We start from the raw sequence: 57671 nt of genomic DNA on the forward strand, positions 1-57671 counted from the left end.
CAAAGACGAACCTTATGACATTTTTCATGTCGAAACAGGTCGCGAAGCAATTCAATTTATTGAAAGAAGCAAACCTCAGCTCATCATTCTCGATTTGAAACTGCCCGATATGTCTGGTGAAGACGTGTTGGATTGGATCAACCAGAATGACATTCCTACCTCCGTTATTATTGCTACAGCGCACGGCAGCGTAGACTTAGCCGTTAACCTAATTCAAAAAGGTGCGGAAGATTTCTTAGAAAAACCTATTAACGCCGATCGCCTAAAAACTTCTGTTGCATTACACCTCAAACGCGCCAAATTGGAAGATTTAGTAGAAAACATTCAGTCCAAGTTTGATCGCCATAACTATCACGGATTTATCGGTTCAAGTCTCCCAATGCAGGCGGTATATAAAACTATTGATGCCGTTGCTCCAACATCTGCCAGTGTCTTTATTGTGGGTGAAAGCGGCACAGGTAAAGAAGTCTGTGCTGAAGCCGTGCACCGTCAGAGCGACCGTAAAGACAAGCCTTTTATTGCAATTAACTGCGGGGCTATCCCACGAGATTTAATGGAAAGTGAGATTTTTGGCCACGTCAAAGGCGCATTTACCGGGGCCACAACAGACCGAAAAGGTGCTGCGACGCTGGCTCACGGTGGGACGCTTTTTCTCGATGAACTGTGTGAAATGGAACTTGAGATGCAAAAGAAGTTGCTCCGTTTTCTTCAAACAGGAACCTACACACCGCTTGGTGGCACTCGAGAGATGAAAGTGGATGTTCGAATCATTTGTGCCACCAACCGAGATCCATTAACAGAAGTGGAAGAAGGTCGTTTTCGTGAAGATTTGTATTACCGCGTACACGTAATACCTATCGATATGCCCCCTCTGCGCGAGCGAGGAAGTGACATCGTCACGCTAGCCAAGCACTTTTTGACCACTTATGCCAAACAGGACAAAAAGAAATTCTCAACAATCGACAGCGAAGCTCAACATATCATCAAGCACTACGAATGGCCGGGTAATGTAAGGCAATTGCAAAACATCATACGTAACATTGTAGTGCTTAATAATGACGAAAAAGTCACGGTGAATCACCTACCCGCTCAACTGACTAGAAAGTCTAAAACGGTGAGAACATCCACTCCCGCACATGTAACTCAAGAGCCAGCAAACCCTACAACAATAACATCCCAACCTGTGTATGTTGAGGAACAATCGGCCCCCGCTAGAGAACCGTCAATACCGACACCGGAACCTAACATACAATCCTCAGCGGCTGCCTCGCCGTACTTTAACTCTGATGGAACCATTCGCCCTATGTGGCAAGTGGAACGTGAGGCGATTCAAAACGCAATCGCATACTGTGATGGCAACGTTCTCAATGCCGCCGTAATGCTGGAGCTAAGCCCATCTACGGTTTACCGAAAAAAACAAGCGTGGGAAGCGGATGAAATTAATCTCGAACAATCTTGAGAAACCTGACGTTGGTGAAATTTGGATTTTTCTTGATAGCCGCCTGTTTGGCGGTATCGAAAGTCACGTCATAGAGCTTGCTCGTGGATTAATGACATTTGGGCACAAAGCACGTGTTGTCTTAACGACTGAGTACTCGCCACCAGCACAGATTGTAGAAAAAGCAGAAGAATCCACTATCCCTGTGAGTTACTTGAACTATTTGTCTGGTGAGCCACATAAGGCATTAAAGATCAAACACCTAACAAGCGCGGTCGCCAATCACCAACCATCGGTCATTCACTCCCACGGTTACAAAGCGTCAATCTTGGCGCGCTGTGCCAAGCTACTCACGCGCACATTTCCTCGCTTGATTTCAACTTATCATGCAGGAGAATCATCCTCGGGAAAACTGTGGCTCTATGATTGGCTTGATAGAAGTTCAGGCTACCTCTCTAACCACTGCTTTTCCGTCAGCCCAAGCATTCAGCGTAAAGTCATTTTCCCTTCGGAACTGCTGAATAACTTTGTTTCAATTCCCGATCGTAATCTCAACTATCAAGAAATCGCTTTCGTCGGCCGATTGAGCCAAGAAAAAGGTGCCGACCAATTTATCGAAGTGGCTAAGCTCTGCCCAACATTGCATTTTAGTGTTTACGGTGATGGACCCGAAAGAGAATCACTCGCCCACATTGCCCCTTCAAATGTGACATTTTTCGGTCATCAAACTGAAATGGAGACCGTTTGGAAAAACATTAGCGTGCTTGTTATTTCTTCTCGCTATGAAGGCCTGCCTATGGCGGCGCTTGAAGCAATGGCTAGAGGAATAGTCGTGATGAGCCTACGCGTGGGTCGCTTGCCCGATATTATCCAGACTGGCGAAAATGGCTTTATTGTCAATGACATCCCATCTCTCGCTCAATGCCTTAAACATTGGATGTCTCTTGATGAAGCGCAGCAATCTCACATTCGTCAAAACGCTCGGCAGACCATTATTGATGATTTCTCGGCGCAAAGCGTTATTCCTGTATTGCTACGAAAATATCAAATTGAAACGGAGCAATAAGCCATATTGGTTCTCAATATGAGAATATTGCTTCTCCCCTTAAGTCCAAGCACAAATATCTAATAACATTCAAATACATAAACTAATGGCATATTTTGGCATCTCTGTTGCAACTCAGCAGTTAACACAAGTTAATGATGAGACAGAGGTGACTTATGACTACTCCAAAACGCATTCTATATGTTCATTATGGTGATAACTGGATTCGCGGCAGTGAAGTGGTACTTCTGGATCTCATCTCAGGGATTGACCGTGATAAGTTTGAGCCATTCGTGTGGTCAAACTGCCAGCCACTAATCGATAAGTGTCAATCGCTCGGAATTGAAGCGGAACATTCTGTTTTCAATCTCGTTGGTGGCTGGAGTGCACCTCGCTGGGATATTAGCGGATGGAACAGCCTTATCAAACAGGGCTCAGCACTGATCGAAAAACACAATATCGACTTGGTACACGTTAATAGCGGTGGTCCTTGTCAATGGATGTGTTTGGCTGCACGTATGAATCACATCCCACTTGTCACCCAACTTCATTGTCACTATACATTGCGAGATCGCTTCTCTCTTGGGCTACACCTCTCCCCAAAATTGATTTGCGTTAGTAAAGATGTCGGTCGTGAAATTATTCAGGACGGTTACCCAGAAGACCAACTTTATGTTGTGCACAACGGTGTATCGCTTCTGGACTCTGATACGCCCATTGATATCAAGGCTCACCTCGGAATACCTCCACAAGCGTTTACCTTTCTCTCGGTAGGTTCATTGATTAAAAGAAAAGGATTCGACCGCCTTATTCGCGCTATGCGCATGCACAATTACCATCACGATAATCCTCATCTTGTTATCGTTGGCGATGGCGAGGAAAGAGAAACATTGCAACAACTTGCTTCGGATCTCGGTATCCAAGACAGAGTCCACTTTGTCGGGGAAAAAAGCAATGCTGGTGCATGGATGTCTGGGAATGCAGACGCTTTTATTAGCGGCGCCTACGAGGAAGCCTTTGGTCTCGTATTAGGGGAAGCGGCTTTAGCCCAATTACCTATCGTGGCTCCTAAAACGGGAGGTATTCCTGAGTTGTTCGAGCATAATCACTCTGCGCTACTGTACCAGAATCGCGGAATGGCAGGCTTATTAAACGCTATCCAACAAGTCATGCAAGATGTAGCTCTAAGAAACAAGCTAGCTGAAAACGCCTATCTTCATGCTAGCCAAAACCTCACGACTGCAGCATCCATAAGCGCCATTGAACGTATTTATGAAGGTGAGCTTGAGAACAACAGTATTACACCAATGCCAATGACTCACTGCATGAAGCCTCTTTCACGCTGGTTGAGCATCAATTGAGGAGCCCAGTCATGAAACGTGTATTAATGTTCGACGCCATCCCAATGCAAGGTGGTTCTAAGATTGCGAATGCAGAGCTCCTCAAACAGTGCGATAAACTGAACGTAATTGGTTATCTGCTGACCACGAATCCAGAGCATTGGGAGTCACTGCTTAGTGATACGCCTCGTGTGCAGATTATCAAAATCAAACCATCACCATTGAGCTCCACTCATGGCCTCACTTACTGGTTAATGAACGCGTATTACTTTATCCAACTGATTTTTGCGTGCATGAAACTACCAAAGATAGATAGCTTTTTAGGTCTATCTTGCCCAAGTAATGATATGCCTTTGTACTTACTGAGATTAATCAGCAAAAAGCCTGTTGTACAAATGGTTCATGGTCCAATTGGTCGTTCAAGATCTTCCGGCTACTGCTTGGTAAAAGCATCCGCAATTTATTACTTGGCAAACACCCGAGAATCGATGCTAGAGGCCTTACAGGTCTACCTCAAAACAGAGAAGCCAGCCACTGAACGCTATTGGTGTGGTTTGAATGCGTCTACGTTTGTTAACGGACTATCGAGAGACCGCTGGCCAAAACAAGCAAATCCGATTTCAAACCGCGTCTTCTGGGCAGCGAGCTTACTAAAATGGAAGAACATCGATCTTTTTCTTGATGCTTTAACACTTGATAAGACAAAAGAGATCAAATCTACCGTGTGTTACATCAAACCAAATGTGGCAGGTGTGGAATATTCAACACCAGACTTCACCACAAAAGGTGTTGAATGGCATGAGTGCCCAGATAACCTCGATGACCTACGCTCTCAGTGTGGTGTGTTTGTTTCCACCAGTGTTAACGAACCTTTTGGGTTATCCATTTTAGAAGCTCTCGCAGCAGGCATGTGCATCGTCATCCCACATGATGATAGCTACTGGGATCGCGTATTAACGCACGGCCGCAATTGCATCAAGTACACACCAAACAATGTGGCGTCGTTACATAACGCAATTCGCCTTTTGAATGAGTCTCCATGGATGAAAGTGACAATGGGTATCGAAGCACTCAACGTTTCTCAACTTTATACGGCCGAACGTTGTTATCTGCCAATCGCTCAGCACCTTGCAGCAGAATCCGCACCGAATGGCGATTGTAAACTCAAAACACCGCGATACATCAAAGGATATGACCATGTCTAAAGCAATGACCAATATGTCGCTGTTCGCTATCGCGTTAGTGATAAACAAAAGCATCAGCTTAATCATGCTGCCTGTATTGCCCCACTTTCTCTCACCAGAACAAATGGGCAAGCTTGAACTGCTTACCACCTTTGGCGTTGTCACAACCTTATTCGTCAGTTTCGCTTTGCATGAAGCGCTGTATCGATTCGTCGGGGTTGAAAAGGATCAAAATACGCGCACAAGCCTTCTAAACCAGCTGTACTCACTTGCTTTGTTCATCGCTGGTATCGTGGCTTTATGCCTACTCGCTATCATTATGCTCGCGCCTATTCCTGCACCTTTTACGCGCGTCGAGTTTGCTATTGTTATGTTTGCTATCGTTCTAGAAGGCAGTATCGCAATCGGCACAGCTTGGTTGAGAACACAGGACGACAAAGCAAGAACCCTACTTAACGTCATGGTGACTACCACTGTTTTTCAGGTCATTTTCATCATCACGGCACTGTCTGTTCACCCACATGTTATTTCTGTTTTATGGGGTGGCTTGTTGGCTGCTATTACTCAGTTTGTCTGGCTGCAAATCATTAACCGCTACAGCATGACTCTGCCAAATCTGACAGTGGCGAAACAATACCTAAATTACTGTCTGCCAATGATGATGGCTGGATTGGTTGCGTTTTGTCTCAATGGCGCTGAACGCTGGTTCATCGGCGCGAACGCCTCACTTGCGACATTAGGGATTTACGCAATAGCCGTAAAATTTGCGGTTGGCATGTGTATTTTAGTTCAGCCATTTGGCATGTGGTGGATGCCACGTCGATTTAATTACCTAGAAGTGCGTAGGAGTACAGAAGCTGTGCGCATCACTCATCTAGGCATGATTTACATTACAGGGTTAAGTGTTGCAGTCGGTACATTAGCAATGGTGATGATCACTTACCTGTTACCAGTAACCTATCATGAGGCGGTACTGTTCAGCTTGTTCTTACTGCCTATCGCTATGCTAAAAGAGTGGAGCGAGCTCATTAATATTTCCATTTTGTACAAGCGTCGTACTCGCTGGTTACTGGGTATTAATGTCGTCTCAGCATGCGTTGCAATTGCTTTGCTGTTTGGCCTATCGTCCCTGGGTATCTATGGAGTTTTCATTGCGCTTTATTACGCTCAACTGTGTAAGCTTGGCCTTACTTATGTGGTAGGCCAACAATGCATGCCGTTGCCTTTTCACCTAAGTCTGATGGTTTTATTGCAGATTATCTCCGGTGTGGCACTGTTCCTGCTTCACTCCTCACAATCAATAGGCATCGCCATCGCAATTTGCATTTTGACATGCACTTTGCTGGCAGGGATAGCCACTCGCTATATGAGTAAAGAGACGCTAAATGCGCTCACTCGATACATGGTGAAATGGCGTGGACAGGTGAAGAGATACTCGTTATGACTGAAAGCAAGGTGAGAAGAAAGCAGTCCATCGCAGCGCTGACGATTACCGTCTGTATCGGCTTGCTTTGGATTGTTATGCCTCACCCTATTTTGATCGTCGCACTATGTTTCGCCCCGCTGGCTTTACTGTTCGTTCTCAACCAAACGTTTTGGCTCGTCACGCTGTTCGTTATTTTTTCATTCTTCCGTATTCACGAAGCGTTTCCCGTTATCTATAACTTTAAGATCCCATTGCTACTATCATTGGGGGCACTGGCCGCACTTGCTTTCCACCTTTTAATAAGTCGCCAGCTTACTGCTTTTTGGCACCCTTCATTAAAATGGCTGTGCATATTTTGGGGGCTGGTGATCATCGGCATCGTCTTCGCCTCCAGTCGTGACATTGCCATTACGGTTTTCAAAAATACCTACTGGAAAATCATCATTATGACATTGGCGATCACCTGGCTTATTACCAAGCCTGCTCAGTTGGCACAAATGTCGAAAGCGATAATTTTCGCCGGATTGTTGATTGGTTTAGTCGCATTACAAAACGCAGCGAATGGCATTGATTTAGTGGAAGGGACGCGTGTATCGATTGGACGCTCAATAGGTTCAGTACTCGGCGATCCGAACGACTTGGCGCTGGTATTAATGTTTCCCCTCGCCTTTACCGTTAGTCAGTTGATGGAGAAACGTTCACCTAAGCATCTCCGACTCTTCGCACTTGTTACCTGTTTGGTATTGTTTTTTGCGATTATTGAGACACAAAGCCGCGGGGGCTTGTTAGGCTCTCTATCGGTATTTGCGTACTTTGCCTTTAAGCATATCAAAAGCAAAACGTTAGTCTTAGTACTAGGCGCCGTCGCAGCCATCGTACTCTACGCATTTGCTGGTATCTCAGGGCGAGAATCGGGTGGCGCAGCCGAGGATGGTATAGATGCCTCTGCGATGGGACGACTTTACGCGTGGGAAGCCGCATTTAAAATGGCTCTCCACCATCCGTTAACTGGGGTTGGGCTTGATAATTTCTACTTCAATTACTATTTCTATAGCCCTCACTGGGATGGCATCAATCACGCCGTACACAGTACTTGGTTTGGCGTATTAGCAGAAACAGGGTTTGTTGGACTAGCTGTGTTCATTACATTGATTGTGTCATTGATTCGAACCTCTTTGCATTCTATTTCACTACTGACGCCAACATCGGATTACACCCTCTCTGTTGGAGCAAACGCAGTCTTAAGTGGGCTGATCGGGACCATCGTATCAGGCACTTTCCTCACTCAAGGTTTCACTTGGCCAATTTACATTCTGGCAGCATTAACGGTTGTCGTTAGCCGAATCGTTCAAAGTGATTGTCAAAATGAGAAATCCTAATTTCAAATACCAATAGAAAGTCCAATTACCTGTTTTATAACAAATAAATCCTTGGCACGTATTGTGATTACTCTCTTGATTAGTAATCAAATAACGAAGACTCAAGGAGAGCCACATGACAGACATCGTAGTATTTGGAGAAGATTTTGGTGGGTTACCCTCCTCCACTCAACACATTGTCAAACGACTAGCAACGAGCCACCGCATCCTTTGGGTTAACTCAATCGGTCTGCGTCAACCTAGGCTGACCGCTAAAGACATACAACGTGCGTTAAACAAGCTCACTCGTGTGTTTAATAACGCTGGATCGCATAAGCCAACGTTAGAGTCTGAAATAAACCCAAATATTCACACCAATAACCTACTCACTATTCCTGCTCCAAGTTCTGCGCTGGCAAGAAAAGTAGCGGCTAAGATGATGAAATACCAGCTCAATAAACAATTACACGCTCTTGGTTTTGATAAGCCTATATTTTGGACATCTCTCCCGACGGCCGCAGATGTTTGTGCGAAAATGAATTCACGTGGGCTAGTTTACTATTGTGGCGATGACTTTAGCGCTTTAGCTGGTGTTGACCACGACACGGTTGCCAAGCATGAACGTACACTGGTTAACGCGGCTGATGTGATTTTTACAGCAAGTGACAAACTCGCCACTCAATTTCCATCTGGTAAAACCGTCACTTTGCCTCACGGTGTCGACTTTAGTCTGTTTTCTGAGCCAGCACCTAAGGCTGAAGATTTTCCTAATAATGGTCGCAAAGTGCTGGGCTTTTATGGCAGTTTGTCTGAATGGTTAGACTACGACTTAATTGCCCAAGTCGCAGACCAAGCGCCTGACTGGGATCTCGTGTTCATCGGCCCTAACGAGTTCAGTGATAATCCGCTTCCACAAAGAAGCAACATATACTACCTTGGCCCGAGATCGCATCACACTCTGCCACGTTACTCCCAACACTGGGATGCCAGTTGGCTGCCCTTTGTTGATAACGCTCAAATCAAGGCATGTAATCCGCTTAAACTTCTTGAGTACTTGGCAACAGGAACCCCTGTTATCAGCACACCGTTTCCTGCATTAATGCCCTACAAACATATGCTTCATGTGGTTCAAGATGTCGAAGACGTGCGTGCCAGTCTCGATCACCTCCTACCGCCACCGACAGATTCAAAGTCATTTGTTCAACAGCAAAGCTGGGAAGCAAGAGCCAACCAAGTTGATAAATTAGTGAGGGCGCTATGAACGATTTAAGAGAAAACCTCAGTGTACTGTTACATGGGGCTTGGAGACGTCGCTACATGATCGTTATTCCTATGCTTGTATTGCCTGTGCTGGGTTTCATCGTAAGTAAACTGGTTCCGACGACTTATGTCGCTCATACAAGTATGCTTATCCAAGAGACAGCGAAAATGAACCCATTCCTTCAAGATCTTGCCGTCTCAACCATGCTGAAAGACCGATTGAGCGCACTCAGTACCTTGCTAAAAAGCCGACATGTTTTGTACTCAGTTGCCAAAGAACAAGCGCTGATTAGTGACGACATGAGTGCTAAAGAGCAAGAGTTCATCATTAAAGATCTCGCGTCGCGTTTGTCTGTTCAGCAGCTTGGTAAGGACTTCATTCAAATCCAACTACGAAGTGGCAAACCGAATGGCATGGAGTCGATGTTACTCTCCGTCAGCGAACATTTTGTCGAACAGCTTTTAGCTCCTGAACGATCTTCAATTAAAGATTCAAGTCACTTTTTAACCATCCATATTAATAAACGCAGAGAAGAGCTGGATAAAGCAGAGCAAGCGTTCGCGGAATACAAGAATACTTACTCTCACGCGACGCCTGAAATGCAAGCACAAAGCCTGACTCGTCTGGCAAGCCTTAAACAAACCTTGGCAGAAAAAGAAGCGGAGCTTGCTGGTGTTACCCGAAGCCTAGGTAGTTTGGACCAACAGCTTTCTAAAACCAACCCGGTTATCGGTAAGCTTGAAGAACAAATCATCGACATTCGTAGTGAGCTCACTTTGCTTCGCGCCAAGTACACTGAGGCGCATAGCATGGTTCAAGGCAAGCTACGAGAGTTAAACCGCTTGGAGCAAGAGCGCTCAGTACTATTGAACTCTAAACAACCGGAATTAAACAGCGCCCAACTTTGGGATATCGCTAGCAATACCACCGTAAACAGTCTTGGAGAAGCTCAGCCTCTTCTGGTCTCTCAGCTTCACCAACTGCAAATTATGCGCGGACGCTTTGAAGCCCTCACAGAAGAAACAAATAGCTTACGAAAAATGATTCAAGAGTTAGAAAGTAATGCGCATCGATTTGGTAGCACAGCAACAGAAATCAACCGCCTAGCTCGTGATGTAGCGGTAAAAAGAGAAATGTATGATGACCTTGTAGAGCGTTATGAAATGGCTCAATTAACTGGTTCACTTGGCGTATTTGAAGAGAATAAACGCGTGAAAATCATTGATGAACCTTTCACACCAACCATTCCGTCTAACTTACCTAGTTTTGTGTTTGTCATTTTAGGGTTTATCGGTGGCGCGGGTTTGGGCATTGGATTAGCGACGATACTTGAGTTAGCAGATAACTCTATCCGCTCTAAAAGAGCATTAGAAAAGCATCTTGGCGTTCCTGTGATCACCACTCTACCTAAAGTGGTATACGGAAGCTAACAGCCGTTAACACTCCATGACAAGCACTCGTTCAGCGAGTGCTTTTCTTTTTGTGCTTATTCTAACTCCGCATAAGGTTTCCACTAATATGAATCTCAAATTGAGAATAAACATCGAACTTCATATGTGTCGCCATTAACTTAATGTTTTTAAACACTTAATTTATTGGCACGCAGTCTGCAATTCCTGAATAAACAAAGAACTCAACGAGGGTTTGAGAATGGAATTCAGACAAAAGCAAAATAGCACTCAACGCAATAAAAAAGTGATATTACACGTCGTGCAGCACTTAGCTCCTGGCGGTTTGGAAACGCTCGTATTAGAGATGCTTCGTTTTGCGCAACCGAATCATTCCGTGTTTGTCGTAAGTTTAGAGGGAAGCAAAGCGCAAGCACTGCAATGCTGGTCAAAACTCTCGGCCTACCAAGGCCAACTGCACTTTCTCAATAAGAAACCTGGATTCAGCGGGACAACCATCAGTACGCTGACTTCCATGCTCAAAGGACTTAAGCCTGATGTGGTCCACACTCACCATATCGGACCACTCTTATATGGTGGGATTGCGGCACGCTTAGCGCAGGTGCCAGTAATTATCCATACTGAGCACGACGCCTGGCATCTGAATAGCAGAAAGTCAGCTCGACTGCAGTCCCTACTGCTAAAAATGATTCGTCCACATGTGGTTGCCGATGCGAACTTTGTCGCCGAACAAATCCAGAAAAAACTGAATTACCGCAAAGTTTGCACCATACATAATGGAATCGATTGCCAGAAATTTCAAAGCGGTAATCAAGCAACCAAGAGAAACTTGTTTGGGCTTCCAGCCAACAAAACCGTAATTGGAGTAGCTGGACGTTTAGAAGCAGTTAAAGGCCATAAAGTGCTTATCGAAGCCTTCTCTCATCTTACGCCAAACACACACCTAGCCATTGCTGGAGATGGTTCTCAGAGAGCTCAATTGGAAGCACAAGTTAGAACGTTAAAACTTGAGGATCGCGTTACCTTTTTAGGCTTGGTCGACGATATGCCCAGCTTTTACCAAAGCCTCGATTTATTTTGTTTACCGTCGCTTCAAGAGGGTTTCCCCCTCTCAACACTAGAAGCTCAAGCATGTGACGTTCCTTGTGTCGCAACCGATGTTGGTGGCGTGAAAGAGACGCTCTGCCCGATTAACAGCACATTGGTTGAAGCCAACCGTGTGTTCTCTTTGGCGGAAGCTTTGTCGCTGCAATTGAAATCAACCCATGGTTCTCCTCGAACTTTTATTCTCAAACATTTTGATATCAGAGACATGGTGGGTCGCTACTCACGTTTGGCCAAGGAGGCTAGCTATGAATGATTTACTTTGGATTACAGGTTTTGGTTTATCCGCATTTTTGATTGTCTATCATCATGTTGGTTATCCATTGCTACTTAAATGGCTTCCTTTAAAACAGCAAAAAACCACAGCACCATTTGTAGAGCGAGCTTACAAAGCCTCTCAAACAGACAGTCAGTTACCATCTGTTACTGTCATCGTGCCCGCCTACAATGAAGAACAATGGATAGCAGAAAAGATCCGCAACCTTGCGAGCTTAGATTACCCAAGAGATAAATTGAAAGTGGTGATCGCATGTGATGGCTGCACAGATAACACAGCCGAGATTGCTCAAGCGACGATTCAAGAAGCAATCTGCTCCGATACACTGTTCATCATTAATGACCACCAAGTCAATCGCGGTAAAGTTGCCCTACTCAACGAAGAAATGCGTCATGTTAGCTCGGACATTACCGCACTGAGTGATACATCGGCATTGATTTCTTGCGATTCTCTGTTGCTAGCTAGTCAGCATTATCAAAATGAGAAGGTTGGAGTGGTTAACGCGACATATCAAATAATGAGTACCGATAACCAAGGTGAAGCAGCGTACTGGCAATACCAGTCTCGAGTGAAGCACCAAGAATCCTTGCTGGGTTCAACGATTGGTTCTCACGGTGCGTTTTATACATTCAGAACCCACCTATTTGAACCACTTGAAGTCAGCACCATCAATGACGATTTTATTCTCCCTATGAGAATCGTTTTGCGAGGCTATAACGCTATCTACGAACCTAACATGCTAGCTCTTGAACTCGAACAAAGCTCAGACGACGCAGACTTCAAGCGACGCCTAAGAATTTCAGCAGGTAACATGCAGCAGCTCATGCAATTAAAGAAATTACTGCTACCTCGCTATCGTGGCACTGCCTTTGCATTTCTATCGGGAAAGGTTCTGCGCTTAGCAACACCCTATTTGATGATTGTTTGCTTGGTTTGTTCACTACTACTGGCACACAACCCGCTTTTTCAAGTAATGCTGCTCGCTCAAGCCTGTGTTTATGGTATCGCACTTGTCACTTACTTGGTGCCTGCACTTAACACAGTCAAACCTTTTAAACTGATTAGCTACATCGTCATTGGTCATCTCGCCAATTTCATCGGCGGTATGAAGTATTTGCTAGGAATGGAAAATGGACGTTGGAAACGCGTCAACCAATAAGGAAAGCATCATGAAAAACTCACGCTACGATTCAAATGTATGCCACGCGAAAAGAACGTTTGATGTACTGGTTGCAATGTTTATTTTGCTCGTCACTGCACCACTATTCCCATTTATCGCGCTAGCTATAAAAATCACATCAAAAGGCCCAGTGATCTATCGTCAACTGCGTGTTGGGCGCTGTACACCAGAAAAAATGGATCTTTTTCAAATCATGAAGTTTCGCACCATGTATATTGATGCGGAGCAACGCTCCGGTGCAGTTTGGGCAACCGAAAATGATCCTCGAATCACACCAGTAGGACGTTTTTTACGTAAGACGCGTTTAGATGAGTTACCACAGCTGTTTAATGTGTTGAGAGGTGAAATGTCCATGATCGGGCCACGTCCAGAGCGCCCTGCTTTCTACCAAAAGTTGGAAGATGAAATCCCTTATTTTGTAGAACGCACATATGGCGTATTACCAGGAATTACAGGCCTAGCGCAAGTTAACCAAGGCTATGATGCATGCATTGAAGATGTAAGACGTAAAGTTGGTTTTGACCACAGTTACGCACTAAGCTTAGGTTCGTTCTACTCTTGGATTTCAATGGACCTTTCAATCATGAGTAAAACATTCGTTGTAATGATTGATGGACGAGGCCAGTAGTTTCTCGATTCTGGTAACGATCACTCTTGCCACTGGCGTCGCATCTTTTCGATGGTCGCTGGTGGCACATCATGAATGCTTTGATACGCGCCGCGACACACTTTAACTTCCACCTCAATGCGCTTCTTCACGCAGTAGTCCAAGTAACGCTTCATCTCCCAGTGCCGAACAAACGTATTACTCACAATCACGACTTTCCCTTTGTTCAACCACTTTCGAGTTTGCTGAAAACACCATTCATGCGCTTGGGGTAACTCAGTTGGGTTAAAGTGATAATCACCTTCATCATTTTCAAAATACATGTCAGCTTCAAAATGCTTAGCACCAAGCTCTATCGCCAATTGCTTTGCTAAGGTTGTTTTACCTGAACCTGGAAGTCCACGAATAAGAATGAGTTTAGCCAGTGACATAATGCTGTTAAATGAGGTGGGAATAAGCCCAAACTGTAACGGAATTATTGAAAAAGAAAAGTAGAAATAAAAAATGCCGAGCGCATTAGGCTCGGCATTTAAATTCAATAGTGGATAGTGTTTATTTGTAAGCTGACAGTTCGGTTCTTAACCCTTTAACCAAGCTTACACACATCAACAACAGAACAAAGGTAAACGGTAATCCCGTTGCAACCACACCGGACTGCAATGCTTGCAAGGCTTCTTTACCACCAACCCAAAGCATAACAGCTGCAATTGCACCTTCAATACAAGCCCAGAAAATACGCTGTGGAATTGGTGCATCAATCTTACCACCCGCAGTGATACTATCGATAACCAGTGAGCCAGAGTCTGATGATGTAATAAAGAACACCAGAATCAGCACGATAGAAAGCATTGAAATCACTGAGCTATACGGAAGCGCATCGTAAACATGGAACAGAGTCAGTGAAATATCAGTTAGACCATTTGCACCTAGCTCCCCCACTTTATTCACCACTTGGTCAAGCGCGATACCACCGAATACAGACATCCAAATCAAGGTAACGACAGTAGGAATAACGATCACTGCGAACAGGAATTCTCGAACCGTACGACCTTTAGACACACGCGCGATAAACATACCAACAAACGGTGACCAAGATACCCACCAAGCCCAGTAGAATACCGTCCAGCCGTGCATCCAAGTTTCATCTTCACGACCGTGGGGGTTGCTCAACGGAATAATATTTTCAATGTAAGCCATTGTTGTGTCGCGTAGCGAACCCCACGCCGTATCAAACGTGATAAAGGTAATGAAAATAAGCAGGGCAAACGCAACCACCATATTGACGTTACTCAGTAGCTTAACACCACCATCAATACCACGAATTACTGATAGCACCGCGATAAAGGTAACAAAGGTGATCACAATCATTTGTGTACCAATGCCGCCTTCTAGACCAAAGACATGGTTAATACCACTGGTCGCCTGCTGAGCACCGAGACCCAGCGACGTTGCAAGACCAAACAGCGTGGATAAAACGGCAAGAATGTCGATAACATGTCCTAACCAACCCCATGCTCGGTCACCAAAAATTGGATAAAACGCCGCGCGCAATGAAAGCGGTAAGCCCTTGTTAAAAGCAAAAAACGCAAGTGCTAGTGCAACGAGTGCGTAAATACTCCAACCATGCACACCCCAGTGGAACATGGTGGCACCCATCGCTAGAGATTTCGCTTCTTCTGTGTATGGCACTGCGTTCAGTGGCATTCCCCACCAATCAGTGAAGTACGCGGTCGGCTCCGCCACACTCCAGAACAGAAGGCCAATACCCATACCAGCAGCAAAGAGCATCGACAACCAAGAAACGGTTGAGTGATCCGGCGTTGCTTCTTTGCCACCTAAGCGGATTTTACCCAGCGGAGAAAAAAGAAGAGCAACAGCGAATAATAAGAAGAAGTTTGTCGACCACATAAAGAACGCATCAAACTGTTCGATAATTCCGTTTTTCAGACCGTTTAATACATCACGAGCAGTGGTTGGCTCAACAAGAAGAAGTGAAATTAGACAGAAAACAACGAGACCCGCACTGATGCCAAAAACGGGGTTATGTATGTCGAATCCCCACTTTTGAACGTTGTCCTGTCCAACCTGATAGTCTGTTGTGTCGATACTATATTTTTTAAATGCATTATCCATAAATACAAATTTAACGTGAATTTGAAACGCCCCTCAGGTGAGAAGAACTCCAATACCGCCCTCCATTAATTTGAACTCTAAAGTTTTAAAGCGGGGCGAAGTTTAGCAGTAATCACATATTTTTGCAAAAAATCGCCATTTATTGCATTTTTGGCTCAGTTAAAGGCAGATGAGAACAAAGTAATATCAACACAAAAATTATGAGGTCTAACGATTGATTTTATCGTAATTTGATCGTTCGAAAAGCACTGGAAATACTTGCGCTCTGTGGCTTTATCATTGAAGGGCGCGTAAATTGAGATAAGTAACACTGACTTGGTTTCAAAGATAGCGATGAAACCAAGTCAGTAAAGTTTTCATAGAGACTGATTATTATAGGAAATGGAAGGTAATATTCCCCGTCACACTGCTCACGGTGTCACTATCGCTGTCAATATCCACGCCAAACGCTTGATAGCTTGCCCCAATAGAAACATTATCGAGCAAGAAGTATTCGGCACCGACACCATACATGTAGGAGACACCATCATCTTTATCTAGATTTCTCAGTCCGCCGTCATAATCAACATTGAATGCATTGATGCCACCTTTGGCATAGACATGAAGCGGCCCAAAGTCGATGCTTGGTTTCGCTGCTAAATAGAATGAATCAAAATCAGCACTACCCCTGCTGCCACTCAGTGATAAATCCACCTTGCCGTGATTAAAGTAACCTGCTTCAATGCCAATGAATGGCAAAATACCAGTACCTACATGAATACCGTAGGTTGTATCGTTTTCGCTATCGATATCAGATTGACCAATTTGACCGCCAGCGTAAATCCATGAGTCAGCCATTGCTGATGTTGAGCACAACGTTAGAGCTAATAACGAGAGTGTTTTTTTCATACTATCCCTTCCTGAGCGATTCCTAAGCGAAACATTACGCAAATATGCGCATTTAATCGCCACTATATATTGGAAAGCATGAGCATTTTAAGATCCAAAAGTGAATAATTTATGTTCAACTTTTGTTTTGTGACTTCCAGACAAAAAAACACCGACATAAAGTCGGTGTTTTTCATATGGGTGTTAGAAAGCTAGACGCTTATAGGAAATGCAGTGTTGCGTTAACAGAGAACGTGCCGATATCGTCTTTACCCGCCGTGTAGTTCATGTAGCTAGCACCAACAGACATCGGACCAAAAATGAAGTACTCAGCACCTACACCGTACATTAGATCCAAATCGTCATCGTCTTTGCCGCCTTTCACTTCTTTGTCCCACTGGTGGAAGCCACCTTTTGCATACACATGCAGTGGACCAAAGTCGATGCTTGGCTTAAGTGCTGCGTAGTAAGACGTTAGCTTAGTGTCTTGACCATTTACGTTAAATTCACCGTGTTGCGTCACACCAGCTTCAATACCAATGATAGGTAGAATGCCTGTACCAACGTGAACAGAGTATGATGTATCCGTCTCACCTTTGTAGTCAGACTGACCTACTGTTGCACCACCGTAAATCCAAGAATCTGCCATTGCCGCAGAAGATGCGCCAAGTAGCGCCACTGCTAATAGAGTTTTTTTCATCATCTACCTTTACTCTTTATTATTCCCACGTCTGCATAACTCAGTCGTTGGTACTACAAATAAAGGGAGGCGAACCATTGCCTCCCAGAACTAAAAAATAACGCTTATTGAGTTACTAGCAATTAGTGTACCAGTAATCTCATACGCGAGAATTACAAATCTGACGCTATTTTACTGGTTGATTAGCAAGCATCAATCGCGTTTTTGACTCGTTTATCAGAAACAGGATAAGGAGTGCCTAATTGTTGAGCAAAGTAACTCACGCGAAGCTCTTCAATCATCCAACGCACTTCCTTTACGTTTTCAGGAATGGCCACACCTTTCGGGATCTTGTTCAGCAACTCTTTATAGTCTTGAGTCACAGATTCAATCTTCAGCATATGTAAACGATCTTTGTTTGGATCGATTGGCAACTTCTCCATACGACGCTCTATCGCACGCATGTAGCGAAGAATATCCGGCAAGCGTTTCCAGCCACATTCCGTCGCAAAGCCTTTGAAGATCAAGCCTTCAATTTGTGCTTTGATATCCGACAGAGCAAACGCCATTGTGAAGTCGATCTTGCCTTTTAGCTTCTTATTGATGCTGAACGCCGTTGTCAGAATAGTCTCAACCTGTTTCGCGATCTCTACGACGGTATCACCCAGTTCAGCACGAACGTGTTCTTTCAACGCCTCGAACTTCTCAGGCTCCCAAACTAAGCCACCCTGCTCTTCAATAAGCTTATCGACACCACAGGCGATACAGTCATCAATCAGATCAAGCACTTTGCCGTAAGGGTTAAAATACAAACCCAACTTCGATTTGTTCGGTAAGTTAGCGTGCAGATATTTAATTGGAGACGGTACATTCAACAAAATCAAACGACGCTGACCAGCACGCATTGCCGTTATCTGCTCGTACTCCGTTTCGTAGAGTTTGATTTCAACGCTGTCTTTGCTATCAACAAGTGCTGGATAGGCTTTTACATCGTAGCCACCACGTTTTTGTTGATACACTTTCGGCAATTCACCGAAGCTCCACGTATGCAGACCTTGCTGTTCAATATCGTCATCCGCCACTTTGGAAAGCGTTTCTTGAACTTTGTCTTTCAAGCTCTCTTTCAATTCGTGAAGGTCTTTATGTTCCTTCAGTTTGCGATTTCGATGATCAACCGCTCGGAACGTGACTTTCAAGTGCTCAGGCACCTGTTCCAAGTTCCAGTTTTCACGCAATACTTCTACACCCGTCATACGGCGCAGTTCTTTTTCTAGCGAGTCTAGCAGCGGTGCTTCCATTGGTGTTACACGTGCTAAGAATGCATCGGCATAGTTCGGCGCAGGCACAAAGTTCTTACGAATTGTCTTCGGCAGCGATTTAATCAAACTAACAATAAGCTCATGACGCAGACCAGGGATCTGCCAATCAAAGCCCGCTGGTTCAACTTGGTTTAAAATCGGCAACGGCAAATGCACTGTGACGCCGTCACTATCATCGCCTGGTTCAAATTGGTAACTCAACTTGAGCTTCAAACCATTTTGATGCCAGAAGTTCGGGTAATCCAAGTCGGTGACATGACTAGCGTCGCCCTTGAACAGCATCTCTTTTTCAAAGTTCAGCAGTTCAGGATCTTCTTTCGATGCTTTTTTCCACCACGTATCGAAATGTTTACCAGACACCACTTCGGTACCAACACGTTGGTCATAGAAATCAAACAGCTCATCATCATCCACCAAGATGTCACGACGACGAGATTTGTGCTCAAGCTCTTCCACTTCTTGCAGAAGCTTGCGGTTTTGCTTAAAGAACGCGTGTTTGGTTTCCCACTCACCTTCGACCAGTGCACTACGAATAAAGATTTCGCGGCTAACGGTCGGATCGATACTGCCGTAGTTGACCAAACGCTTTGGTACAATTGGCACGCCGTAAAGCATGACTTTTTCGTGCGCCATCACCGCCGCACGTTTCTTCGACCAATGCGGTTCGCTGTAGCTGCGCTTGATAAGGTGTTTGGCTAATGGCTCAATCCATTCCGGCTGAATCTTGGCAATGATACGGCCCCAAAGTTTCGAGGTTTCCACCAACTCGGCTGACATTATCCACTTAGGTTGTTTCTTAAATAGACCCGATGCAGGGAAGATGTGGAAACGAGCGTTGCGCGCGCCTTGATATTCATTCTTTTCTTGGTCTTTCATACCGATGTGCGACAGCAAACCAACCAAGATCGCACTGTGTACACCATGGTACGACGCAGGCTCATCGTTAAGTTTGAATTCCATTTCACGCATCGACTGATGAATTTGGAAGTACACGTCTTGCCACTCGCGAACGCGCAAGTAGTTCAAATAATCTTGCTTGCACTGTTTGCGGAACTGGTTGCTAGACAACGCTTTTTGCTGCTTTTGTATGTATTCCCACAAATTCACAAACGTCAGGAAGTCCGACTCTTCATGGAAGAAACGACGGTGCTTATCATCTGATGATTGTTGTTTGTCTGAAGGACGCTCGCGTGGATCTTGAATCGACAAGGCTGCTGCAATGATCATCACTTCTTTAAGCGCACCATATTTTGGCGCTTCCAAAACCATACGCGCCAAGCGTGGGTCGATTGGCAAACGAGCTAATTGGCGACCGATGGAAGTCAGGCGTTTTTTCGGGTCTTTTACCTCAGAATTAATCGCGCCAAGCTCTTCCAGCAAACGAACACCATCTTGGATGTTACGTTTGTCCGGCGCTTCCACAAATGGGAAAGCTTGAATGTCGCCCAAGCCAAGTGCCGTCATCTGTAAGATAACCGATGCTAGGTTGGTACGCAGGATCTCGGGGTCGGTAAACTCTGGGCGCGACTCAAAATCTTCCTCTGAGTACAGACGGATACAGATACCCTCTTCCACACGACCACAACGACCTTTACGTTGGTTCGCACTCGCCTGAGAAATCGGCTCAATTGGAAGACGCTGAACCTTAGTACGGTAACTGTAGCGGCTAATGCGCGCCGTGCCCGGGTCGATAACATATTTAATACCCGGAACTGTTAGCGAGGTTTCTGCCACGTTGGTTGCCAGTACAATTCGGCGACCAGCATGAGGTTGGAAAATCTTGTTCTGCTCGCCCGCCGACAAACGCGCGTAAAGCGGCACAATTTCGGTGCTCTTCAGATTGCGTTTAGACAGTGCATCTGCGGTATCACGAATTTCACGCTCACCGTTCATGAAGATCAGAATGTCACCTAAACCTTCATCGCACAATTCGTCTACCGCTTCGAAGATGCCTTCAAGTTGGTCACGATCATTGTCGTCATCACCGCTTAATGGGCGGTAACGAGTTTCTACTGGGTAAGTACGACCTGACACTTCAATAATTGGTGCATTGTTGAAGTGTTTTGAGAAGCGCTCTGGGTCAATGGTTGCCGACGTGATGATCACTTTCAAATCAGGACGACGTGGTAGCAACTCCTTTAAGTAACCCAAGATGAAATCGATATTAAGGCTGCGCTCGTGCGCTTCATCAATAATGATGGTGTCGTATTGATTCAAGAAACGGTCGTGCTGAATCTCAGCCAGCAAGATACCATCTGTCATCAATTTGATTTGGGTATTTTCAGAGATCTGATCGTTGAATCGAACCTTGTAACCAACAAACTCACCAAGCTTGGTTTCCATCTCTTCGGCAATACGGTTAGCAACCGAACGCGCTGCAAGACGACGAGGCTGAGTATGACCAATCAGGCCGAACTTACCGCGACCAAGCTCAGCGCAGATTTTTGGCAGCTGAGTGGTTTTACCAGAACCGGTTTCACCCGCGACGATAACCACTTGGTTTTCTTCAATCGCTTTAGCGATGTCGTCACGCTTTTGGCTGACGGGCAGAATTTCTGGGTATTCAATCGTTGGTTTGTAGCTGCCACGTTGCTCAGCAACCATCATTGATTTGGCAATGTCGAGTGCAATTTCATCAAACACAGCATTACGTGCTGCGTCTTTCTTAATTTTGCTCGCACCAGAAATGCGTTTACTTAAACGGAAGCGGTCACGCATCATGCACTGGCTTAACGCTTTGCGTAGAGACGCCGCGCTATTCACTTGAGCCTGAGGTGCTTTATCTTGTTTCGCTGTCGCCTTTTGCACACCATTTGACGGTGTCGCTTGCTCTTCAGCGGAATTCTTTTTTGGGGGCTGTGACGAAGTCAAAGCGTTTCCTATTCTTTTCATTACAAAAACTGCGCGGATTGTATCACACAAGATCTGCAACAAGATAACCGAAACCACATTCAAATTTTTCGAACATATTCAGCGAATCCCTATACTTTTTAACCAACATGCCTCGCTTATAATGGCTCCCATAGTCAAAAGCACTTATTTAAGGAATAACCATTATGTCTCGTGTACTAGCTCTAAAATCAAGCATCCTTGGCGATTACTCTCAATCAAACAAACTGGTTGAAGACTTCATCAAAAATGTGGACCAAGACAAGCTAACTGTTCGTGATTTGGCTGCAAACCCATTACCAGTTTTGGACTTCGCCGTTGCCACTGCACTTCGCGCAACGGAAGATCTTTCACAAGAACAACAAGCGGTAGTCGAACTGTCGGATACGTTGATTGAAGAAGTAAAAAACGCTGATACTTTGGTTATCGCAGCGCCAATGTATAACTTTACAATTCCAACTCAGCTTAAAAACTGGATTGATTTGATTGCTCGTGCTGGCGTGACATTCAAATACACTGAAAACGGCGTCCAAGGCCTGATCGAAGGTAAGAAAGCGATTGTCATCACGACTCGCGGTGGTATCCATAAAGATTCACCAACAGACAACGTCACACCATACCTGTGTACCGTGCTAGGTTTCGTTGGTATCACAGATGTGGAATTTGTTTATGCGGAAGCGCTAAACATGGGTGAAGATTTCGCTGCGAAAGGCATTTCTGAAGCGCAGAGCCAACTTGCAGCGATAGCGTAAATTGGCCAAGCTAGATAGAAGAATGTAAATAACAAGGGATTGGTTCGCGCCAATCCCTTGTCGATCAAAATACCCTAATCGTGTTTAGAAATTATCTTATTTCTCCCAGAGCGATTCACTTTCTCTAAGTTGTGTAGCGCTTCGTGATAGAGCTTTTCCAAAGACTGCTCAGCTTCGTTTATCATATTCTCAATCATCGCATCAAACGCGACATCACTCGGAATTTCGAGATCGTCTCCAACGTCAACCTCAAGAGAATTGACGTACAACACTAACCATTCATCACTCTCTAAATGTCCTTCCCCGTGGACGACAAAAAAGCGCTTGGCAAATTCATCGTTGGTACAGTTTATCGCCTCAATTTGAATATTGAATGAGGAGTCGATACTCATGGTGCTCATGCCATCCGATTCATCAGATGCATCACAAACAGCCTTAACTTTGGCACGATACACGAAGGTTCGCGTTGAAAGCAGCATTGTATTATTCATCATTACTCATAATGGGCGATAAAGAAGTCAGTTGCAAATCCGACCTATATGCATCTTACGATGCTCTAAAACTCGAACTGGAAGTAAATTGTATTGTAGTTGCTTCCGCCTTTAATGCGCCCAAACTGGGACGCACTTTCGAAAATTGCTGAGCGGTGATGCAATGAATAACCCACCCACATATTTTCCCAGTTTTTTTGGTTGAATAAGTCACCTATATTTACATCAAACGAGAAGTCTAAGTAGTTCAGTAGCTTACTTGGTGTATAACCCTTGTCTTCCATTTCGGTTCCTTCGATGTAGGTAATGTTGTCGACGTATGACATACCTTCCGCAACACCAAATCGCCAAGTCGTTGGCCAATTAACGGTATAATAAGCCTTAATCGCCATCACGTATTCTGTGCTCGCGGACTGAACACTGGACGACCAGTGATGAACCAAACCTGGCGTTAAATAAATATCAAGAGGAAAACCAAACAACTCGTCCGTTAGCGGGTGCCCATAAAATAATGAAGTAAGTTGATTGTCGTATGGGTCTTTTTCTCTCTCAAAGCTAAATATTTCACCAATATTTGAAGGCGTCGCCCAACCATGCGCGATACGTAGGTATGGTTTATTGCTCAGTGTTGATTTCGGAGCTTTGCCTTTATCGTTGAAAAAGCCAAAACCGACAAACACTTCACCTTGATATCGGTCCTCTACAAGCTGGCTGTTGTAGGCATTATCATCTAAGCGAGTGACACTCGTCTCCCCCAATAAATACAAGTTGGAAGTCACATGATAACGCGCTTTGATGCCGAGGTTGGCGTCAAGTCCTGCTCCAATTCTTTCCCCAGTAACATCTTTAAACGCATAATATTCACTGTTGAAGTCAGCGTCTTTGTATCGAATCGTGATAGATGGCTCTAACTCCCAATCACCAAACGCATAATTAGCGGCAAGGCGATAATTAGAGTGAAACTGGAGTTCATCGTCCGTCATTAGTTCTACTTCCGCGCGCCAGTTGTCGTTAATGCTATAACGAACTTGACCACCAAAGTCGACTCTGTCCCCTTCATTGGCATTTTGTAGCGACATGGGAATATCAACAAATCTCAATCGCATGATCGCACTCGCGCGCCAGTCAGAATCACTCTCGTCATACAGAAAAACGCCGCCTTCAATGCCATTAATATACAAATGCTCGTTTTCAAAGAACATCATTGGTACAAATGTACTCACCGTCGAGTCATTATCGGCGGTATAAAACGAGATCGATGCGGTGCGATACATCGCTGCAATTCCCCACGTTTGCTCTTCTACACCATACGCAGAAGAAGCCATCGCAGCTAAAGGCAAAGTGAGTGTTGTTAGAATTAATCTCTTCATGAGTTCGAAAAATGTTGGTTGAGAAGCAGGCAAACATCAATGATTTGCCATTTAAAGCTTATGTTCTTCTGATGATAGCCGTTACAATGACAAATGTTGTCATCCTCGTGACAGTTTGAGTCCCAAGATTATATTAATATTGCACGACTAGATGAGCTTATTTGTGAATATTTTACTATCGTAACAAGCTCTTAAAACTCTAGCTTAGTTCTAAATCAAACATAATGAAGTAAAAAGTGAAAGCATCAGAACTTATCTCTACCTTGAATCATTTACCCGCAGACACGGACCCAGACATTGTGATGGGAGAAGCATGGCTGCCTGAAAGGTTGATAGGGACTCAACTTGATGGTGACATGTTATTTTTGCACTTTGATAATGCTCCAGAAGATGGTCAGGGAGACGAAGAGGGACGCGGCTTCGTCGAGCACGAAATAGATCTAATCAGAACGCGACTTCAGCAGATTTTGGATGAAGACAGTGATAACGCGTCAAAAGCCGATGCTATGCTAGGTTTATTCCTTATGGGACATGAACTTAGCAGTTCACAAGTTATCGAAATATTAGAAGAAGAAGCTGACACATAAGGAGCCGTTTTGCCAGCATTGATGAATACGACTGAAACATCTTCACTTCCTCTTATCGTTGCAGGTCCGATTTTGCGCAAAGTGACCGCAACTGAAATCAATATTTGGCTAGTCACCACCCAACGCTTGGAGGGTATGGTGCAAATTACGGATGAAAACGCCTCCGTCCTTCATCAAGCCCCCTTAAGTGAGCAAAAAGAACAGCTTCAAATCGGTCTCAATGCGTGGTGCTGTTTGTTGCAATTAAAGGGCGAGTTTCCGACCCATCAAACGTTACACTATCAAATACAAACGCAACACGGTTTAGTAACGGAACTGCTTCCTCATCTGACTTATGAACGAGATAACTGTCCAAATTTGGGCGTTGAGTTCCTAATCAACGAAAAAGCAGATTATGTTCTGCATGGCTCGTGCCGGAATCCCCACCACTTCAGTAAAGATACATTGGTCGCTGCGGATCATAAAATCGCATCTCAAACCATCGAAGAAAGACCAGATATGCTCATCATGAGTGGTGACCAAATCTACGCAGACCATGTTGCAGGCCCTACTCTGGACGCCATCGAACAAGTCATTGCCCTACTCGGTTTACCGGGCGAAGAATTCGAGCAAGCGCCGATAAAAAATACCAATGCCCTCTACCAGCACTCAGCTTGTTATTATGGTCGGGACAAATTGTTGCCTCATTATGTGAATGATGGCAGTTTACTGAGTACGTTTTTCCCGCACAGAGGGACGCCAATATTCAGCGCCAAAGAGTGTGAAAACCATCTAATAAGCTTTGCCGAATGCTTTGCAATGTACTTATTGGTTTGGTCTCCAACCTTATGGAAGCTTATTCGGACAGATCGCTTATTAGAAAATGAGTTTACTGTCGGCGGAGCAACTCTCGAACCCAAATGGCAACAGCAATGGCGCGAAGAAAAAGTTCAAATTGATAAATTCGTCGCAGGTCTGGACAAGGTTCAACGCTTACTCGCTCACATTCCAACCTACATGATCTTTGATGATCACGATGTCACCGACGATTGGAACCTTACCATAGGCTGGGAACAAGCCGCGTACAGCAACGCCTTTGCGAAACGTATTATCGGGAACAGCCTGATTGCCTACTGGCTCTGCCAAGGGTGGGGAAACGCGCCAGAAAAATTCAATGATGAGTTTATGAGTATCGCTCAACGCTTTTTCAACGAGCGTTCCTCACAAACTCAAGATGCATTTATTCAATATTTGTATCGCTTTGAGAATTGGCATTACACCATTCCGACGACGCCAAAAGTTGTCGTGCTAGATACGCGAACCAGACGCTGGCGTTCTGAGTCTAAAATGAACAAGCCCTCTGGGTTAATGGACTGGGAAGCAATGATTGAGTTCCACCAAGAACTTGTTCATCAAGACAAAGTTATCATTGTTTCTGCCGCGCCAATGTTCGGAGTGAAGTTTATCGAAGCACTGCAGCGAGTAGTGACGATGCTTGGTAAACCATTGATGGTCGATGCTGAAAACTGGATGGCGCACCCCGGAAGTGCGAATACGCTTATTAGTATTTTTACACATACTAAGACGCCGACCAATTTCGTTATTCTCTCTGGCGACGTGCACTACTCTTTTGCATACGACATTAAACTTCGCTACCGAAAAAATAGTCCGAATATCTATCAAATCACCTGTAGCGGGATTAAAAATCAGTTCCCAACCCAATTGCTCAATATTTGTGATGGTCTAGATAGGCTTCTATATAGCCCTCGTTCGCCTTTAAACTGGTTCACAAAACGTAAGCGGCTAAAGATCTACAAACGCGCACCAAGTTCGCACAATTTTTATCGCTTAGTTAACCACAGCGCCATTGGTGAGCTGCGTCTTGATGACGAAGGAAAGCCGAGCCAAATTAGCATTCTAACGAGCGATGGTGAAGAGGTACATTTTCCACCAACTCGTGCAGAAGGCTAAATCTCGCTCCCAAAATGACTTGCCCTTTCTTGAAGGCAAGTCATTTTGACTGAACTTAAAAGTACGAGGGATTTGGGTAGATGAGCAAAGCTCTATACTGTCAACGGCGTGCTAAATTTGATACCACACCTTGAGATCTACCGTATTTATGACCATGTTAACCAAATAAACAATAGCTCGGTGTTCAATATGTTTAACTCTCTTACCTCATTATTTAAACAGCTCATTGAAGGCTCTGATTTAAGCCAAACCAACACACTCTCTCCGAATATGGCTATCGCGTGCTTGCTGTGTGAAGTATCTGGCGCAGACCATAACGTCGATGATAAAGAGCAAGAAACAAAGCGTTCATTATTGATGAAGCTTCTGTCATTAAATGAAGAAGAATCAAATGCTTTGTTAGAACAAGCGCAACAGAAAATAAAAGACTCCGCGTCTCTGTACGATTTTACTTCTCAACTGAGGGAATTGACTCAAGAAACGCGCTACAACTTAATCAAAAGCATGTGGGAAGTGGCTTATGCCGATGGCGAAATTGATCCACTAGAAGATGCAGTGATCCGCAAAACAGCAGAACTACTCTACGTTGATCACAGTGAGTTCATTCGAGCAAAGTTGCAATCTCAGTAAGGCAACAAGGTAAACATGTAAGTCGCGCAAGCTATTTCAAGTCTACCGTGAAATGATGTCGAAGATGAGTTTTATAGCCATAAAAAAACGCGCATTACGCGCGTTTTTTTCGATAAGCCAACGACATTGTTATTAAAATACTGGTAAAGATATGAATGTGTTTAACGAGCTCTACACTAAACAGATTCCATGACAAAACAACAATGGTTGAATGACGATTTGATTACAAGTTTGCCTATCTATAGCGGACTATTAAAGCATAGTCAGAGCAAGCTTCGCTAAATTGTACGCATCCACATAACCAGAATGTTGGCGCCCTTCCCAATCAATGCCTTTTGCTTCTTGAGCGGCTCGGTGACCAATACGTTTATCCTTAAGACGATTTTGAATGCGATAAAGCGTTGCTAAGTTGATGAACTCCGTAAACGGTGCTTCAATACCTTTTTGCTTACACTCTTCAAGCAGGATGAGGTCATCTCGGCCCCATGATGCATAAATCTTGTTTCGACCACCAAAGTTCTTAACCATGGATTTAAGCACTTCTTCTAATGGGCGTCCTTGTTTTTCAATTTTACGCGGCGTAATACCTGTTAGATCTGCACAAAACAGCGAAACTTCATCATGTTCAGGTTTTACGTAGTATTGAGCTCGCTTGACTATCTCGCCTCTAGACAAATCTATTTCAGCCAACCCAACTTCGATAATTTCACCCGTGCTGCCGACACCATTTTCGTTCCAGCAACACATTTCTAAATCGAAGCATACAATACGGTTATGGTTCATAGTTTGTCTTGATTCCTAACATAAAATTTTAAAGCGTGGGATTCTACCGTAACACGGTGTAAAACTCGAATTTGCGCGCCCATTTAATCGCCAATCGACACATTATTACGACCGTTTTTTTTACTCAAATAAAGTTGATTATCCATTTTGTGATACAAGCTTTCAGGATCTTCATCTTTATGGACAGCCGCGCCGATACTTAACGTGCAAATGATTGAGGCATCGCCATAGTCAAAAGCCGTACTTGCCACGATGCTCCGCAACTTTTCCAGATAAGCTTCCAGTACTTCTTTATCAATGACTTTAGAAATAATACAGAACTCATCACCACCGGCACGATAAAATCGGTCTCCAGGCTTTAGATTCGCACTAACTAGCTTAGTCACATGCTGCAATGCTTCATCGCCCCCTAAATGACCGTGCTTGTCATTGATAACTTTGAAGTGGTCGATATCAAAACCAACCAATGCGAAGCTAACACCTTTGTTTATCTGGCTAAGCAAATGATCGTTAAACGCTCGGCGATTAAGTAACTGAGTTAGAGGGTCACGCTCAGCCATCCTTTTTAATTCGACGGTTTTAAGCTCTAACATGACCGCCAAGCGCTCTTTTTCTCGTGACTGCAAATTCACAATCCAACTAATCAAAAAGGCGATTACCAACCCGGCTAATGTCGTGCCCGCTAAAATAGAACGCTCCCAAGCAGAGACGGCATCAGAAAGTTTAAAATCAATCCGCCACTCACGATTAGGCAGTTGAATGGTACGGCTTATAACCGTTCCTCGAATGTTATCCCAGTTTGAACTTTGGAAGAGAACGGGATCATCTGATGCGTCAAAGCCTAGGTCTTCTACGCGCACCGACATATCTAGCTCGGTCGCGGTTTTCGTGATCAAATCCTCAAAGTAAACCGTACTTCGAATCACCCCTGTCACTACACCTAATAAATGTTGGTTCTCGAAGTCAAACACTGGATGGAACACTAGCAGCCCAGTTTTAGGAATGGACTTGTCATACCCATCTTGCAATAAGCGAACTTTATCCGAGACATTCGCTCGCCCATTTGTGGATATATCATCCAAGATGAGATCGAAGCGTTTACGTGAAAAATAGAAACCTAATAGAGAAAGGTTTTCTGGTGTTCTTGGATAAATATCCGATGCGATAAAAATTGGCTCTTTGTGTTCAAAAATGTATCCGTAGGTTTTAGGGCCATCTTTAGGAACGGTAAACGGTTGGAAATCAGGAAATGTTTGACGGGTCTTTAAAATATGCTCATCAAGGTCTTCGAATTCGACCTTTTGCATCCATTGAAGTCCAATTAGACTTCGCGAGCTATTGATTACTTGTTCCGCATACATTGGGAACGAAGACCAATAGGTGCGTTCAATCGAATGAAAAAAGTTTGCACCTGCACCAATGAACTTTAAATCATTTTCGACGTTCGCTTTCAGTGATTCTGCTTGTCGGTCAGCTAAAGTATCAAACGTCGTCTGCGTATACCGTTGCTGCATCGTATAAGCAGCACCGACCACACCAGCAGTGACACACAACGTCGCTGCAAAAGCTAGAATAGAGTCTGAATGTCGTTTGATAACGCTCTTGTGAGCGGTGCTTTGTGTCATATCGTAGTTTTGATACTTCCGTAAGTTAAACTTCGGGATCTATTGAAATACTGCGTTAGCAACGCACAAACATCAAGCAACAACCTATGCTGGACAGTCCGATCGTCGATTTTTCACGCTGTTCGTACGGTATAGTCACGAATTATTACAGCCTTAAGCCTTGAATATGCTACCATCCGTCATCATTTTAATGTCTAAACTTGGTGCAAGATCGCAAAGACGATCGTTTTAGTGAACACATATGAGCCAATACTGAGCACCAATAATCAATAGAAAGAGAAAAAACGTCATGAACATTGATTTGAACCTAATTCCTCAAACGTTCGATATGCTTCACGCTGGCCTAACCGCATCGAGCGTTTTGCTTCTTTTAGTCGCGGTCTCTCGCAAATCAAAAGTGGTTGAGAAAGTCGTAGAAAAACCGGTCGAGAAAATCGTCGAAGTTGAGAAGCCAGTTGAGAAGATCGTCGAAGTAGAAAAAGTCGTTGAAGTTGAGAAAGTCGTTGAAAAAGTGGTTGAAGTTGAATCGAAACTTGCAACAGCATCAACAGACTCTGCAATGCAGCTGCTTTCTATCATGCAGCAAGAAGCTCGTCTGATCGACTTCCTACAAGAAGACCTAACGTCATTCTCTGATGAAGAAGTAGGCGCAGCAGCTCGCGTAATTCATACTGGCGGTCAAAAAGTATTGAACGATTACGTAACACTTGCGCACGTTCGCAACGAAGACGAAGAAACTCGTATTACGGTTGAAGAAGGCTTCAACCCACAAGAAATCCGCCTAACTGGTAACGTGACAGGCAGCGCGCCGTTCCACGGCACTCTAGTTCACAAAGGTTGGAAGGCAACGTCTATGAACCTGCCTAAACTGGCTGAAAACTACGATGCATCTGTGATTGCTCCAGCCGAGGTTGAGCTGTAATGGAACACATGAACCAAGAAAACCATTCTCAAGAAGCGTCTGTTGAAACTCAACAGACGCCTAAATTCAGTGTTGGTATCGACTTAGGTACAACACACTGTGTCATGTCTTTTGTTGATACGCACGACGAAGACGCTCGCGTAGAAGTAATGCCTATCCCGCAGCTGACTGCGCCGGGTACGGTAGAGACTCGTAGCCAATTAGGCTCTTTCCTATACCAACCACACGAACACGAAATGAACCCGCAATCACGCGTTCTTCCGTGGTCGAGTGAGCCAAAAGCTCTGGTTGGTGCTATCGCGCGTAACCTAGGTTCAAAAACACCGATTCGCCTTGTTGCAAGTGCGAAATCTTGGCTTTGCCATGCAGGTGTGAATCGTCGTGATTCCTTCCTGCCAGCAGGTAGCCCTGAAGAAGTGGAGAAAGTATCCCCTCTTCGCGCGACAGAGCTTTACCTAGAGCACCTAAAAGACGCTTGGAATCACACCAATCCAAATCACAACCTTGCCGATCAAGACGTAACTATTACGGTTCCTGCTTCTTTCGATCCTGCTGCTCGTGATCTAACAGCCGAAGCAGCACGCAACGTTGGTTTTGTGCACCTAACGCTTCTAGAAGAGCCACAAGCTGCACTTTACAACTGGATTGATAACAGCAACGACAAATGGCGCGACGAAGTTGAAGTTGGCGACATCGTGCTTGTGGTCGATATCGGTGGTGGTACAACTGACCTTTCTTTGGTTGAAGTAACTGAAGACGACGGCAACCTAACTTTGAACCGCATCGCGGTAGGTGAACACATCCTACTTGGCGGTGACAACATGGACCTTGCACTTGCGTACCGCTTGAAGATGAAGCTAGCGCAAGAAGGCAAAGAGCTACAGCCATGGCAAGTTCAAGCGATGACGCACGCATGTCGCGATGCGAAAGAAGCGCTATTGAACGACAGCGAACTGCAGTCAGTGCCAATCGTGGTACCAAGCCGTGGTTCTAAACTGCTTGGCGCAACACTGAAAACAGAACTAACTCAAGAAGAAGTACAACAAACATTGGTTGACGGTTTCTTCCCTCAAGTTGCGATTACGGACCACCCTGTTCAACGTAACCGTGGTGCACTAACGCAAATGGGTCTGCCTTACGCACAAGATGCGGGTATTACTCGCCACATTGCAGCATTCTTGTCTAAGCAAGCACACGCGCAAAGCGGTGGTGAATCAGCGCAAGCTCAAGATTTCAACCCATTTGCAAACATGCCAGGTATGCCAGGTATGCCAGGGGCGGATGCTGCGCAATCGGCTGACTTCATCAAACCAACGGCAATCCTATTCAACGGTGGTGTGCTGAAATCGAAACTTCTAGCCAGTCGTCTAGAAGACACGATCAACGAATGGCTAATTGAAGCAGACGCAGAAATGGCGAAACGCCTAACAGGTGTGGATCTAGACCTTGCAGTTGCTAGCGGTGCGGCTTACTACGGCTCTGTACGTCGTGGCCAAGGTGTTCGTATCCGTGGCGGTATTGCTTCGGCGTACTACGTGGGTATCGAAAGTGCGATGCCTGCGATTCCGGGCATGGCACCTCCAATGGAAGCACTGTGTGTAGCACCATTTGGTATGGAAGAAGGCTCAAGCGTTGACGTACCAAGCCAAGAGTTTGGTTTGATCATCGGTCAGCCAGTTAACTTCCAATTCTTCGGCTCAACCGTTCGTCGTGACGACCTAGCAGGTACTCACCTTGACTACTGGGCACCAGAAGAGCTTGAAGAGCTACCAGAAATCCAAGTAACGCTGCCTGTATCAGAAGGTCGTCGTGAAGGTGAAGTGGTTCCAGTTACCCTAGCTTCTCGCGTAACAGAGCTTGGTACGCTTTACTTAGAAGCCATTGCCGCTGATAACGGGCAAAAATGGCATGTTGAGTTCGATGTGCGCGAAGACGCGAAAAGTGACTCAAACGAAGAACAATAATTAGAAGTCAAACGGCATCCAATCGGGTGCCGTTTTTAAATACACGAAGGTTTGGTTTTGTATGGCATCTCCTCGTTTCCTTGTTGGTATTGACCTCGGCACCACAAACACTGTGGTGGCCTACTGTGAAATCACCGACAACCTTGAACAATCCGAAGTATCCCTATTTGACATCGACCAACTGATTGGTCCGGGCGAAGTCGTTCGTAAACCACTTCTGCCCTCTTTCCGCTATCATCCAGCTGTAGGTCAAATCTCCCATTCTGACCTCACTCTTCCTTGGGACAACGAACCTGTTGCTGGCGACATTAACAATGTCATCGTGGGTGAATGGGCTCGTGAATTAGGCGCGAAGGTGGAAGGACGTCAGGTATCCAGTGCAAAAAGCTGGCTATCGCACCAAGCAGTGGATCGTAGCTCAGACATTCTCCCTTGGGCTGGCGCGCAAGACGTAGATAAAGTCTCGCCCGTCATTGCCAGCGCAAGCTACCTTAACCACATTCGTCAAGCATGGAACTACCGACATCCTAGTAACAAGCTAGAAGACCAAGATGTGGTTGTGACCGTTCCAGCATCGTTCGATGAAACCGCTCGTAAGCTCACGCTTGAAGCCGCAGAGTTGGCAGGTTTAAAGAAAATCGTCCTGCTCGAAGAGCCACAAGCCGTATGTTACGACTGGTACGCACGCCATCAGAAAACCGCAGCTGATGAGCTCAAAGAGTTACCGCTGATTCTGGTGTGCGATGTGGGCGGTGGTACCACCGACTTAAGCTTGATTGAAGCAAGTTTCTCTTCTCAAGATGAGCTAGCCCTTGATCGTATTGGCGTTGGCGAACACTTGATGCTGGGTGGTGATAACCTCGACTTAGCATTAGCACACCTTGCAGAAAGCCGCTTCAATCAAAGTAAGAAGCTCACTGCAGCAAGCCTAACAAAGCTAATTCAGCAAACACGTAAAGCGAAAGAGAACTTGCTTTCAGCGAGCGCACCTGACGAAGTGAAGATCACCATGTTAGGTAGCGGCTCTAAGCTACTTGGGGGCACAAAGAGTATTGCTCTAAGCAAACAAGAAGTGCACCAAATCGCATTAGATGGCTTCTTCCCGCTTTCTGATTTCAGTGAAGTACCAGACAAACGCCGCAGCGCGGTTGTCGAGTTTGGCCTTCCATACGTTGCTGACCCAGCAGTGAGCAAGCACGTTGCCGAGTTCTTAACTCAGCACCAGCAAGTCGCTCGTGCCGCTCTTGGCATTGAAGACGATAAACAAAATGCCATTCCAGTCGGTTTGCTACTCAACGGTGGCGTGTTTAACAGTGATCTGGTGACTGAACGTGTCACCGCCCTACTTTCTGACTGGCGCGGCGCACCAGTTACGGTATTAGATAACCCACATCCAGATTGGTCTGTTGCATTAGGTGCTGTAGCATTTGGTAAAGCACGTCGTGGCGCACAACTGAAAATTGGTGGTGGTGCAGCGCGTTCTTACTTCTTGCATCTTCAAGAAAAGAACAAAATGGGCAAAGCGCTCTGTTTGCTTGCAAAAGGTACAGAAGAAGGTCACGAGATCCGTTTAAGCGGTCGTCGTTTCTCGCTCACTCTTGGAGAGCCAGTCCGCTTTAACCTGCTGACTTCTACCCACGATACCTTAACCAATAACACCGCCATCCAAAATGGCGTGATGGTTGATGTTGACCCAGACTTGTTCGCGCCTCTACCGCCTTATATCACCACCCTTGAAGGTGAAGGTGCCGAACTGCAAGCCAACCAGAAAGAGCGTGTCGAAGTGCAACTGGCGTGTCAGTTGACCGAAGTCGGCACGCTTAAGATGGAATGTGTCAGCGCTGAGGACGACAACAAACGTTGGGAACTCGAATTTGAAGTCCGTAACAAGCAAACCGATGACAGCGAGCAAGTTAAGCTTCACCCTAAACTGAACGAATGTAAGGAGCTGATCGCTCGCCTTTACAGCGGCAATAAGAAAAGCGCGGAAAGCAAAGAGATCAAAACCTTAGCCAAAGATCTTGAGAAGAAACTTGGCAAGCGCGACGAATGGGATTTCACGACCCTACGTCAACTGTTCGATACCTTTGCACAAGGTCGTAAGCGTCGCCGTCGTTCTGAACAACACGAGAAAAACTGGCTTCGTTTGGCTGGCTTTGCGTTGCGTCCGGGCTTTGGCGATCCAACCGACTCATGGCGTATTGAGCAAGTTTGGGGACTGTATCAACAAAATATTCAGTTCAAAAACCATCAAGGCTGGACAGACTGGTGGGTATTCTGGCGACGTATCGCGGGCGGTCTAAGCCAAGAACAACAAGAAACCATTTTGGCAGACATCGCAAAATATCTGCATCCCGGTGCGATGAAAAACCCACAATCCACCAAAGCGGCACAAGACATGGGTTACGAATCCATGGTGCGTCTTTCAGCCTCGCTAGAGCATCTAGAAGTGGAAGATAAAGTTCTATTAGCAACGTGGTTCTTGAGTAAAGCGATCAACCAAAACCAGTTTGAACAAGCGCACTGGTGGGCGATGGGACGTTTGGCTTCTCGCACACCACTTTATGGCAGCCAGCACAACGTCATTCCTCGTGAACAAGCAGAACAGTGGTTGCCTAAGTTGTTAGAGCAGAACTGGCAGAAAGAGCCAATGATCGCTTTCGCAGCCGTAATGATTTGTCGTAAGACGGGGGACCGCCTGTTTGATATTTCTGACGATTACCGAGAGCAAGTTCTAACGAAGCTGAAACAAAGTAAAGTGCCCGAATCTTGGGTATCACTAGTTAAAGAAGTGAAAGAGCTTTCAGAAAGCGAATCAAAACGCGTCTTCGGTGATGCTTTACCAAGCGGTTTAACGCTGGTTCATCATTAAATCCACTCTACACAAGAAGACGAGTTAGACGTACAAAGCCCTTCCGACGAAGGGCTTTGTTGTATCGCGTTCTTTTGGTTTTGATCGTGTACAACGCGCTAATTCATTTCTGTCGTAATCACTACATCGCGCGTTTCGTTATCCATATCGCTAATACCGACCACCGACACTTCTCTGTCCGATAGAGTTTCAATTAAGCTGTCTTCTAATCCGCCATCAGCCAGCCAAGTATAAAATTTATCCGCAATACGCTCCGAACCTTCCCCGACAAACGTTAATGTGACCTTCTTCATTTGTGACACTCCATCAATTTACGATTCAGCCACTTAAGCGTAGTATGTTTCGCAAATATCGACATAAACTAGGACTAACTTCTTTTATGAGTATCGAAAAATTTGACGCGATTTATCAACGTGCTGCTAAGCGAAAAGGCGGAGAAGATCAGCTTGAAGCGCTATTGTCTAACCCATTAAGTAAAGAGGAATTAGCAGCGATTCCCGATGACCGTTGGCTGGCCGCTTTTTCGATGAAGGTATTCCAAAGTGGGATTTCGTGGAGCGTGGTTCGCAACAAGTGGCCGAACTTCGAAGAAGTGTTCTTCGGATTTAAGATTGAGCCGTTGTTGATGCTGTCAGACGAACAATGGGAAACCAAAGCGACCGACAAACGCATCATTCGCCACCTCACTAAAGTCATGTCGATTCCGGCCAACGCTCGCATGATCAATGAAGCAAGAATCGAATATGGCTCGTTCAGTAACATGATTGCTGAATGGCCTCGGGAAAAGATCACGGATCTATGGGGCTACTTGAAGAAGCATGGTAGTCGTCTGGGTGGAAATACAGGCCCTTACACTTTACGCCAAATGGGCGTGGACACTTTTATTCTGTCTAACGATGTCGAAGCTTATTTACGCAACTGCAAGATCATTGAAGGCGGCAAAGACACGAAAAAGTCCTTGGACTCTGCTAATAAAGCCTTTATTCAGTGGCAGCAAGAAAGTGGAAGAAGCTTGACCGAAATCAGTCAAATTATCGCGTTTAGTACTGGTGACAACCGAATTTAAACAAGCACTTTGTAGCTCTGGGGGCGAAATTCCGGCCCCCCTATAACGCATGATATTTGCACGAATCACTCTACTTTAGCTCTTACTGATATTACTACTTTCTCGATTCCTCCAAAAAATCCCTCCTTAAAGTGGCAAAATCCCCCTTCAAATCACAAAAAGTTATCATATCGACAAATTATTTTTCTTGTTCAATATTTTTATTTATCAAATATTTAATTACAAGTGCCCAGTTTTTAGGCACTAAATATTGCTGACGCTCAATTGCATTGCGCTGACAAACTGACTAGGATACACGCCCTTCCTGAGTGAACTATCAGAAACTTGATCGAGGAATTTATTCAAATTTCTCAACACTTCGTGAGCACTCACAACAATTGCACTCACTTTATAGATTTAAGGATCAACAGATCCGTTAATACAAATTCGACAGCGCAATAGAGTGCTGACTAGAACAACCATGACGCGATGTCACATGAGTGACTATTTTCGTGGTTTTGTGCTGGAAGTTATTTATTACATCAAGGCTGGTTAAAAGGATGAGCCCCTTGAACGCATTTACTGGAGGACAAGAAATGCCAAAAGGTCTAATGCTGACTGACTTAGCCATCGCTGGCTTACTATTAATTGCAGCAAAAGTAATTCGTGTACATATGCCTTTACTACAACGCATGTACATTCCATCTGCTGTATTGGCTGGGTTATTTGGTCTTATTTTTGGCCCAGCTCTGCTTAACGTATTACCTTGGACAGATACCTTTACCGCAAACGCAAGCCTCTTAACTGCTGCACTTTTTTCTGCGTTGGGTTTAGCAACAGATGTCCCGTCACCAAAAGTGGTTGCTCAACGAGCAGGCTCATTGTGGGCGTTTAACCAAATTGCATCCGTGTCGCAATGGCTGTTTGCAGCAATGTTTGGTTTAGTACTTACCACCTTCTTTTGGCCTGAGATTAATCCTGGGTTTGGCGTAACCATGTCCGCTGGATTCATGGGCGGACATGGTTCAGCATCTGTAGTCGGTGAAATCTTCACGGGACTTGGTTGGGAAGATGGCTTCACGCTCGGTTTAACGTTCGCCACAGTTGGGATCTTTATTTCAATCTCTGTGGGCATGTTAATGCTTCAGTTTGCGTTGAAAATGGGCTGGATTCGTAGCTTTACGACATTCGACAGCATGGACGAACACGAACGCAAAGGCTTAGTGAAACCTGACGATCAAGAACCTGTGATGAAAGATACGATGTCATCATTGTCAGTCGATTCTTTCGCGATTCACGCGGCGCTGGTTGTAGTGGTAACGGCTTTCTCTTATGTAGCAGCCAACTACTTATCTTCTTTCCACGATAAGGTACAAATTCCGACTTTCGTTACTGGCTTTCTAGGCGGTATGTTAGTTCGAATCATCGCTAAGCAAACCAAGGCATCTCATTACCTATGTGACGGCGCATTCAAACACGCAGCGGGTATTAGTACGGATTACCTGATCATCTTTGGTATTTCAGCGATTAAGATCACGGTTCTAGCGCAGTATTTAATGCCAATGGTAGTGCTCGCAATTGGTGGTATCGCGTTCACGCTATGGCTTATCTTTTGGGTTGCACCTCGCATCATGGGAGATGACTGGTTTGAGAAAGGCATTTTCTCTTGGGGATGGTTAACAGGTACAGTCGCTATGGGTATCGCGTTATTACGCATTGTCGACCCCAAAATGCGCAGTAAAGTGTTAGATGACTATGCTATCGCTTATGTTCCAGGCTCAATTACGGACATTTTCATCATCTCGCTTATGCCAATCGCAATGTATAACGGCATGCACTGGCAAGCGTTAGGTGTTGGTCTAACCTATATTGCCGTTGTCTTATTTATTTGGCGATTTGTGTTTAAGCGCAGCGGTCAAGCCGTCGCAAACGAGTCTTAATTGCTCATTTCGGGAGGTATTTTATCCTCCCGAATTTAACTCTCTCCCCTTATTCGATAGCCGCCTCCCACCAGCATGCAACAGATAAGCAACTTGTTTTGTATTTAAGATCTGCAAGCTTGGTCACCCCTTCCCATCCTTTTTTAATACTTGACCTACGCATTTTTATATCAAAATAGCCGCCAAACTATTCATGACTCATGGAGAAAAGGCAGTGCATCGCTCTCAAGGATTTACCCTCATTGAACTCATTGTGTGCATCATTATCCTTGGTGTCGTTAGTGTTATTGCCCTTCCTAAATTTCTTGGTCTGCAAAAAGATGCCCGAGTGGCGGTTCTATATGGCGCGAGGGAAGCGCTCATGACTGCAAACAACTTTGTGTACACTAAAGCCGTTATTCAATCTCAAGAGACGGTAGATGGCGACAAACAATATAACATTGATCTAGATAATGACGGCAATAACGACCTAATTGGTTACTTTGGATTTATTAAGAATGTCATTCCCGCAAAAGAGCTGGCAGGTTTCGACCCTCAACTCACTATCAATACTTGGTACGGGGTAGACAGCCCGGACGAACCCTATTTCCTTATCGGCTTTGCAAACAAACCTGTTGGTCCAGACCATATGTGTTATGTCGAAGTTTACTACCCAGAAACTCCAGGTGGCCAAGTCAGCTACAAAATACAAACTGACGACTGCTAGTTCCCCTAGTGAGTGAAAGTGACAGTTGCACTTTTGGTGCTTTCATCGCTTTTAGCAGAACACTGGCCCCAAAATCCATTATTAACAACTATTTCACATAATGTTGTTTCATAGTTAGCTTGCAGCGAGAAAACAAGTAATTCGCGACCGCACGCGCCCGTAATCGAAACAATCTATCGTTTTTCCGACCGCCAATAATTTGTGCTTGTAAACTCATCATTTCGCTCAATAATAGTTCTATAACAAATTCAATAATTTAAAGCGGGAGGCATGATGAGAATATTCTGGCAGTTACGTTGGTATTTCCAACAAAAGTGGAAGCATTATGTCGGATCGATTTTGCTTTTCGCTGTGATATCAACTCTACAACTTGTTCCTCCTAAAGCGGTCGGTATCATCGTTGATGGGGTCGTAGATAACACGTTAGATACAAATACGCTGATTCTGTGGCTCTTGGGACTCACTGCACTGATCTTTGCCATTTATGGATGCCGTATCTTATGGCGAATTTGGCTTTTCGGCGCAAGCTGGGAACTCGGAACCATTCTACGTAATCGTCTCTATAGGCACTTATCGACACAACCACCCCGATTTTTCGAACGTTATAAGACCGGTGATCTGATGGCGCGTGGTACTAATGATGTACGTAACATCGTAATGACAGCCGGCGAAGGGGTTTTAACGGCAGCCGATTCCTTGATCACGGGTATTGCAGTTTTAATCATCATGGTAACGCAAGTTAGCTGGAAGCTCACCGTTATGGCACTGCTTCCAATGCCGTTTCTTGCAATCATCATCTTTTTTATCGTCCGTATACTGCATCAACGTTTCCGCATTGCTCAGGAAGCCTTTTCTACCATGTCAGACATGACGCAAGAGTCACTTAACGGCGTGCGAATGTTGCGAGCTTTTGGGTTAGAGAATCAAGAACAACAGCGCTTTGACGATGTAGTCGATGATACCGGTCAGAAAAATATCGCCGTCGCTAGAGTCGACGCGAGATTTGATCCAGCTATCCAACTCACCATCGGCCTCTCTTTCCTTCTCAGTGTCGCTGCTGGTGCTTACCTTGTCGATAAGGGAGAGATCACGCTTGGTGATCTAACAGCCTTTACGATGTATTTAGGGTTAATGATATGGCCTATGCTGGCCTTCGCTTTCTTATTTAATATTTTAGAGCGAGGCTCCGCAGCATGGAATCGCCTACAAGAGATCTTTGATGAAACACCAGAGATTGTCAGTGGAAATAAACCATTAGAAGATAAACCACTGCCATTAAAAATTGATATCGATGCTTTCCACTGGTCCAGTGATTTACCACCAGCTTTAGCCGAAATAAAAATCGAACTTGAACCCGGTAAAATGTTGGGAGTAGCTGGCCCTGTCGGAAGCGGAAAATCAACCCTGCTAACGCTGCTTTTGCGTCAGCACGACCTAACAAACGGTTCAATTACATTCGGGGATGTTGAGATTAAAGATGCCCTACTTCCTCAGTGGCGCAACCGCTTTGCCGTGGTTAATCAAAGCCCGTTTCTATTCTCCAAATCTATCTTTGACAATATTGCCTTAGGAAACCCTAACGCGGGAAAGGAAGAAGTCTACAGAGCAGCAAAGTTAGCCTGTATTCATGATGATATAGAGAAGTTTCCTGAAGGCTATCAAACTGAAGTTGGCGAGAAAGGCATTACTCTCTCTGGAGGACAAAAACAACGAATTGCGATAGCACGCGCTATGTTACTAAATGCACAAGTCTTGGTATTGGATGATGCGCTTTCGGCTGTTGATGGCCGAACCGAACATCAAATCCTTAAGAATTTGGAAACACACTACCGTGATCAAGCCCTAATCGTTATTGCACACCGCCTCACCGCATTGGAAGCAGCAGACGAGATCATTGTCTTGAATCACGGCCACATTACTGAACGTGGGCAACATAGCGCTTTATTAGCGCATCAGGGATGGTACGCCGAAATGTTCGAGTATCAGAAACTAGAGCAGGCGATGGAGGAATAATGAATGAACCAGACCAGTACGTTTAAACGGTTGATGTCTTACCCATTATCTCAACCAAAGCCAATGATTAAAGGACTTGCTTTACTGTTTATCGCAGCGTTAGCTAGCGCTGGCGGCCCTTGGTTGATTCAATATTTCATTGATGAGCACATCGCTAAAGGTGACTATTCACAGAATGTTCTGATTTCGCTAGCAGTAGGTTATATCGCTCTTCAGATTGTATCGGCAACATTCCAGTATTTTCAGTCATTGCAATTTAGCATTGTCGCGGCTAACACGATCAAAACGATTCGTAAGCAAGTATTTTCTGGCGTGATTAAGCAGCCGTTATCTGCGTTTGATTACACTCCTGCGGGGAAATTGGTATCGCGAATCACCAACGATACGGAATCTCTACAGCAATTTTATGAGCTCTTGATCGCGACCGTGGTGAAAAACGTGGTCATGATTGTGGTGATGCTTGGCGTTATGTTTTTCATGAGCTGGAAACTCACACTTGTTGTGCTTGTATTGCTACCGATCGTCATCGGCTTTATGTACTTGTTTAAGCAGCTAAGTACAGAAAGCTACCGAAAGATGCGTGACCTATTGACTGATATAAATGCGAATCTGAGTGAATCCATTCAAGGGATGAGTGTCATTCAATTAATGCAACAAGAAGAGCGTTTTAATAAACAGTTCAACGAGCTAACCGCAGAGCACTTGGTGGCATCTAAACGAGTGATTCGGCTAAACGGCTATCTGCTAAGACCATTGATGGACTTGCTCGCTGGCCTCGCGTTACTTTGCTTGGTTGCGATCTTTGGTTTTAATGGTATTGAGTTGATTGGTGTGGGGGTACTGTATGCATTTATCAGTTATCTTGCGCGAGTTACTGAACCACTAATTGAGATGACTCAGCAACTTGCTCTACTTCAGCAAGCGTTAGTATCAAGCGAACGTGTTTTTGAATTGATTGATGCGAAAGAACAAACTTACGGGAACGATCATCAACCATTAAGGTCAGGTGCTATCGAACTTAAAGACCTCACATTTAGCTACGATGGTAAACAGGACGTCCTAAAAGACATTTCGTTGAGGGCCAACCACCAAGACTTTATCGCGCTTGTCGGGCATACAGGAAGCGGTAAAAGCACATTAGCGTCACTGTTAATGGGCTTTTATCCAACGCAATATGGTGAACTGCTCATCGATAGTCGTCCACTTAAAACACTAGGGAAAGACGTCCTTCGTAAAGATGTGGCAATGGTTCAGCAAGATCCGCACATTCTCCCTGCTTCAGTCAGAGAAAACATCTCTCTTAGTCGAGCGGTTGACGATACTCAAATATGGGATGCGTTAGACAAGGTAGGTTTGGCAGAGCAAATTCACCGTTATCCTAATGGGCTAGACACGCAGTTAGGTCAAGGTGAAACCAATCTATCTGCTGGACAAAAACAGCTCTTAGCGTTAGCACGTGTGCTTGTAGTAAAACCTAAAATATTGATATTAGATGAAGCAACGGCCAATATTGACTCAGGAACAGAAGCTTTAATACAAAAGAGCTTGGCAGTACTCAGACAAGACATGACACTAGTCGTTATCGCTCATCGACTTTCAACTATTTTGGATGCGGACCAAATAATTGTTCTTCATCATGGGGAGTTAGTAGAGAAAGGCACACACAAAGCACTGTTGAAACAAAATGGTCGTTATGCCCAAATGTATCAGTTACAGCAAGCAAACCGACATTTACAGCAGATTGAAGAAGAAACCAAGCAACTCGAAGAAGCGGTGTGATTTTTATACCCATGCCTTCTTTTTATTTGGTAGGCATGGGCATAATCGGCCCAACTTCAAAAGTTAGCCTGATTAGCTTCCAATTTCTTCATAATGTGAACTAATTTTCTATTTCTTACCTATTATTGACATAACCCCTCGCTATATCACGCAAGGTCGTTGTAAAATCGTACGGTACTTCAGTCTGGTGCCCTTTGCACTAGACTGTTTTTCACTTTCTAATAATGCATATTAATCTCATGACACAAGTCCATGGACAAAGATAAGTTTACTAACATCTATCGCTTGCCTGGTTCGATTCAAATTCGTATCGGTAAATGGCAAAAAACGTTCCGCGGTACCTCTGATTTGATTTTACATCAGGCGCTAATGGAGCGTAATAAGCAGTTTAAGAAGCCAGACTTTTTACCTAAAGGCTGGTGCGTCACTCCTATTGACGAAAAAGATATTACTGTCACGCACCACGGTAAATATATCCAAACCGTCATGCGCACAATGTTGGACAGAAAGGTCTCGTACAAGCGATTATTCCTATCTCGAATGAGTGCAGAAGAAGGTGAAAAAGTGCTCCACAATTACAAACTGGAGTGGGTAAGGAAACATAACCAGATCGCCAAAAAGTACAATCAAATTAAGAAGAAACAGTACATGAACTTTGCAAGAGAAGAAGAGGAAACCCTCTACCCTTCGATTCCAAAGGGTGAGTTTGACAAAACGTTATGGAACAAGCTCGTCGTATCATCGTTTGGTCCGCAGAAAAAGTACAAAAACCCACACTTTGTCCGCAAAGCCGATTTCTAAATAAACACCCCTACACTAGGGGTGTTTATTTATCCGTTAAATCACCAATCGTAAGTTAAACTGGCAATAATATTTTGTCGATCGCCATACCAACAAAAACCATCACATGTCGCTATGTACTCTTTATCAGTGATATTTTTGGCTGCGACTTGTAGCTTGTAATCTCCAATGCGATAGCTGACCGTCGCATCCATTAAAAAGTAACTTGGTACTTTTAGTCTCTCTTCATTATCTCCGTATGACTCACCTGTATAGCGCGCACCTAAGCCAACAGCAAAGCCATCAAGAGGTCCATCAAAGAAACGATAATGTGCCCAAGCTGATGATACGGTATTCGCGACTTGAGAAGGTGTTTTGCCAACCCATGTCTTATTGACGTCTTCTTTTATCTCTGCATCAACATAGGCTATGTTTCCGATTAATGTTAAAGAAGGTGTCACATTGGCTACAGCTTCAAACTCAACGCCGTTATTTTCTATTTTTCCTATTTGCGTCAATTCACTCAAGTAGATACGAGCCAAGTTTTCTTTTGTTGCCCGATACGTTGCGATATTGAAATAGCCATCGAATGAATCCGGTTGGTATTTTACACCGATTTCAATTTGATCACCGCTTTCCGGCTTCGCTGGCTTACCATTGCTATCTTCTTGAATAATTGGATCAAAGTACTGAGAGTAACTAAAGTATGGTGTGAAGCCTGAATCAGAAATATAAGCCGTTCCCACACTAAACGTCCACTCTCCGTTGTCGACTTTCGTGCGAGCACCCGTGGTAACATTATGTACTTCGTTACTTGTATCGTCGTAACGAGCACCCAATAACATTGCCCATTTATCGTTAATCAGCATATGATCTTGAAAGTAGACACCGAGCTGTCGGTTCTCGATTTTCGTTCTTTGCTTATCGGTTTCGCTCAATGGCTGTAGCGTATTCGGATCGAGTAACATTATATTATCCGAATAAGTGGGATTAAATACATTAAACCTAGAGTCAGGCAAAGCTCCCATTGGTGTGTTTAAGAGTGCATTACCATCAGCAACGATAGGATCATTAGCAAAGTCCTTACCATCGATACTGATCGTTTGAAAATCTAAACCCAACATCAAGTTATGCTCAACACTTCCCCAATTTACTTGGTGCATCAAACGATTATCAATATTAAAAGCATCGGATGACCCATCTTCTGTTGAAGCGCCCCGAAGTATGGTCTTGCGTTCATTTGATGGATCTAAAATCGGCCCCAACCCAGGTACATCAGCCGAGTAAACGTACGAATACATTTGTCTCAACTTAACATCCATTTCACTGTAACGAGCAGCTTGAACAAACGAAGTGGTATCATTAAACGCATGAGAAAACTCATAGCCTAAAGACACCTGCTCACGCTCAAACGTCTCCCAGTTGGGATTGCCTATCGCTAAACTATCACTGATCTTTCCATTTTTGTTTGGCGTTAACGTTCCTTCAACTGGCAAAAATTGCAGATAAGGATCTGAGTCGTCTTTTTGATAGCTCGTTAGAAAGGTAATTTCAGACGTCTCATTAAATTTGTACGTCATTGATGGAGAGAGAAGAATGCGCTCTGCTTCTACCCCACTAATTCTCGTCCCATTTTTTCTCGCTAACCCTTGAAAGCGGAAAGCTAACTGCTCACTCACCTCAGAGTTTACGTCAAGAGAAAGTTGTTTACGGTCTTCAGAACCGTACTCCAAAGATACAAGCCCTGAGCCTCCATCAAATTGAGGTCGCTTACTGACGACATTGATAACCCCACCAGGAGGGTTTTGCCCATAAAGAACAGACGCTGCACCACGTAACACTTCAACCCTTTCTAACGCAAACGGATCTATTTGCCAACTATAGAAACCAGAAGAATATAAACGGGTACCATCTTGATACAGCCCGCTGTTCGCCTGTTTAAAACCACGAATAATAAACCAATCTTGCTTGTTATCTTCGCCGAAATAATTAGTTTGAATACTTGGTGTGTACTGTAGCGCGTCAGAAATGCTAATAGAGGCACGATCATCCATTTGTTCTCGCGTAACAACAGATACCGCTCTTGGGGTTTCATTGATGGCAATATCAGTTTTCGTCGCTGCCCGACTCTTCACTCCAAGATAACTAAAATCAGGGCCAACTGCACTGTCTTGCTTCTGTCCAATCACAACTATATTTTCATTTTCCTGAGCTAAGACATTTGGCGTTGATAACGCTAATACAACCGCCATTGACGTTGGTGTCAGCATAAACTGCCGAGTCATATTATTCTCCTTTTTTGTCGGCAGCCAAACTAACCCTTCATGACTTCAGCGATCGCTGAAAGAAAAGCGAGTTACAGCATCGCCAATTGTTTCCATAAAAGACAAACCAGAGGTTTTGCATAAAGCACTCGCATAGGTTACCAATGCCACTGCGAGTGCTTGTTTGTTGTATAAGTACTTTCTTCGTTGAGGCTTAGCTGGTATCTATAAACGGCGTAATCCCCACATCAGATACAAACCGCCAATGAGAGATGCCATCAGCCCTGTTGGTATTTCTTGTGGGTAAAGAACTTGTCGTCCCAACCAATCGGCCAACAACATCACGCCGGAACCCAATATCGCGGCGCATAACATGTGTTGTGACGCTTTGTTAAAGCCAAATAAGCGAGCTAAATGCGGAGCCAGTAACCCAACAAAGCTAATAGGACCAACAACCAATGTCGCACTGACCGTGAGACAAGCAACTAAAAGCAGCAGTATCGCGCGCGAACGATCAACGCGAATCCCAAGTGCTTTAGAGGAAGCGGCGCCAACAGGAAGAATATCTAGCCATCTTACGCAGAGAAAACTCAACCCTATAAAGACAAGCGCAGATAAAGACAATGGGAGTAACGTTTCAACCGAAACATAGTAGGTAGACCCAGACAACCAAGCCAATGCTTGATAACTTCTTGGGTCACCAGTGGCTAGAATAAAGCTCTGTATTGCATTCATCAGTGCGGTAATAGCAATACCAGTCAACAAAATACGCTCCGGCTGAAAGCCTGACTTACGGTTTAGCAGCACAATGACCAATACCGTCGCTAATGCGCCTACGAGCCCACCTAAAGAAAGAGTGAAAATTGACGAACCAAACCCAGTAAACATCGCGATGATCAATCCCATCGCTGTCCCTGAACTGATACCGATCACTTCAGGACTGGCCATTGGGTTTCCACTTAGGCGTTGAATCATGGTTCCAGCAATCGCTAACATTGCCCCCGCAATTGCTGCTGCAAATAATCTAGGTGCGCGCCATTCCAAAAAAATCCAATTTTGGCTAGCAAATAAGTTTGTCCACCCTTCATTTTGCACAGCAACCGTGGCAAAAAGAACAACGGAAATTAACGTGCCGATCAACGCCAATGAGATCGCTTTAGGGTTTAGCTTGTAAACATGTTGACGGTGTCGAGTTAACACTGTTTGAGTATGGCCCTGCGTCTTTTGTGATAAGCGAGGTAACAACCATAACAGTAGCGGAGCGCCCAATGCAGCCGTTGCTGCTCCCGTTGGTATAAAACTCGCCATTAGCCCCGGCAGTTGCTGAATAACCAAATCGGTTAAAGTCAATAACATGGCACCAATCAGCATTGATACCCAAAGCTTATGCTGGATTTTATTGATACCTATCAATCGAGTAATCGCTGGCGCTGCTAATCCGATGAAACCGATGATTCCTACTGCAGAAACGACCCAAGAAGTGATTAACACCGCAAGCCCAAGACAGACAAAGCGCAGTTTGGCTAGCGAGACACCTAAACTCTTGGCACCTTGCTCGGAGAGTTCTAACAGACTTAACGGCTTTGCAAACACAAATGCGATAACCGTAGCAAGTGCGATTCGAGGTGCAAGATACGAGAAATCACCCCATCCGCTCTGAACAAGCGAGCCCGCTCCCCATATCATTAATCCATTCAGCTTTTCGGTATTCATCATCAGAATAACCGTACTTAATGATGCAAAGTACAGGTTTATCACTAACCCAGAAACGACGACGACCGTTGGAGATAACGCTCGTCGCCATGACAACAGCATCACCAACCCCATCGATGTCACACCGCCGATGAGAGCAACCAAATTAGGTGCAATATCCAACATCCAAGGTGCAAATAGCGTAGCTAACATCAAAGCAAAACTTGAACCGCTCGCCACACCTAATGTCGTGGGCGAAGCAAGAGGATTGCGCAGAACTTGTTGCATTAATACCCCAGCAACCGCTAATCCGGCACCAGAAATAATCGTGGTGAAGACTCGAGGCCACCAGCTAAAGTGAAGTAAGACGGAATCGATAGACTGAAAGTTAGGTTCCCATAAACTGCTAAGAGCCAGTGAGAATGAACTTGCTTGATACAATTGGAAAGCACCAATAGAAAAGGTAAATGCCGAAAGTAACACCACAAGGCTTAAAGGCATGGCTTTCATTGTTCTAACTCCTCGACCTTACTCGCCGTAACTAACTCCGCGAACCGAAGCGCTGAAGGCATAGAACCAAAACTCCAAACAGGCGCGACTTGCATGACCTTCTCACCAGACTGTTGAACAACGTATTGCCAAAACGGATCTTGAGAGAGCTGCTTTTCGCCACCATGAGGCAATGGCTCAACGATAACAATTTGGGCTCTTATACCTGCTAACTTATCGATGCCGACTAAGCTGAAGCCCCAGCTATTTGTCTCTTCGTTCCACGCATTACTCAGCCCAATCTTTTCGATAGCCTGAGAGTAAAGACTATTCTGACCAAAAACACGAACGTGCTTCGTATCCATAAACTGAATCATTAAAAGCGGCGGCTGGTCTTTGTTTATGCGCTGTTTTAATAAAGAGAAACGTTCTTCATATTTTTGTATAAGTGCCTCAGCTTCCGCTTCTCTTCCTAGCTCTTCACCAAACCTCCGAGTGAAACGAGTAAGTACCGACCAATCTGTAATCCCGCTTTCATATAAGTCAATCGTGGTAACGGGGGCAATATCGACTAAGCGATGCTTCATTGAGGAGAAATACGGGGCAATAAAAATACGGTCAGGTCTGAGCTCGTAAATACGCTCTATATTGGGTTGAGTTCTTAACCCTACATCCTTAGTTTGAGGTGGTAACGGTGGGGATTTTACCCAAGCATCGTAATCTTGCCCTTGAGCGACGCCTACGGGCACGACCCCTAACGCCAACATCGTTTCAGTTTGTGTCCAATCAACCGACATCACTCGAGGTGACGCCTCAGCTACTGCTTGAAAGGAACTGACCAAAAGCGCACTAAGTGAGAGAGCGAAAGAGAAATGCTTAAGTCGAGTGTTTGTACTGCTCATTATTCAACCTCTAGCTTGGCATCGCCACCGGATAACCCGCAGGGTGGTCAGAGATCTTCATCTCGATCCCGTATATGTCCCTCAGCTTAGGTTCAGTAAACACCTGTTCAACATTGCCTTGTGCAATCAAATCACCTTGATGTAATGCAACGATATGATCGCAAAAGCGCGCCGCTAAGTTGATATCGTGCAGTACGATAATAACGCCCAAGCCCAACTCTTTACTGAGTTTAGAGATGAGCTTCAACATATCGACTTGATGGCTAATATCTAATGCAGACAAAGGCTCATCAAGAAGCAAATACTCGGTTTTTTGCGCTAATAGCATGGCTAGCCACACTCGTTGGCGCTCCCCTCCAGATAGCGTATCAACTAAGCGATCTGCGTATTTTAGTGTTCCTGTCATCGCCATTGATTCTTCAACAATGTCATGATCTTTCTTGCTCAAACGACCAAGTAAACCATGCCATGGGTAACGACCAAAACCGACTAAATCTCGACCTAAAATACTGTCGGTCACCGGAAGATGCTGAGGCAAGTAGGCAATGTGTTGGGCGAATTTTTTCGCTGAGAGATCGTTAATGCTCGTTCCATGCAGAACCACGTCACCAGCGGTGTATGGCTGTTGCTGTGCCAGCAACTTTAACAATGTGGATTTTCCTGAACCATTGTGCCCAACAAGAGCGTATGTTTTTCCAGGTTCAAATGTCACATCAAACGCTTTTAGCAATGACTTGCCTTCAATCTCAAACTGGAGTGCTTTAGCTTCCAACATCCCTACTTCACCTAATAGCCATTCACAAATGAAAGCTAATCAACCGCTTTCATTCGTTCATCACGTTTGCCGTTCTTATTCAACAGAACGATTAATAAGGGAGGTTTTATATAACAACAAAGATACAAATGCAAACCGTTGTCATTATCATTACATCAACAAGTTCATTGAGAGAATTACTAAGCGTTAATGATTATTTGTTGCGGATGACTTCATTAGTGGATTGTCGGCAGGTCAACGAGAGCAGCGGTCTACCACTGCCCTCGCATAAATTTGAATGAATACTGCGGCGCATGAAGAAATGAGAAATGCCGCAGTGAATAAATTAATGACGAGCGTCAGCGCCAAACTCTACTTCTTTATAGATATCGGCCAGCGACTTTTTACCTTGTTTGTCTTTGGCTGAACGCTTTTTCTTCGTTTGATAATGGTATTCTTGCTCCTGAAGTGCTTGTTCGTGCTCTTTTGCTGACTCAACAAACTCAGGATTTGCAAGTGCTTGTTGGCGTAAGCGGTTTACTCTTTCAAGGGTTTCCCACAACATACTTCACCTCCAAACTTATTACTGTATATAAAAACAGTATTGTTTAAATATTCCTCCTCGTCAACATTTCAACTTCGTTACTGCTCTTCACATTAACCCCAAGCCTGTATAGTGCTCGGGATATTTGTGGATGATTTGCTTTATATAACCTTGATGCTCTCGCAGAGCATTAACACATTCTCGAGATAACCATCCCTGATATACCCATTTTTCAAGTTCTAACAATGCGTATGGGATGGACCACGCTTGTCTGTACGGATGGTGCGTCGTCATAAAATCAAAGGCATTCGCGACAGCCGTAATTTGCGCGGCGATTGGTATATCGCCACTGGTTAAGCCATACGGATAACCAGTACCATTTAAGTTTTCGTATTGATAAGTAACCATCTGCAAAAACAAAGTCACACTCGGGTGAACCGGATTTCCGATACGAGCCACTATGTCATCGGCCGAGTCGATGCAACGCTCAATATGTTGAATCAATATCGCCTCTTGTTCTTGAGTATAATTTGTTCGGCGACTAGCAATTTCAACTGGCAGCTGAACATCACTGAGCGCATGGAATTGAGCAAAAATACCAATATCTTCGACCATTTCATCATTCAGGTGATAACGATCCGCTAACTGCGTTGCGATGACTTGGCTGTAGTACTTCATTCGTTTGGTATGCGCGTAAAACTCAGGGGAGTAGCCTGGCATCATACATTGCATTCGGTTCGCCAACGTTTCTATTGCGCTAACGACGTGGTCTTCTGATTCAACCGCAAATTGAATCATTTCGAAATAAGGTTTGAGACTATTCAACGCTTCTAAGCTAAACGCATTGGGCTGAGTGGAATTTAAAAACACAAAGCCTGTAAATGCTTTATTGTCGTAACAAGGAATCGCAACCGACGACTGGTATCCGTGTTTGAGTAAGGTTTGAACCCGAGGACAGTGATTAATATCGTGAAGATCTTCGACGATGCGAGGAATCGCGTTTTTGGAGGCAATATTGAGGTGGTGGAGCTTACGGAATGCTGACTCATGGTGGGCTAAACACCAAGTGTCGAACTCACTTTCTGCAAATGATTTGAGCACATCTTGGTCTGGGTGATATTTAGCAAATGACACCCTATCAATACACGGCAAGTGCGCCTGCATCCTGCCCTTTAGCGTTTGCAGTTGCTCATTAAGCGGTTTTGCAAACGGGTAAAAACTCCGGTGCGCCATACTTCACCTCCACACCCAAGCAGAGAAACAAGAGAAGCTCATTGTGTTGCAAATTCAATGGTATTTTGAGCGGTTTTCTCCACTTAAATTATCGATATACCACAACTTAAGTGTACGAAATAAAAGCACATTTCTACCAATTCTTTCACCGAATATCTTACGGTAATTTGATCCAGATTAAAAAAGCCAACGAGCGAAACTCATTGGCTTAACAATACTGATTGATTACAATGAATTCAGTAACTAGAGGTTATTCAGAGAACGTTCTAAACAACTAGCCCAGAGCAGGAAGCACACCCAACGTAATTAACAGCTGAGCTAATACGATACCTGTGCCAGCGATACCCGTTATCACTAATGCTCCTTGGCCACCAGCAACTCGGTACTCCCCCGTAAAATCATCCGATTTACGAACCTTGATCACCATAACCAAAGGCAAAAAGATGGCTAAAATCGCTAATGCAATCGCTGCATAACCCAAAGCCATAATAAAGCCTTGAGGGTAAAAAAGTGCGAAGCCCAGCGGTGGGGTAAACGTCACGAGTGCCGCAACCAAGCGATTAGGCTTATCGTTGCTCCCTTTGATGGTGTCACCCAAAAACTCGAATAGACCTAAACTCACACCAAGAAATGACGTTAACAGTGCCAAATCAGCAAATACACCGACAATGTTGCCTAAGTTTGATTGGTGCACCGTCTGTGATAGTTGACCAATAAGCGCGCTCAACCCACCGTTTTCAATAAGCGTACTTTGGCTAACCACACCCAATGTCACGATCTGCCAAAAGATGTAAATCACGAGCGGGATCGTCGAGCCAATAATAACGGCTTTGCGCAAAGAAGAAGTATCGCCATCTAAGTAATTCACAATTGCCGGAATGCTTCCGTGGAAACCAAACGAAGTAAAGATAACAGGAATCGCCGCTACAATAAGACCTTGCTCAATCGGCATACTCAATAAGTAAGATTCCGTAACGTTTGGAGCAAGAAAAGAAAGCACAGCAACCATCGCAACAAGTTTCATCGCGAACAACACTCGGTTAACTTTATCGACCGTACCTGTACCAACTGTCACAACTAAAGTCACAATCAAGGTAAAGATTATCGTTGATGTAGGCCCTGAAATATCAAGGTCAAACCATTGTGCAAGACGGTCTCCGAACTGAGCACCACCGCCAGCGATGTACGCTGCACACAATGAGTAGAACAGAAACAACATCGCAAAACTTGCCACCCACTTGCCTTTTTGGCCCAGGATCTGTTTCGCTAAAGTATGAAGAGTTGCACTACTTTCTGCATGCTGATGAAGCTCAAGCATGAGTAAGGCAGTGAAAGCCATCAGAGCCCATAAACTGAGCATGATGATGATTGAAGTTGAAAAACCAATGCCGGCAGAGGCAAGTGGAAGGGCTAGCATGCCAGCACCTATTGTAGTTCCCGCGATAATTAGCGTACTACCGAATACTTTAGAACGACTCATTGTATATTTATCTTTACACTTTATTAGGAATTATCGGTATTAGATCGGGCAACGGCGTACCGAAACCAACACCATATTTGTAATGCTGTCGATATTGTAGGATCTTCAGCAGAAGATCAAGCAAAGTGTAAGGATAAAAAACCACAAGTGTAAATTAAAATTTACACAGTACTAATATCCAACAATAGCTGAGTACATTCTTCCCTGCTCATGAACTTAGGGACAGGGTAATTCCAGTGCGCCTCTTTCAGAATTAAATCTACAAGCGCATCAGCATCTTCGCGCTTAATGAGTGCACTTTTCTGCTTAATATCAATGCTTGCAAACAAAGACTCCACGTGCGTCAAAAAGTGTTGAGCACTCGCCTCACCTGACTGCCCTTCGGCCGTCAACGCATCGAGTTTTCTTAGTTGAGGCTCTATCTCTGATAATGAAAAGCGCAGCACAGGTAACAAGGCTAATCCGTTTGCCATGCCATGAGGTATTCCATATTTCGCACCGAATGTGTGAGCAAACGCATGAACATAACCCAAACTCGCTTTCGTAAATGCTAAACCTGCGTAGTAGGATGCCATGGCCATTTTATGTCGAGCTTCAACATCATCCCCTTGTGCTACGACCCGAGGAAGATACTTAAAAATTAACTTAATGGCGGCAACAGAGTAAGCCCTAGTTTCTTGAGTAGCATTTCTCGACACATACGCCTCAATAGCGTGAGTTAATGCATCAACGCCAGTATCAGCCGTGATCTTAGGAGGCAAACCAATCATTAAATTCGCATCTAAAGCTGCCATTAGTGGCACCAACTTTGGATCCATCAAAGGGGTTTTAATGTGTGAGGAGGGATCTGATACGACCGCGGCGATGGTGACCTCACTTCCTGTTCCTGCGGTCGTTGGAATAGCAAACAGAGGCGCTGGCATTCGCCATACTTTCAATAGTCCAGCTAACTTTTTTATTGGCCGTTTATTGGTAACTTTCGCAGCAATGACCTTTGCGCAGTCCATTGCCGAGCCACCACCCAAAGCTAATATGCCCTCACAATGAAAACGATGGTAAGCCTCTAGACCGCTTTCTACCTGATCATAGGTAGGATCGGGCTGCACTTTCGAGAAAACATCTAACTGCAAATCGAGCTGTGCTGCCGCTTCGAGCACCTTATCGACAATACCGACTTGGACTAACCCTTCATCGGTAACTAATAAGACGCGTTTAAATCCCAGTTCGGTCATCGATTCTAATAGCTCATTCATCGAACCGGGGCCGGAAAACAAGGTTGGTCTCGGCATAGGAAGGATAAGAGCTGCTATTTTTAGCCCTGCGGTGTAAGTCCGATATAAGCGATGCTTCAACATACGAAATCCTTTTCATTTAGAGCTATCATTCTAGCTACTTTTATCACCTATGCTTACTTTGCAATCACACATTTTTAATTAAGTCATTTCATCAACACATAAATGCTGCTGAGGGAGCAATACCGTTATCTTGATCTCCCCACACCACGTGAGCTGTAGAGAAAATTATTTTTTATGATTTGCCATTAGCGTTACCTTAATGACTCCCCCCTCTTCGGCTTCGCCGATCATAAAGTGGTTATTCAAGATGCTTTATCATTCATACAAACTCAAAAATATGGATTCTGCTTAATCACATAACTGTACGGTATATCAGTAATCTAATCCGAACATCACTTATAAAAATACAAATAAGAATGCGTTACATCATGATTTATTGTCGTTTTCAAATAAGTCAATAAAAGCAACAATAATCTTTCAAAACTAATACTTAGTTCAAATAACTGACTCTTAATCATGAGCTTCAGGTGATATTGTTATGCAACTAGGATTATTATCCGCCCCATAATTAAAACTACGTCTAAACGCCCACCTTTTTGGGGTCTATTCGCTGTCGTACCCAATTTTCCTATCACCTTCTGATTTGGGTTTCGCGTGGGCTAATTAGCAATGTCGGTATAAACCATGAATCATTCTTGCCATTCCCATACGGACACGGGCTTTGAAGTCGATCTAAAACAAGCACTTATCTGGGTTGCTCGAGCACTCGATTATGTCGGTGTTGACGATACTCACCACAGCCATCGTGTCGCTTATATCGCTTACCAATGTGCTCGCGTCATGGGTTGGGAGCCAGAAAAAGCGGAGTTTTGTTACTTCGCAGGTATGATCCACGACTGTGGAGTCTCCGAAACACAAGAACATAAAATGTTACTTGAAGAGCTGGTGCCACAAGACGTGAAAACACACTGCTTAAGAGGGTACCGAAGCCTCGAGCAGTGTCGTTTGTTGCGCCAATTTGCGACACCAGTTCTTTACCACCATACACATTGGAGCGAACTAAAAGAGCTCGATTTACCGCCTTTTGAAAAAGAGGTGGCCGCCCTGCTCTACTTATCGGACCGCCTTGATTTTATGCGCTCAAAATACGTCATGAACTGCCACTGTGACATTGTCACGCTTCATGAAGAATTGATTGCTGAGTGCATCATGGCAAACGTTGGAACCTTGTTTAATCCAAGCATGGCCGAAGCAATGGTTAAACTCGTCATGACCGACGCGTTTTGGTTCGCGATGGAGTCGGAAAATATTGAAACCATAGGCCTAAATTTTAAAAGCATTGATTGGCTTCAAAAACAATTAACCATCCAAGATATGAACAGTTTGGGAATGTTTATCGCTCAAATTGTCGATGCAAAGAGCCCGTTCACTTATCAACATTCACAAAAAGTAGCGGAATTATCTCGTTATCTAGCAATTAAGCTTGGGCTAAACGAGCACGACCAAGAAATGTTATATATTGCAGGGCTGGTGCATGATATTGGAAAGTTAAAAACACCAGATGAAATCCTTCACAAAGAAGGCTCTCTAAACAAACAAGAGTACACACGCATTAAACGCCATACCATTGATACTCAGCTCGCATTGCATAAGGTCTTCCCTAACGCGAAAATAGCGGAGTGGGCTTCCAATCATCATGAACGTTTAGACGGGTCGGGCTATCCCTATCACAAAACAGGCGACGAGCTCGATGTTCCATCGCGTATCATTGCTGTCGCGGATGTCTTCCAAGCCCTGTCTCAAGATCGCCCCTATCGAGGACGAATGACTCAAACACAGATCGCCGACATTATGGGTGAGCAAATAGCCAAAGAGGAGCTTTGCTCTGACGTTTATGCGGTATTAGAACGAAACATGACAGAGTGTTACGAACTCTCAACCGACGTTTAATCAAAACAGGGGCGAACACACGCCCCCCTTTTTTAGGATGATAAGACTAGGCCGACAAATAGTTACCTAGCAATATCAAGTAAATTATCTCGCACACCATTGATTCTGAACCAACCAGCGATACTAAAACGCTCGGCATTGGTTGGTAACACCTCATGTGGGAACTGCTCTGATAAGAATACGAACAAACGCCCTGAGCGTGGGGGAATGGTTGCAATTTTATTGTCATTCAAATCGTATACTACTAATTCACCCGCGTCTTCTTCCGTCCAGGATTCGTTCATATAAAAAACGGTCGTCAATCGACGGTTTTCGTTACCTTTGAAGCAATCTAAATGTTTTTGGTAGAAGTCCCCTTTCTCGTACTTGGCAAAATGAGCTTCGTACTCAAAAAGTCCAAGAAACAAGTGACGGTTCACTTCTTGGCGGATCTCTTCCATTTTATCCAAGTAAGAAGCAACAGCATGCCCCATATTTGGCGATAACCATTGAATCTTGTCACTTCGAATAGATTCAATACGAGTCACATCATCGTTACGACCAATACGTGCTTTTTTCCAATTGCTTGGAATGCAATCTCGCAGTTGAGCCACCTCTTGTTCAGAAAGAAAATCATCCCAGATGTAGTAGCCATTGGTTGCTAACGCATCGATCATTTTATTCATTATTTTCGTTCACTCGTGTTAGTTGGGCGCTCTATATAAAAAATCTGCGACACAACAACAAATGCGATTTTTTATCGAGACGACAATGAAGCAAAACGAGAATTAAAAATGACGATACAAGATACAAAAATGCCGCTCATGTGAGCGGCAATGTCGTTTGTTATTGACGAGCTTCTAATCTCGTTGCTCGAATTCGCAACGGACGAAGACGCTTAATGCTAGGACGCTGTTTGTTTTTTAGCTGGATATGACAAAGTTCCAGAATCAAACCAAATGCCATCGCAAAGTACACATAACCTTTATTGATATGAATTGCGAAGCCTTCTGCCATCAATAAGCCACCCAATAAAACCAGGAACAGCAATGCCAACGTTTTAAAGCCGGGATAGCGCGTCACCAGATTATTGATTTTTTCAGCAGTCATTACCATCACGATTGCAGACGAGACAATCGCCGCGACCATAAGCGGGACATCACTTGTCAAACCGACGGCGGTTATCACCGAGTCCATTGAGAATACCGCATCCACAGCAACAATCTGCAGCAGCACTACCGCTAATCCAGTACGAGCATGAGTCGAGTGGCCAGATTCATTGTGATTTAACCAGCTCCACAACTCTTTCAGGCTTTTTGCCAATAGGAATGCACCACCCGCGATCATGATCACGTCTCTTCCGG

45 protein-coding genes (2 of these 45 cut by a window edge) are annotated in these 57671 nt (G+C 44.6%); 25 read left to right on the top strand and 20 right to left on the bottom strand.

Annotated elements, in window-relative coordinates:
• From R2S67_RS05750 to R2S67_RS05800, 11 genes are all read left to right on the top strand, one after another.
• Nucleotides 1-1459, top strand: the 3' portion of a protein-coding gene (locus R2S67_RS05750) for a sigma-54-dependent transcriptional regulator (RefSeq protein WP_053807394.1). The gene continues 65 nt to the left of window position 1, outside the view; only the last 1459 of its 1524 coding nucleotides appear in the window; its start codon lies off the left edge, out of view; the stop codon is at nucleotides 1457-1459.
• A complete protein-coding gene (locus R2S67_RS05755) occupies nucleotides 1434-2504 on the top strand; it encodes a glycosyltransferase family 4 protein (RefSeq protein WP_317342770.1) in 1071 nt (356 codons plus the stop codon). The genes R2S67_RS05750 and R2S67_RS05755 overlap by 26 nt, the downstream gene beginning before the upstream one ends.
• A gap of 155 nt (nucleotides 2505-2659) precedes the next feature.
• Complete coding sequence (locus R2S67_RS05760) at nucleotides 2660-3844, top strand: glycosyltransferase (protein ID WP_145474042.1); 1185 nt, start codon at nucleotides 2660-2662, stop codon at nucleotides 3842-3844.
• An 11-nt stretch (nucleotides 3845-3855) separates the two neighbouring features.
• Nucleotides 3856-5028, top strand: coding sequence for a glycosyltransferase family 4 protein (locus tag R2S67_RS05765; protein ID WP_047008757.1), 1173 nt, complete (start codon nucleotides 3856-3858; stop codon nucleotides 5026-5028).
• Entirely contained in the window at nucleotides 5021-6451 is a 1431-nt protein-coding gene (locus R2S67_RS05770; protein ID WP_317342771.1) for a lipopolysaccharide biosynthesis protein, read from the top strand. Before R2S67_RS05765 ends, R2S67_RS05770 begins: the two co-directional genes overlap by 8 nt.
• Complete coding sequence (locus R2S67_RS05775; RefSeq protein ID WP_317342772.1) at nucleotides 6448-7812, top strand: O-antigen ligase family protein; 1365 nt, start codon at nucleotides 6448-6450, stop codon at nucleotides 7810-7812. Before R2S67_RS05770 ends, R2S67_RS05775 begins: the two co-directional genes overlap by 4 nt.
• Before the next feature lie 115 nt (nucleotides 7813-7927).
• Complete coding sequence (locus tag R2S67_RS05780) at nucleotides 7928-9052, top strand: glycosyltransferase (protein ID WP_317342773.1); 1125 nt, start codon at nucleotides 7928-7930, stop codon at nucleotides 9050-9052.
• Nucleotides 9049-10482: a chain-length determining protein gene (locus R2S67_RS05785; protein WP_317342775.1), complete on the top strand. Its 1434-nt coding sequence runs from the start codon at nucleotides 9049-9051 to the stop codon at nucleotides 10480-10482. Before R2S67_RS05780 ends, R2S67_RS05785 begins: the two co-directional genes overlap by 4 nt.
• Nucleotides 10483-10702: 220 nt before the next feature.
• On the top strand, nucleotides 10703-11821 hold the full coding sequence (locus tag R2S67_RS05790) for a glycosyltransferase (protein WP_317342776.1): 1119 nt from the start codon (nucleotides 10703-10705) through the stop codon (nucleotides 11819-11821).
• Nucleotides 11814-13001, top strand: coding sequence for a glycosyltransferase family 2 protein (locus tag R2S67_RS05795; protein ID WP_237311688.1), 1188 nt, complete (start codon nucleotides 11814-11816; stop codon nucleotides 12999-13001). Before R2S67_RS05790 ends, R2S67_RS05795 begins: the two co-directional genes overlap by 8 nt.
• Before the next feature lie 10 nt (nucleotides 13002-13011).
• Nucleotides 13012-13650 carry a sugar transferase gene (locus R2S67_RS05800; protein ID WP_005394228.1) on the top strand — a complete coding sequence of 213 codons (639 nt, stop codon included), beginning with the start codon at nucleotides 13012-13014 and terminating at the stop codon, nucleotides 13648-13650.
• 20 nt (nucleotides 13651-13670) lie between these two features.
• Here the strand turns inward: R2S67_RS05800 and R2S67_RS05805 are convergent, their stop codons facing one another.
• The 5 genes from R2S67_RS05805 to hrpA all read right to left on the bottom strand — a co-directional run bounded on the left by R2S67_RS05805 (nucleotide 13671) and on the right by hrpA (nucleotide 21498).
• Nucleotides 13671-14060 carry an ATP-binding protein gene (locus R2S67_RS05805; protein WP_005394226.1) on the bottom strand — a complete coding sequence of 130 codons (390 nt, stop codon included), beginning with the start codon at nucleotides 14058-14060 and terminating at the stop codon, nucleotides 13671-13673.
• Nucleotides 14061-14181: 121 nt separating this feature from the next.
• Nucleotides 14182-15762 (bottom strand): BCCT family transporter, encoded by a 1581-nt coding sequence (locus R2S67_RS05810; RefSeq protein ID WP_005394224.1) that lies wholly within the window; start codon nucleotides 15760-15762, stop codon nucleotides 14182-14184.
• Nucleotides 15763-16134: 372 nt separating this feature from the next.
• Nucleotides 16135-16650, bottom strand: coding sequence for an outer membrane beta-barrel protein (locus R2S67_RS05815; RefSeq protein ID WP_005394222.1), 516 nt, complete (start codon nucleotides 16648-16650; stop codon nucleotides 16135-16137).
• 199 nt (nucleotides 16651-16849) lie between these two features.
• A complete protein-coding gene (locus R2S67_RS05820; protein ID WP_005394221.1) occupies nucleotides 16850-17329 on the bottom strand; it encodes an outer membrane beta-barrel protein in 480 nt (159 codons plus the stop codon).
• Between the two features lie 182 nt (nucleotides 17330-17511).
• Nucleotides 17512-21498 (bottom strand): ATP-dependent RNA helicase HrpA, encoded by a 3987-nt coding sequence (hrpA, locus tag R2S67_RS05825; RefSeq protein WP_301577903.1) that lies wholly within the window; start codon nucleotides 21496-21498, stop codon nucleotides 17512-17514.
• 185 nt (nucleotides 21499-21683) lie between these two features.
• Here hrpA and R2S67_RS05830 point away from each other — a divergent pair, with 185 nt between their 5' ends.
• Nucleotides 21684-22268: an FMN-dependent NADH-azoreductase gene (locus R2S67_RS05830; protein WP_054867089.1), complete on the top strand. Its 585-nt coding sequence runs from the start codon at nucleotides 21684-21686 to the stop codon at nucleotides 22266-22268.
• Between the two features lie 74 nt (nucleotides 22269-22342).
• Here the strand turns inward: R2S67_RS05830 and R2S67_RS05835 are convergent, their stop codons facing one another.
• Both R2S67_RS05835 and R2S67_RS05840 read right to left on the bottom strand, forming a co-directional pair.
• A complete protein-coding gene (locus R2S67_RS05835; RefSeq protein WP_258635728.1) occupies nucleotides 22343-22762 on the bottom strand; it encodes a hypothetical protein in 420 nt (139 codons plus the stop codon).
• A gap of 62 nt (nucleotides 22763-22824) precedes the next feature.
• Nucleotides 22825-24129 (bottom strand): MipA/OmpV family protein, encoded by a 1305-nt coding sequence (locus tag R2S67_RS05840; protein ID WP_301575931.1) that lies wholly within the window; start codon nucleotides 24127-24129, stop codon nucleotides 22825-22827.
• A gap of 236 nt (nucleotides 24130-24365) precedes the next feature.
• On the opposite strand from R2S67_RS05840, the gene R2S67_RS05845 reads away from it, so the two are divergent.
• The 3 genes from R2S67_RS05845 (at nucleotide 24366) to R2S67_RS05855 (ending at nucleotide 27296) form a co-directional block, all read left to right on the top strand.
• Nucleotides 24366-24716 (top strand): hypothetical protein, encoded by a 351-nt coding sequence (locus R2S67_RS05845; RefSeq protein WP_005377676.1) that lies wholly within the window; start codon nucleotides 24366-24368, stop codon nucleotides 24714-24716.
• A gap of 9 nt (nucleotides 24717-24725) precedes the next feature.
• Nucleotides 24726-26666, top strand: coding sequence for an alkaline phosphatase D family protein (locus R2S67_RS05850; protein ID WP_317342779.1), 1941 nt, complete (start codon nucleotides 24726-24728; stop codon nucleotides 26664-26666).
• 189 nt (nucleotides 26667-26855) lie between these two features.
• The gene (locus tag R2S67_RS05855; protein ID WP_005394215.1) at nucleotides 26856-27296 is read left to right on the top strand and encodes a TerB family tellurite resistance protein; all 441 of its coding nucleotides are present in this window, start codon (nucleotides 26856-26858) and stop codon (nucleotides 27294-27296) included.
• 252 nt (nucleotides 27297-27548) lie between these two features.
• On the opposite strand, the gene R2S67_RS05860 is transcribed toward R2S67_RS05855, so the two are convergent.
• Both R2S67_RS05860 and R2S67_RS05865 read right to left on the bottom strand, forming a co-directional pair.
• Nucleotides 27549-28079, bottom strand: coding sequence for a 3'-5' exonuclease (locus R2S67_RS05860; RefSeq protein ID WP_104974131.1), 531 nt, complete (start codon nucleotides 28077-28079; stop codon nucleotides 27549-27551).
• Nucleotides 28080-28162: 83 nt separating this feature from the next.
• The gene (locus tag R2S67_RS05865; RefSeq protein ID WP_317342782.1) at nucleotides 28163-29704 is read right to left on the bottom strand and encodes a sensor domain-containing diguanylate cyclase; all 1542 of its coding nucleotides are present in this window, start codon (nucleotides 29702-29704) and stop codon (nucleotides 28163-28165) included.
• Nucleotides 29705-29993: 289 nt separating this feature from the next.
• Between R2S67_RS05865 and R2S67_RS05870 the strand changes: the two genes are divergently transcribed.
• From R2S67_RS05870 to R2S67_RS05880, 3 genes are all read left to right on the top strand, one after another.
• The gene (locus tag R2S67_RS05870; protein WP_152812185.1) at nucleotides 29994-30626 is read left to right on the top strand and encodes a DUF2760 domain-containing protein; all 633 of its coding nucleotides are present in this window, start codon (nucleotides 29994-29996) and stop codon (nucleotides 30624-30626) included.
• On the top strand, nucleotides 30626-32590 hold the full coding sequence (locus R2S67_RS05875; RefSeq protein WP_317342783.1) for an Hsp70 family protein: 1965 nt from the start codon (nucleotides 30626-30628) through the stop codon (nucleotides 32588-32590). Before R2S67_RS05870 ends, R2S67_RS05875 begins: the two co-directional genes overlap by 1 nt.
• Nucleotides 32591-32651: 61 nt before the next feature.
• Nucleotides 32652-35462 (top strand): Hsp70 family protein, encoded by a 2811-nt coding sequence (locus R2S67_RS05880; RefSeq protein ID WP_317342784.1) that lies wholly within the window; start codon nucleotides 32652-32654, stop codon nucleotides 35460-35462.
• 98 nt (nucleotides 35463-35560) lie between these two features.
• Here the strand turns inward: R2S67_RS05880 and R2S67_RS05885 are convergent, their stop codons facing one another.
• Nucleotides 35561-35755 (bottom strand): hypothetical protein, encoded by a 195-nt coding sequence (locus R2S67_RS05885; protein WP_005394200.1) that lies wholly within the window; start codon nucleotides 35753-35755, stop codon nucleotides 35561-35563.
• Between the two features lie 86 nt (nucleotides 35756-35841).
• Here R2S67_RS05885 and R2S67_RS05890 point away from each other — a divergent pair, with 86 nt between their 5' ends.
• The 6 genes from R2S67_RS05890 to R2S67_RS05915 all read left to right on the top strand — a co-directional run bounded on the left by R2S67_RS05890 (nucleotide 35842) and on the right by R2S67_RS05915 (nucleotide 43746).
• Nucleotides 35842-36528: a DNA-3-methyladenine glycosylase I gene (locus tag R2S67_RS05890; RefSeq protein WP_317342785.1), complete on the top strand. Its 687-nt coding sequence runs from the start codon at nucleotides 35842-35844 to the stop codon at nucleotides 36526-36528.
• Between the two features lie 575 nt (nucleotides 36529-37103).
• Nucleotides 37104-38447 carry a sodium/glutamate symporter gene (locus tag R2S67_RS05895; RefSeq protein WP_047008748.1) on the top strand — a complete coding sequence of 448 codons (1344 nt, stop codon included), beginning with the start codon at nucleotides 37104-37106 and terminating at the stop codon, nucleotides 38445-38447.
• Nucleotides 38448-38640: 193 nt separating this feature from the next.
• Entirely contained in the window at nucleotides 38641-39153 is a 513-nt protein-coding gene (locus R2S67_RS05900) for a type II secretion system protein (RefSeq protein WP_065646754.1), read from the top strand.
• Nucleotides 39154-39426: 273 nt separating this feature from the next.
• Complete coding sequence (locus R2S67_RS05905; protein WP_005394191.1) at nucleotides 39427-41166, top strand: ABC transporter transmembrane domain-containing protein; 1740 nt, start codon at nucleotides 39427-39429, stop codon at nucleotides 41164-41166.
• 3 nt (nucleotides 41167-41169) lie between these two features.
• Entirely contained in the window at nucleotides 41170-42945 is a 1776-nt protein-coding gene (locus R2S67_RS05910) for an ABC transporter transmembrane domain-containing protein (protein ID WP_124008838.1), read from the top strand.
• A 252-nt stretch (nucleotides 42946-43197) separates the two neighbouring features.
• On the top strand, nucleotides 43198-43746 hold the full coding sequence (locus R2S67_RS05915; RefSeq protein WP_012841863.1) for a hypothetical protein: 549 nt from the start codon (nucleotides 43198-43200) through the stop codon (nucleotides 43744-43746).
• Between the two features lie 41 nt (nucleotides 43747-43787).
• Here R2S67_RS05915 and R2S67_RS05920 read toward each other — a convergent pair whose 3' ends face one another.
• The 8 genes from R2S67_RS05920 to R2S67_RS05955 all read right to left on the bottom strand — a co-directional run bounded on the left by R2S67_RS05920 (nucleotide 43788) and on the right by R2S67_RS05955 (nucleotide 54438).
• Entirely contained in the window at nucleotides 43788-46010 is a 2223-nt protein-coding gene (locus tag R2S67_RS05920) for a TonB-dependent siderophore receptor (protein ID WP_317342786.1), read from the bottom strand.
• Between the two features lie 204 nt (nucleotides 46011-46214).
• Complete coding sequence (gene fhuB / locus R2S67_RS05925) at nucleotides 46215-48191, bottom strand: Fe(3+)-hydroxamate ABC transporter permease FhuB (RefSeq protein ID WP_301657847.1); 1977 nt, start codon at nucleotides 48189-48191, stop codon at nucleotides 46215-46217.
• The gene (locus R2S67_RS05930; RefSeq protein WP_085343866.1) at nucleotides 48188-49072 is read right to left on the bottom strand and encodes an ABC transporter substrate-binding protein; all 885 of its coding nucleotides are present in this window, start codon (nucleotides 49070-49072) and stop codon (nucleotides 48188-48190) included. The genes fhuB and R2S67_RS05930 overlap by 4 nt, the downstream gene beginning before the upstream one ends.
• Before the next feature lie 10 nt (nucleotides 49073-49082).
• The gene (locus tag R2S67_RS05935) at nucleotides 49083-49847 is read right to left on the bottom strand and encodes an ABC transporter ATP-binding protein (protein WP_005394180.1); all 765 of its coding nucleotides are present in this window, start codon (nucleotides 49845-49847) and stop codon (nucleotides 49083-49085) included.
• Between the two features lie 325 nt (nucleotides 49848-50172).
• Nucleotides 50173-50391, bottom strand: a complete 219-nt coding sequence (locus R2S67_RS05940) for a hypothetical protein (protein ID WP_005377723.1) — start codon at nucleotides 50389-50391, stop codon at nucleotides 50173-50175.
• An 87-nt stretch (nucleotides 50392-50478) separates the two neighbouring features.
• On the bottom strand, nucleotides 50479-51603 hold the full coding sequence (locus tag R2S67_RS05945) for an HD-GYP domain-containing protein (protein ID WP_301574354.1): 1125 nt from the start codon (nucleotides 51601-51603) through the stop codon (nucleotides 50479-50481).
• 274 nt (nucleotides 51604-51877) lie between these two features.
• Nucleotides 51878-53083 carry an aromatic amino acid transport family protein gene (locus R2S67_RS05950; RefSeq protein WP_065646762.1) on the bottom strand — a complete coding sequence of 402 codons (1206 nt, stop codon included), beginning with the start codon at nucleotides 53081-53083 and terminating at the stop codon, nucleotides 51878-51880.
• Nucleotides 53084-53244: 161 nt separating this feature from the next.
• On the bottom strand, nucleotides 53245-54438 hold the full coding sequence (locus R2S67_RS05955; protein ID WP_243327244.1) for an iron-containing alcohol dehydrogenase: 1194 nt from the start codon (nucleotides 54436-54438) through the stop codon (nucleotides 53245-53247).
• A gap of 624 nt (nucleotides 54439-55062) precedes the next feature.
• Here R2S67_RS05955 and R2S67_RS05960 point away from each other — a divergent pair.
• The gene (locus R2S67_RS05960; RefSeq protein WP_243327243.1) at nucleotides 55063-56328 is read left to right on the top strand and encodes an HD domain-containing phosphohydrolase; all 1266 of its coding nucleotides are present in this window, start codon (nucleotides 55063-55065) and stop codon (nucleotides 56326-56328) included.
• Nucleotides 56329-56390: 62 nt separating this feature from the next.
• On the opposite strand, the gene R2S67_RS05965 is transcribed toward R2S67_RS05960, so the two are convergent.
• Nucleotides 56391-56993, bottom strand: coding sequence for a 2OG-Fe(II) oxygenase (locus R2S67_RS05965; RefSeq protein WP_005394168.1), 603 nt, complete (start codon nucleotides 56991-56993; stop codon nucleotides 56391-56393).
• Between the two features lie 160 nt (nucleotides 56994-57153).
• A protein-coding gene (locus R2S67_RS05970) for a TerC family protein (RefSeq protein WP_047008736.1) crosses the window boundary here: on the bottom strand, nucleotides 57154-57671 show its 3' portion. 253 nt of this gene lie beyond the right edge of the window; the window shows 518 of its 771 coding nt (coding positions 254-771); the start codon falls outside the window, past its right edge — the gene reads right to left on this strand; its stop codon occupies nucleotides 57154-57156.

Source organism: Vibrio sp. T13N, from assembly GCF_032970445.1.
GTDB lineage: Bacteria > Pseudomonadota > Gammaproteobacteria > Enterobacterales > Vibrionaceae > Vibrio > Vibrio diabolicus.

Bases quoted from the DNA above. Each gene is read 5' to 3' on its own strand.
- R2S67_RS05760 (WP_145474042.1), top strand. From the start codon at position 2,660: ATGACTACTCCAAAACGCATTCTATATGTTCATTATGGTGATAACTGG.
- R2S67_RS05780 (WP_317342773.1), top strand. From the start codon at position 7,928: ATGACAGACATCGTAGTATTTGGAGAAGATTTTGGTGGGTTACCCTCC.
- R2S67_RS05960 (WP_243327243.1), top strand. From the start codon at position 55,063: ATGAATCATTCTTGCCATTCCCATACGGACACGGGCTTTGAAGTCGAT.
- R2S67_RS05930 (WP_085343866.1), bottom strand. From the start codon at position 49,072: ATGAGCAGTACAAACACTCGACTTAAGCATTTCTCTTTCGCTCTCTCA.
- R2S67_RS05855 (WP_005394215.1), top strand. From the start codon at position 26,856: ATGTTTAACTCTCTTACCTCATTATTTAAACAGCTCATTGAAGGCTCT.
- R2S67_RS05790 (WP_317342776.1), top strand. From the start codon at position 10,703: ATGGAATTCAGACAAAAGCAAAATAGCACTCAACGCAATAAAAAAGTG.
- R2S67_RS05805 (WP_005394226.1), bottom strand. From the start codon at position 14,060: ATGTCACTGGCTAAACTCATTCTTATTCGTGGACTTCCAGGTTCAGGT.
- R2S67_RS05900 (WP_065646754.1), top strand. From the start codon at position 38,641: ATGACTCATGGAGAAAAGGCAGTGCATCGCTCTCAAGGATTTACCCTC.
- R2S67_RS05870 (WP_152812185.1), top strand. From the start codon at position 29,994: ATGAACATTGATTTGAACCTAATTCCTCAAACGTTCGATATGCTTCAC.
- R2S67_RS05955 (WP_243327244.1), bottom strand. From the start codon at position 54,438: ATGTTGAAGCATCGCTTATATCGGACTTACACCGCAGGGCTAAAAATA.
- R2S67_RS05765 (WP_047008757.1), top strand. From the start codon at position 3,856: ATGAAACGTGTATTAATGTTCGACGCCATCCCAATGCAAGGTGGTTCT.
- R2S67_RS05755 (WP_317342770.1), top strand. From the start codon at position 1,434: ATGAAATTAATCTCGAACAATCTTGAGAAACCTGACGTTGGTGAAATT.
- R2S67_RS05915 (WP_012841863.1), top strand. From the start codon at position 43,198: ATGGACAAAGATAAGTTTACTAACATCTATCGCTTGCCTGGTTCGATT.
- R2S67_RS05890 (WP_317342785.1), top strand. From the start codon at position 35,842: ATGAGTATCGAAAAATTTGACGCGATTTATCAACGTGCTGCTAAGCGA.
- R2S67_RS05795 (WP_237311688.1), top strand. From the start codon at position 11,814: ATGAATGATTTACTTTGGATTACAGGTTTTGGTTTATCCGCATTTTTG.
- R2S67_RS05810 (WP_005394224.1), bottom strand. From the start codon at position 15,762: ATGGATAATGCATTTAAAAAATATAGTATCGACACAACAGACTATCAG.
- R2S67_RS05840 (WP_301575931.1), bottom strand. From the start codon at position 24,129: ATGAAGAGATTAATTCTAACAACACTCACTTTGCCTTTAGCTGCGATG.
- fhuB (WP_301657847.1), bottom strand. From the start codon at position 48,191: ATGAAAGCCATGCCTTTAAGCCTTGTGGTGTTACTTTCGGCATTTACC.
- R2S67_RS05770 (WP_317342771.1), top strand. From the start codon at position 5,021: ATGTCTAAAGCAATGACCAATATGTCGCTGTTCGCTATCGCGTTAGTG.
- R2S67_RS05815 (WP_005394222.1), bottom strand. From the start codon at position 16,650: ATGAAAAAAACACTCTCGTTATTAGCTCTAACGTTGTGCTCAACATCA.
- R2S67_RS05945 (WP_301574354.1), bottom strand. From the start codon at position 51,603: ATGGCGCACCGGAGTTTTTACCCGTTTGCAAAACCGCTTAATGAGCAA.
- R2S67_RS05920 (WP_317342786.1), bottom strand. From the start codon at position 46,010: ATGACTCGGCAGTTTATGCTGACACCAACGTCAATGGCGGTTGTATTA.
- R2S67_RS05905 (WP_005394191.1), top strand. From the start codon at position 39,427: ATGAGAATATTCTGGCAGTTACGTTGGTATTTCCAACAAAAGTGGAAG.
- R2S67_RS05775 (WP_317342772.1), top strand. From the start codon at position 6,448: ATGACTGAAAGCAAGGTGAGAAGAAAGCAGTCCATCGCAGCGCTGACG.
- R2S67_RS05830 (WP_054867089.1), top strand. From the start codon at position 21,684: ATGTCTCGTGTACTAGCTCTAAAATCAAGCATCCTTGGCGATTACTCT.
- R2S67_RS05820 (WP_005394221.1), bottom strand. From the start codon at position 17,329: ATGAAAAAAACTCTATTAGCAGTGGCGCTACTTGGCGCATCTTCTGCG.
- R2S67_RS05865 (WP_317342782.1), bottom strand. From the start codon at position 29,704: ATGACACAAAGCACCGCTCACAAGAGCGTTATCAAACGACATTCAGAC.
- R2S67_RS05835 (WP_258635728.1), bottom strand. From the start codon at position 22,762: ATGATGAATAATACAATGCTGCTTTCAACGCGAACCTTCGTGTATCGT.
- R2S67_RS05965 (WP_005394168.1), bottom strand. From the start codon at position 56,993: ATGAATAAAATGATCGATGCGTTAGCAACCAATGGCTACTACATCTGG.
- R2S67_RS05940 (WP_005377723.1), bottom strand. From the start codon at position 50,391: ATGTTGTGGGAAACCCTTGAAAGAGTAAACCGCTTACGCCAACAAGCA.
- R2S67_RS05800 (WP_005394228.1), top strand. From the start codon at position 13,012: ATGAAAAACTCACGCTACGATTCAAATGTATGCCACGCGAAAAGAACG.
- R2S67_RS05935 (WP_005394180.1), bottom strand. From the start codon at position 49,847: ATGTTGGAAGCTAAAGCACTCCAGTTTGAGATTGAAGGCAAGTCATTG.
- R2S67_RS05785 (WP_317342775.1), top strand. From the start codon at position 9,049: ATGAACGATTTAAGAGAAAACCTCAGTGTACTGTTACATGGGGCTTGG.
- R2S67_RS05880 (WP_317342784.1), top strand. From the start codon at position 32,652: ATGGCATCTCCTCGTTTCCTTGTTGGTATTGACCTCGGCACCACAAAC.
- R2S67_RS05860 (WP_104974131.1), bottom strand. From the start codon at position 28,079: ATGAACCATAACCGTATTGTATGCTTCGATTTAGAAATGTGTTGCTGG.
- R2S67_RS05885 (WP_005394200.1), bottom strand. From the start codon at position 35,755: ATGAAGAAGGTCACATTAACGTTTGTCGGGGAAGGTTCGGAGCGTATT.
- R2S67_RS05875 (WP_317342783.1), top strand. From the start codon at position 30,626: ATGGAACACATGAACCAAGAAAACCATTCTCAAGAAGCGTCTGTTGAA.
- R2S67_RS05950 (WP_065646762.1), bottom strand. From the start codon at position 53,083: ATGAGTCGTTCTAAAGTATTCGGTAGTACGCTAATTATCGCGGGAACT.
- R2S67_RS05910 (WP_124008838.1), top strand. From the start codon at position 41,170: ATGAACCAGACCAGTACGTTTAAACGGTTGATGTCTTACCCATTATCT.
- R2S67_RS05895 (WP_047008748.1), top strand. From the start codon at position 37,104: ATGCCAAAAGGTCTAATGCTGACTGACTTAGCCATCGCTGGCTTACTA.